Origin of the sequence: Aquidulcibacter sp. (assembly GCF_044346625.1) — a bacterium.
Classification (GTDB): Bacteria; Pseudomonadota; Alphaproteobacteria; order Caulobacterales; family Aquidulcibacteraceae; genus Aquidulcibacter.
The window spans coordinates 1-41,881 of sequence record NZ_JBIIYV010000024.1; the positions used below are offsets into that span (position 1 = coordinate 1).

Here is a 41,881-nt window from a genome sequence, read left to right on the forward strand (position 1 = left end):
ACGCCTGCGGCCCATTCGATCTCGTAAGGCAAAACCAAATCAAGGCCGCGGATCCTTGGCTTGGTGAAATCGGCCATGGTTTCAGGCGAAATGATCTGATGGCTGCCGACTTTACCGTCATTGGCGAATACGCCGTAAAGGGTGGCGACAGACCGGGCGGTGCCGTGACCATTCGCAGATGGAATTTCCGCCTCGCGCCACGCAGCGCCACCTCGATTGGGTGATGCCCACGGCGTCATAAAGGCAACGCGACGGGCCTCGGAGACCTCGCCCAATTCTGCCATGGCCTTGGGACGGCTCATTTCAGCGCAACGACCATGATGGACTTCAGGCAGACCAATCCAGAAATCAATGCCCAAGGGCTCACAGACATCGACCCGCAATTGCGTGCCAAGGCTGGTACCATGCGCACGTTGGGCAAGTTCACCGGCAATATAGCCATAAGTCAGAGGGTGATAGCCACTGGCCGTTGTCGGTTCCCACATTGGTGCGACATGGGCCAAGGCCTCCGCTAAGGCGGGGGGATTAAGCCAAAGGTCGGGATCAATCGGATCAGGGAAACCGGGGACACCTGCCTGATGCGACAAGGCTTGGGCCAACGTAACGTCCTTGCCGTGCTCGGTAAATTCGGGCCAGAGCCAGCCAATCGGATCGTCAAAATTCAACAGGCCCTGATCCTGCAAGCGTGCAATAATCATCGCGGCAATTGGCTTAGTGGTGGAATACACCGGCACCAGGGTCTCGCGCGTCCAGCTTTGGGTCTTGGCACGGTCTCTATGGCCGCCGACCAGATCGACGACGACCTCGCCTTCCAAAATGGCGCAGAAACCTGCCCCAAGTTCAAGGCCTCCTTCAAAGTTGGCATTGAAAGCATCTAAAACGGGCTCAAAGCCCGGCGCAACATAAGGCGAAACCAAATCTGTCATAGCCCCATTTGGACTGTTGAACCAAGTTCGGTCAAGGCCAAGGGCTCAGCCCGCCAAGCTTCATAGCCAGCGGCAACCATGGGCAATTCCGGCGCGTGCCAAACTGCGGCGCGGTCAACAACATAGGACACGCCCGCTAAAGCCAATGCCATAGCCTGCGGGGCTGCTTTGTGATCAATCAAATGGGCAAGAAACATCGTTGCCATCAAATCCCCGGTGCCTTTGGGTGGCGCGGGAGATTTGGGGTGGGTCGAGAGCCAAGCCCGCGAACCATCAACCAACAAGCTACCAATTTCGCCGTCCTTCTCGACCGATGAAATCAAGGACGGACGGCCCAAAGCCGTGGCGGCGTGATGAATTTGTTGGAGGTCTTTTGGAGACGTCTGAGTTAGATAGCCCAACTCCCATAAATTAGGCGTCAGAAAGTCAGCACGGGGAACCAAATATTCCCCCAGCGCATCCGCCACCCCCTGCCCAACATAAAGCCCGCCCGGCGCGTCGCCCAACACAGGGTCCACCAAAACAATGGCTTTAGGATTGGCGGACTTGACCGCATCAATGGCCCGAGCAGCAATTTGGACTTGCTCAGCACTCGCGAAGTAATCGGTGAGAACACCATCTACCAAAGCAAACAGGCCATTGGCAGCAATACCTTCCAGCATGCCTGCAAACAGGTCTGGACTGACCGGCCCACCGCCTGGCGGCCCCCAGCCAGGGTGACGGCCAAGAAGGGTTGTCGGGACATGGACTGGATCGATCTTCATTGGCGATTGGGCCAAAGCAAGGCTGGCCAAGGTGCCACCCACCCGGCTTCCCGCGACATGTGAACCAAGAATCAGGGCCAAAGGCATGGACCGCTCTTTACGCCAATGCCCTGCTTGTGGCTAGAAGAAGTCAAACAGGATTTGAAAGGCTAATCATGACCGCTCCCCAAGCCCGCCCCCGTCGCAGTGCACTTTATATGCCCGGTGCCAATGCAAAGGCTTTGGAAAAAGCCAAGAGCCTGCCGGCCGATGCGGTTATCCTCGATCTAGAAGATGCAGTCGCCCCTGATGCGAAGGATGAAGCGCGCGCCGCCGTGGCCGCGATCGTAAAAGCAGGCGGCTATGGCAAGCGCGAAGTAATTATCCGCGTCAACAGCCTGACCTCGCCTTGGGGTGCGCAAGATTTGGAAGCCGCAGTAGACGCGGGGCCAGACGGCATCTTGTTTCCGAAAATTTCCTCAGCTGAGGAAGTGTTGGCCGCCAGTGAAGCGATGGACGCGCTAGGGGCTGCGCCAGCCATGAGCCTTTGGGCGATGATAGAGACACCGCGTGCGATCCTTGAGATTGCTTCGATTGCTGCTTCCAGCACCAATTCGCGCCTGGCCGCCTTTGTTATGGGCACCAATGATCTCGCTAAAGAGACACGGGCGCGCCAAACTGCGGATCGTGCTCCCTTTCATTTTGCCCTAGCAGCCAGCGTCACGGCAGCCCGGCTCGACAACCTTGCTATCATCGATGGTGTCTACAATGACATCGCTAATGCTGAGGGCTTTGAAGCCATTTGTTGGCAGGGGCTGGAGTTTGGCTTTGATGGCAAGACCTTGATCCATCCTAGTCAAATCGAAACTTGCAACCGCGTCTTTGCGCCCGATGCGGCTGAAGTCGCCCATGCGCGCGCTGTCATCGCGGCCTTTTTGGACCCTGCCAATGCGGGCAAGGGCGTACTGAAAGTCGATGGGAAAATGACCGAGCTTCTGCATCGCGACATGGCGGAGCAAACTGTCGCCATTGCCGACGCGATTGCAGCTATGTCCGCTTAATACCCAAGCCGGTCAGCCAGACATTGAGTTGAGCAGCCTGATCGGCTGTCAGGGTCGGAGCGGAGCCAAGGCCGCCTGCCAAAAGCCAGATCTGTTTTCCGTTAAGAGCCAAGACATTGGCACCCGATCGGGCCAGGCGAGACGATTCCACGCCCTTAACCAAGGCTGGGTGCGTGAACTCACGCTCCAACCAAAGGCCGTTTGTACCGTCCTGCAGCTGACGCAATTGGCGTGTCGAGGAAGCGCCTGCCACCGCTGGCTGGCCCGCACTTTTCCATAGGTCAAAGAACTTGGTTTCACTGGCTCCACCGCCTGTTTCACGCCGCACCAATGCGCGATGCAAAATTGCTTGGCGAACATCGACCAAAGCTTCGCTGGTCCGAACAGTTCCCTTCAACTGAAGCCAGACGACCTCATTTGCCCTGGGCGCGAGCCCTGTGACAGCTGGCGACGCTGCCGCGCCCAAATCACTGGTGGGAGAGACTGCCTCTGCCTTGGAACAAGCCGACAACAGGGCAAACGGGGCGGAAAGGAGAAGGGTGCGACGTTGGATCATGGCTTTGATACGCAGTCTCGCGTCAATCGGTTGCACCCCTTCACGCTAGGCCGCATCGGTTTCAGCGATGGTCCAGGTTTCGAGCTGGGCCGCTTGATCCCATGAAGCGAAATCAGGGTCTTGAAAGATCGCCTCGCACCACGCCTGCAGGCCCGCTGAGACAGGAACCTGATACGTGCGAAACCGGGTTGCGACCGGGGCATAGAAGGCATCAACGATGGAGCGATGGCCCAAGATGAATGGGCTATCGGCGCTACCAAACTGGGCTTTCAAGCCGCACAATAAATCGTCGATCCGCTGAATCTGGGCTTGTGCAGTATCGGACCATTCATGGCCCGTTTTAACGCGGGTTAAATTCATCGGAAACGTTTGGCGGACGGCTGCGAAGCCTGAATGCATTTCGCACGTTGCAGACCTGGCGAGCGCGCGCGCGATTGCATCTTTTGGCCAAAGTCCTGCATCGGGGGCCTGTTCATGCGCCCATTCGCAGATCGACAACGTGTCCCAAATCTTTGTCCCATCGGCCAATTCCAACACCGGCACTGTGCCGGATGGGCTGACAGCCAGAATATCCGGGTTCGGGCCCATGCCGCGCGGCCCCAAAGGAATGATCCGTTCCTCAAAAGCGATCCCAGCCCATTTAAGGGCGAGCCAAGGCCGCATCGACCAACTGGAGTAATTCTTATTGCCAATGGTGAGGATCGGCAGAGCCATGAGACCAGTCCTTTTGGGTTTTAGACTTTAGATCGTGCGGGGTGGGTAACCGGCGGCAACCAACGCATCGATGATTTCTTGAGTATGCCGCGAGTCGCGGGTTTCCATCAGAATATCAAACTCTGCGCCTTTAGCGGGCACATCCAGCGCCAGACGATTGTGTGCGACTTCGAGAATATTACCGCCCAAATCGCCAATGACTTTCGACACAACGGCCAACAGACCCGGACGATCATCACCAATGATCCGGAGGCTGACGATCCTCTTTTCGCGTACCAAAGCCCGCGTCAAGACCGAGGCCAAAAGCCTTGAATCGATATTGCCGCCACACAGAACAATGCCGACCTTTTTGCCGCTAAAGCGCTGGGGGTGCGCGAGGAGAGCTGCGAGGCCCGCAGCACCTGCGCCTTCAGCGACAGTTTTTTCCACGTTGCAGAACAAGGTGATGGCTTGCTCCAAGTCATCCTCATCCACAATGAGAACATCGCGGACCAATTCTTTGGCAATCTCAAAGCCCAAACGACCCGCCTGCTTTACGGCGATACCTTCCGCAATGGTCTGGCCACTACATAAGGGACCGGGCTCTTTGCCTGCAAGTTCTGCATGCATGGAAGGGAACATGCGCGTCTGGACGCCCACCACTTCAATATCATTCTTCATCGCGCGCGCTGCGACAGCGATGCCACCGATCAAACCGCCCCCGCCGATAGGCACAACCAAGGTTTCGAGTTGTGGGGCATCTTCCAGCATTTCGATGCCGATGGTGCCTTGCCCTGAAATTACGTCCGCATCGTCATAAGGATGGACAAAGGTAAGGCCTTCGCGATCTTTGAGCTGATAAGCAAAGGTGGTGGCCTCAGACAAATTGTCGCCATGCAGAACCACACGCGCGCCATGCTTGCGGGTATGTTCGACCTTGGTGAAGGGCGTTCCGAGCGGCATCACGATGGTTGCGGGAATATTGAGGCGCGCGGCATGATAGGCCACACCTTGGGCATGATTGCCGGCAGACATGGCGATCACGCCATTGCGGCGCTCGGCTTCTGTTAGCAACAACAACTTATTCAGGGCACCGCGCTCTTTAAAGGCAGCAGTAAATTGGAAGTTCTCAAACTTCACCCACACTTCAGCGCCGGTAATATCCGACAGCGTCTTCGACATCAAAAGTGGTGTTCGAATGATGCGGCCTTCAATGCGCGCGGCGGCCGCACGGATGGAGTCTAACGTAACGTGCATGAGTAAAGCGGTCCCTATGTAAGCCGCCAGAGCCCTAGCAGCCCCGCGTCTTTAGGCCGGACACGGACTTGGATCAATCAGGCTTTGCTTTGCGAGCGAGATTACGCTCAAACGCCTCGCGCTCCAGCGTCTCTTCGCCCCATTCATCGCCATCGCTTTTGCCAACCAAAGCGATCATGTCGCGCTTCAGAAGCTCTTCTTCCAGGGCAGTGCGGTCGCGGACGATGCGCTGATAATCGGCAAATTCGACCCGCTGCCAATCTTCAAACATTGCCGTCAAAGCGCGTTCATCATAGCGAGAGAAGATCATACCGGCGCGCTCTGCGGCAAAGGCAGGCTTGCCCATAATCTGTAAGGACTTCACACCAAGGCGCACAGCGGCGGCGAAGGTCTCACGCTCTAGCCCATCTACTTTGGCCGCCATCAATTGATAGGCATGCCGGCGATCGATTGCGCGGGCTAGGATTTTGAGGTTTGGGAAGGCTTCGCGCGCCGTCTCTACCAACTCCAGCGCCTTTTCGTCATTATCAATCGCGACGATCAACAGTTTGGCCTCTGCCGCTCCAGCCAAACGCAAGAGGTCAATCCGCGTGGCATCGCCAAAGTTCACCTTTCGGCCAAAACCGCGCAGCACGTCGACTTGATCGGCGTCATGATCGAGAACGCTGATCTTATAGCCGTAAGTCGACAGCATCCGCCCGACGATCTGGCCGAACCGACCATAGCCTGCCACGATGACATCGTGGTGGCCTTCTTCAACTTCTGGCGCGCGGTCTTCCCCTGATCCTGATTCCAAGCTCCGCATCGCCCAGTCGCCCGCCATCAACAAGAGCGGCGTGATGGCCATCGACAAAGCCACCGCGACTATCAGGGGGGCGGTAACCTCCGCAGGGATAACGCCAGCGCCTTCAGCGAAAGCAAACAGCACAAAGGCGAACTCACCACCTTGGGCGAGGCCAAGGCCAATCAAAGCAGCCTCACCCGTTTTGCGGCCAAAGGCGCGCGCGACGGTGAACATCACGCTGGCTTTCACCAAGACCAGCGCCAAAACCAAACCAAGGATCAGCCAAGGCTGCGCGAACAGCAAAGCGAAATTGATCCCAGCACCGACCGAAATGAAGAATAGCCCGAGCAACAACCCTCTAAACGGATCAATGTCGCTCTCTATCTGATGGCGGAACTCACTATCGGCCAGCACAACGCCGGCGACGAAGGCCCCCAGAGCGGGAGAAATGCCAACAAACTGCATGAGAAGGGCGACGCCCACGACCAAAAGAAGCGCAAAGGCGGTCAAAATTTCATGCAGGCCAGAAGCTGCCACCCATCGGAACATGGGGCGCAACAGCACCCGCCCTGCCAGCACGATCAAACCGACGGCCACCACAACAGCTAAGCCCTGCGCCCAACCTGGATAGGCCGCTAACGCACCTTTTGCAGCCGCCCCATCCCCGGCAACGCTAAGCGTCGCCAAGAAAGGAAATAAAGCCAGCATCGGAATGATCGCGATGTCTTGGAATAATAGCACAGCAAATGTCGACCGCCCCGCTTCGGTTCCGGCTATACCTTTTTCTCGTAGGGACTGCAGGACAATGGCGGTTGAAGATAAGGATAGGGTTAGGCCAACCGCTAAAGCCACCTGCCACGAGAGGCCAAACGCCATGCCAAGCCCGGTCGCAATGGCACCTGTACCGACCACTTGCAGACCGCCCATGCCCAGAATGGCTGTGCGCAATCGCCACAGCAGACTAGGCTGTAGTTCAAGTCCGATGAGAAACAGCATGATGACGACGCCAAACTCAGCCGTGTGCATGACGTTTTCAGGGTCACCGACCAGATTAAGGACATATGGGCCGATGACTGCTCCAGCAATCAGATAGCCCAACACCGATCCCAAGCCGATCCGCTTGGCAATTGGGACTGAAACGACGGTTGCGGCCAGATAGACAAAAGCGGATTCGAGCAAATTGGCTTCAGCCATCGATCAAACCCTCCAACTTGGCGCTGAACTTGGCGGCCGCGTCGGCTAAAATTTCTGGGGTGGCCTGACGGCTGGCGTGCAGGACAAACGGGTCTTGCCACACACATTGGCAGAGGTTTGCGGTCGCTTGAAACGGGCGCAATAATTCATCAATTGAAAAGCGGTTCAGGCCGTCGGAACAATAGGATTGGGCAGGCCCACCAGCAGTTATCGCTTGGGTCCAGCTTTTGCCTGCGAGCGCTGTCCCGCCCTCGCCGTAAGCCCAACCATAATCCAACACAACATCAAGCCACTCTTTCACCAATGACGGCGCTGAGTACCAGAAGAAGGGATGCATCAGAACAATATGGTCATGGTCTAGCAGCAAGCGCTGCTCAGCCTCCACATCGATTAGAAAGTTTGGATAAGTCTCATAAAGGTCATGCACAGTCACATTGTGAAGGTCTTGTGCGACGGCGCGCAAAGCACGGTTGGCCCGTGAGCGCGCATAAGATGGATGAGCAAAAAGGATCAAAACAGATTTAGGCACGTTTCCCTCAATAACTCAGGTCTAGGTGGCCCATGCTAAAAGGTCTAGTACGTTCAGGCGAAGTTCAGAGGTTTTTTGCCAAAAGATTTGGCGACACAAGGAGAAGCAAACATGCGCAAATTTGTCTGGATTGGGCTCTTCTTAGCGCTCGGTGGGTGTGCCACGGCTCCTAGCCCCCTCGACGCCTCATCCGATGTGCGGGCGTTTGTAATGGCGCTGCGCGATCGCGACTTGCCCGGGATAGAGGCGCGGATGGATCGGCCGGCCCTGCAAGCACAAGTGACTGGGATTGCCCGGGCCATGGCGGCGAACGAAATCGCCAAACGCGCCGGTGGTGGCGAAGGCGGTCAGATCTTGGGCGTCTTGGGTGCTGACCTTGCCAATCCCTTGCTCGAGCGCCTGTCGAAACAGGCTTTAGAGCCTGCCATTCTGGCTGATCTGGCCCGTCGGGCAGGGCTTACGCCGGAGACAGTCCTGCCGAGCCGGACGGCAACGGGCATGGGTCTAAAGCGCCTTGCCGATGGCCGTGTCTGCGCGCCAGACCCAGAGACAAAAGCCTGCATCCTATATTTCGGGCGCTATCCGTCAGGCTGGAAATTGAACGCGTTGGATGAAGCAGCGCTGCGGGGGCGACTGGCCGCCCCTGCCGCTCCCCGAGCTAAGCGCTAGGCGGCAGGATCACTGGCTGCAGGCTCTGCCGCAGGTTGCCCAGCCGATACCGCAACCATCGCAGCACGCAGCGTGCGGCCAGCTAGGACGTATCCCGGCTGGAAGACCTCTGCGACATCGCCAGCAGCCATGTCTGAAGGAATTTGAGCCACTGCTTGATGGATCGAGGGGTCAAATTTGTCGCCCTTAGCGCCAACGCGCGTCAGACCATGGCGCTCAAAAGCGTTCAAGAGTTCGCGCTGGGTCATGTCGACCCCGGTCACGAAGCCATCAAAGGCTGGATCGCCCTTGAAGCCTTCCGGCGCCGTGCTGATGGCGCGGCCCAAATTGTCGGCCACGGGCAATAGATCGCGCGCAAACTTATCAATGGCATAGATGCGGGCTTCAGTCTTTTCCCGCTCTGCCCGACGACGGATATTTTCAGACTCCGCCAAAGCACGCAAGCCGGCATCTTTCAAAGTCTCAATCTCAGCCAAGGCGGCCTGGAGCTTCGCCACCAACAGCCCGCCCATATCCTCCGGTGCGGCATCCTCACCTAAAAGCGCGCGAGCAAGCTCCAGTGGGTCTTGCGCAGTAGCTTGGGCTTCCGCCCCATCTGCAGAAGCCTCAGAGGCCGCGGCAATTTCTGCTTCCAGGTCGTCGCCGTTCTGTGGATTACCCGTATCTGTGGTCATTTCTTCGATCTCATTCCGTTAAGTTTAAACCGCGGCGCTCAATGAGGCGACCGACGACTTTCGCAGTATAGTCTACCATTGGGATGACGCGGGCATAATTCAAGCGGGTTGGCCCGATCACGCCCAGTGCGCCAAGTACTCGGCGTTGACTATCCATATAAGGGGCCGCGACAAGAGCCGAACCAGACATGGAGAACAAGGGGTTTTCTGCACCAATAAACAATTTTACCGCAGAAGCTTCCTGCGCTGCATCCAAGACATGGATTAGGTCGCGTTTACGTTCAAGGTCATCAAATAATATGCGCACGCGTTCTAGGTCGCCCGCCGCTTGGCTATTGGCCAACAAATTGGCTCGCCCGCGCACGATCAGTTTCCGTCCGGCCATCGGATCATCGCCAGACCATTCCGCAAAGCCTGCTTCAATCAGATTGGCGGCCGCTTTATCGAGGGTCGCCTCTGCGTGGCGCGCGTCATCCACCGCTTGTGCAGCTGCCTCCGACAAGGTTTTACCCTTTAAGCGGAAGTTCAAGAAATTCGTGCTTTCTTGGAGTTGCGACTGCGTGAGGCCGACAGGCATTTGAACCAGACGGTTCTCAACCTGGCCATCGTCAAAGACCAACACAACCAAGATCTGGCCCGGCCCAATCAACACAAACTCAACGTGTTTTACGGGGCTTTCCCGCGTCGGCGTGGTTACAAGGCCCGCCCCACCGGCAAGGCCCGACAAGAGGAGCGAGGCTTCAGACAAAGCGCTTGATAAATCAGAGCCTGCTGCAGCCAGCCGTGAATCAATCTCCGCCTTTTCCTCGCGACCAAGGTCGCCAATTTCTAGTAGGCCATCAACGAAGAGGCGCAAGCCCGTGTGAGTAGGCGTGCGCCCAGCGCTTAAATGCGGGGCATCTAAAAGACCCAGACTTGCGAGATCAGCCATCGTATTGCGGATCGACGCCGGGGATAACCCAATGCCGCGCTTCGATAAGGTTCGCGATCCAACCGGCTCGCCTGTTTCAAGATAGGTTTCGACAATATCGCGGAAAATATCTCGGGCGCGGGCATCAAGGTCAGCAAGCGTCGTTGGGCGGGGCGGACTTGAATTCATCGGGCGTGTTTAGCGTGAAGCGGGCCTGGACGCAAAGGTATGGCGGAAACCCGGGCTCAAACCTGCGTTAAGCTCAACAAATTGCCATCTGGATCTTCAAACCAAGCAATCTGAGCTGTACCGCCCGGCGCGTGCCAAATACCTAACTCGTCTTGGCCAAAGCCTTCATAGACTTTCATCGTGACCCCACGCGCGGTCAGCGTTCGGATGCAGTCCTGAATATCACTGACCTGCCAACCTAGGGCCGGGTGGGGACTGGGCGTAAAACCTTCAATCTGGGTGATACGCAAACCCGTGCCATTTTGGTCGAATACACTGCCAAATGGGTCATCCACGACAAAGGTAAGACCCAACTTATCGCGATAAAAGGCCACTGCCGTTGGCCGATCGCGCGTTTGGATGAAGGTGATGACTTGAAAGTCTGCGCCTAACGACATGGCCAATCCCCCTTAAAATCTGGTTTAGCCTATCTCAGAATTTCGAATCAACAAGGCCCAAATCGTAAGCCGCTGCTTGCATCATCTCTTCTTCGACGCGGTAAACGCCAGAGCGCTGGCCCGGAGCGGGCCCATAAAGGCTGCCGGTGATGAACCAAGCAAAGCCGCGCATTGACGCTGGGTCCACCCATAGGCCAGCCAACAAGCCATAGGCTTCACCATAATGGCCAACCATTTCTGTTTTGAGGCCTGCAACCGGGCAGTGATCCCCCGGGACTAAGCGATGCACGCCCAGACCAAAGCCTTGGAATGCCCCACCGGAAGTGTCGCCATTTTTAGGGTCAGCCCGATAGGTCCACTGCGGGGTTAGAACCAAGGTACGCATTGCTGGCTCTAACAACGCGACAGCACCGCTCAAGGCCATACCAATTCTGGCAAGGTCCGCCACGCTGGCCCGCAAGCCGCCTTGTGGTGAGAACAACAAACCATTGCTGCCCAAGGCATAGTCGCTCAACCTGAGCCCGGGGTCAGTGGCGATATTGGGTCTTGGGAGCGTCGTAGGGGACCCATCGACTTGCACTTCCCAGTCGCCCTCGGTTTTTCGGCGATAAAGGGTTGCGGCCTCTTCGGCGGCCCGATCACTGATCCCGGACCAATTGAACCCACAATCGATCCCAAGTGGGTTAAAGACGAGCTTTTGCGACAATCGGTCAAAGCGATCCCCGCCCGCATTCTCGCAGGCTTGCGCCAAAAGCCCCATTGCCAGATTGGAATAGGTAAAAAAGCCAAATGGTTGGCTTAAATCCGCCCAATGCTTGCCTTCATTCCAGTTTTTGCCGCCCGGCACAAAAAAACCTTCGAGCGCCTCACCAACGACCCCGCGATAAGTCTCGCCATCGCGAATGCCGGCCGTGTGGCACAGGATCATGCGCGGCGTGATGGGAGAGTTTGGAAACTTTGGATGGCGAAGCTTGAAGCCCAAAGAATCAGAAATATCGCGGTCCAGATCAATCCGACCGGCTTCCACCAGCTTGAGCAAGGTAAGCGCCGTGGCCACTTTCGAGATCGAAGCTACCCGGGCTTTGCTGGTCAACAAGAGTGGGCTGGCGGCAGGAACCTCGCGGACGCCCGCCGTGCCTGACCAAAGAACTTCTTGGCCAGAAAACAAAATGGCCGCACCGCCGGGAGCATCCCGGCGGGCGACCACAGCACCTAGCGTTTCGGCAAGGCGCTTCATGTTGGCTTATTCAGCTGCTGGCTCAGCAGCAACTTCTTCGGCGGCTACTTCTTCAACGGCCACTTCTTCAACGGCCACTTCTTCAGCAGGCGCAGCAGCGGCTTCAGCGGCGGCGGCAGCAGCAGCGGCTGCTGCAGCGGCAGCGTCTGCCTTTGCTTGTGCAGCAGCTTCAATGGCTTCTGCTTTTGCGCGCTCAGCGGCTTCTTGCGCATCGATCAAGGCTTGAGCCTTTTCCGCGGCGCGTTCAGTTGCCTTTTGGCCTGGCTTGCCCTTGTTTGGGTTGTTGCCATTGACATAAGTGCCAACGCCTTGAGCGGCCAAGAAACGTGCGACGCGGTCGGTAGGCTGTGCGCCCTTCTTCATCCATTCAGCGGCGCGCTCAGCGTCGATAACCAGACGGCCTGCATTATCATCTGGCAGAGTTGGGTTGTAGCTACCGATTTTTTCGAGGAAGCGGCCGTCACGAGGTGAGCGGGCTTCGGCAACCACGATGCGGTAAACTGGCTTCTTCTTAGAGCCACCGCGGGCCAAGCGAATTTTCAAGGACATGAGACTTACCTTTCAGAGTATATGTGTCGTTTCTGCGTTACTTTTTCCCGAATGGGAGACCTGGTAGGCCCGTAAAGCCACCGGGAGTTTGCGTATTGCCCAGACCGGGCAAACCTTGTGGAGGCGACTGACCAGGCAGGCCGGGCAAGCCGCCGCCTGAAGAAGCCGCTTGTTGGCCGAGACGTTGCATTGCGGCAGGGTCCATCGGCGGCATTTTGCCCCCAAACATGCCGCCCATCTTGCCCATCAGGCCCTTCATGCCGCCTTTGCCCATGGCCTTGACCATATCTGACATCGAGCGATGCATTTTGATAACTTTGTTGACTTCAGAGACATCGACACCGGCGCCTGCTGCGATGCGCTTGCGGCGGCTGGCGTTCAACAGGTCGGGCTTGGCCCGCTCTTGCTTGGTCATGGATTGAATGACGGCAATCTGGCGTTTGACGCTCTTGTCAGATACCGCGCCGGATTCCATGGCCTTTTTGGCTGCTTGCGCGCCAGGCAACATCCCCATCACGCCACCAAGCCCGCCCATGGCCTGAATTTGGCGCAATTGCATGGCGAGATCGTCGAGGTCGAACTTGCCCTTGGCCATTTTGGCGGCCAACTTCTCAGCGTCATCCTGCTTGACGTTCTCTACAGCACGCTCAACCAGACTGACAACGTCGCCTTGGCCCAGAATGCGGCCGGCGATGCGTTGGGCGTCAAAGGCATCAAGCCCGTCAATCTTTTCGCCAATGCCCAAGAACTTGATCGGCAGGCCCGTAACCGCGCGCATGGACAGCGCCGCACCGCCCCGGCCATCGCCATCGGCGCGGGTCAGAACGATGCCAGTCAGCGGCAAGCGCTCATGGAAACGACGGGCGGTTTCAACCGCGTCCTGACCGGTCAAGCTATCTGCGACCAGCAGGGTTTCAATCGGGGAAGCAATGCGCGCAATTTCAGCGGCTTCGCTCATCATATCTTCGTCGATCGAGGTGCGACCGGCGGTATCAAGGAAGACGACATCATAGCCGCCAAGGCGGCCAGCCGTAATGGCCCGGCGGGCAATTTCGGCGGGCAATTGGCCTGCAATAATCGGCAGGCTGTCGACTTCGGCTTGTTTGGCCAGAACGGCCAATTGTTCCATCGCCGCCGGGCGACGCACGTCGAGCGAGGCGACCAAAACCTTCTTGCGCAAGCGGGTGCGCATGCGAAGCGCCAGCTTGGCAGTCGTCGTGGTTTTACCAGAGCCCTGCAAACCGGCCATCATGATAATGGCTGGCGGACCTTGGTTGAGCATAAGATCAACAGGGCCGCCTGTGCCGCCGAGCGTTTCCACCAGCGCATCATAAACAATTTTGACGACTTGCTGGCCGGGTTTCACTGCGCGAATAACGCGCTCACCCACCGCTTCTTCTTTGACTTTGGCGATAAAGGCTTTGACGACGGGCAGCGCCACATCGGCTTCAAGGAGCGCCACGCGCACTTCGCGCAGGGCGGAATCCACGTCCTTGTCCGACAACGCACCCCGTCCGGTGAGCGTATCAAAGACACCCGTCAATCGTTCTGTTAGCGCGTCAAACATGCGTGGTTCCAAAAGCAAACACGCAACGCAAAACGCCCCGCCGGACGATCACGTCGGACGGGGAAACCCTGTCCACCCCATCTGCTTTGCCCCCGATTGCTCAGTTCGTGCAGGACCGTGTGGATCAGAGCGCGCGTTTTGATTGCGCGGAAGAGCGGGGGCTATATCCGAGACAGGGGCAAAGAGCAAGGGCTGGGAGAATGAGTGACCCCCAAAGGGCCTTACTCGCCCTCACCAAACCGATTGGCGACCAACTCACATAGGGCGTCTAACGCAGCCTCAGCGCGGGGCCCCTCGGCAGAAACGGTGATTTCGGAACCAATGCCTGCTGCCAGCATCATCAGATCCATGATGCTTTCGCCATCGACCTCTTGATCTTCGCGCCCGACCATCACCCGGCTATCCGCATATTCGCCAGCCAGCAGCGCGAATTTCGACGAAGCGCGCGCATGCAATCCGCGTTTGTTAACGATTTTGATGGTACGCGACACGCGTTCAGTCATTTTAGCCACTCGCCAACAAGGATGACGCCACAGCGATATATTTCCTTGCGGCATCTTGTGCAGCAAAAACCGCTCGCGGCAAGCTTTCGCGCCCGCGAACTTCAGCTAATTTAATCAGCATAGGGAGGTTAGCCCCAGCAATCACCTCATACTCGCCGCGATTCATGATGGAGATGGCGAGGTTGGATGGCGTTCCGCCGAACATGTCGGTGAGGATGATCACGCCAGAACCATCATCGACTTTGCGACAGGCGTCGAGAATATCATCCCGCCTTGTCTGCATATCGTCCTCCGGGCCGATACAAATGGCCTGCATATTGGTCTGAGGTCCGACCACATGCTCTGCCGCAAGAATAAGCTCTCGCGCCAAAAAGCCGTGACTGACCACTACAACGCCGATCATACAGACCCTATCCTGCTTATCTGGCACAGCGCTGCAGGATCGCAGGTTTGAGCCGTCTTCGGAAACTACAAGCGTGAGGCGGGGTTTGGCGAGGCCATACCCCTACCGTTCAACATGTGTCTGCGCATATTTGGCATGCGCGATTTCATAGACTGCCGCGCTGTGCGAAGGCTGTCCACTTTAGTGTTGGGCAGCTGGCAACCGAACAACGATACCGTCCAAGTCTGGCGTCATGGAGATTTGGCACGACAGACGGGACAGCGGGGTCACACCTTCGGCGAAATCCAACATGCTTTCTTCCATGCTGCCTGGCTTGCCGGTCTTCTCGATCCAAGCAGCATCGACAAAGACATGGCAGGTCGCGCAAGCGCACGCGCCGCCGCAATCGGCATCGATACCTGGTACACGATTCTTGACCGCACCCTCCATGATGGTGGTGCCGACTGGCACTTCAATAACATGCTCGGTGCCGGAATGTTCGATATATGTGACTTTCGCCATGACGCTTTCTGTTCCCTTTGAGCTTCTGGTCAGAGTTGGCGCTTAAGCGCTGGCCCCGATCTCTTTCATCGATACAGACATATCAGCCAAATGCGCGGGCGCAAGCTGTCCATGCCGTGCAATCACCTGCTTGCCCACGATAAACTCAGGCGGCGCATTGATCGCATCGACCGCGAGTAGCCGATTATCGGCATCTAGGTGAAAAACGGCAAAGCGCTTCTGCGACGGATCGCCGCGCACGACAGATTGGGTTGCCCCGGTCGATAGGCCAGCAATCTGTAGCTTGATGTCATATTGATCGGACCAGAACCAAGGCGCTTCTTCGACCGGCCGGGGCTGGCCCAAGATCGCCGCAGCCGCCAATTTCGCCTGTTCCAAAGCATTATGAACGCTTTCAAGCCGACCTCGACGCTGACCGTAATGGACCAAAGGGCGGCTGGCACAATCACCAATCGCGAAAATGGCTGGATCGCTGGTGCGGGCGTCCAAGTCCGTTTCGATACCATCCTCGGCTTTCAGGCCAGCTTCACGGGCCAATTCAGCGTTCGGGATGATACCAATCCCCACCAAAACGAGGTCCGCAGCGATGGTACGCCCGTCTGCCAGCGCCACACCAGAAACGCGGTCTATGCCCTCAATGGCGGTAACTTTGACTTCCGTCAGAATGGTGACCCCGGCATCGTGATGTAATTTCTGAAAGAAGTCTGAAATGACGGGTGGAGCGACGCGGGCCAGCACCCGCGGCGCAGCCTCTAGAATGGTCACATGGAGTCCGGCTTTTCGAGCGACCGCAGCAACCTCAAGACCAATATAGCCCCCGCCGATCACAACAAGTTTTTTCCCAACTGTCAGCTCTTGGCCCAAGCCGTCCGCATCACGAATAGAGCGCAGGTAATGCACACCCGCGAGCTTTGCGCCTGGACACGGCAGTTCCCGCACACGTGAGCCCGTCGCAAGAATCAGCGCATCGTATGGAAAGACTTGACCATCACGCGTCGTAACCGATTTGGATTCCCGGTTCAGGCTGGTGACTTCGGCATCAAGATGAACTTCGACCTTGTCCTCCGCCCAAGCTTCAAGCGGCTTCAGGATCACTCGGTCCAACCCCATAGCGCCTGACAGATAAGCCTTGGACAATGGTGGGCGCTGGTACGGCGGCAAGTCTTCATTGCCCAATAAGACCAATTGGCCATCATAGCCCCCAGCCCTTAGGCTGGTTGCGGCCTGCGTCGCGGCTTGTCCTGCACCCACAATGACGATCCGACTTAGCATTCTTGAAAATCCATCTGTTCTGTGCCTGCAGCGGCAGCCCTATGCCCAGACAAAGCAGAGCCGACTAGGTCGTTGTCATAGAATGTCTGACGCGTGCTGTGAAGCCGATCAAAAGCACTACACGTCTTCCGTCTGGCTCGTGCCTCCGCTAAGTCTAAGCTCAGGCTGCAGCTAGGGTTTTCGATGCTTGGCCACAGAGGGATTGGGTGCGATGTTTGGCTGGGGTAAGAAGAAAAATCAGGCGCTTGAGGCCGACACGGCTCCAAAGCTTGAGCCTCAGGCCAGCAGTGCAGGCCTGCCGGCGGCCCGCTTTGTCGCAACGGCTCTGGACCCAGACAAACTAAAAGTCGAAATCGGCCCCATCGTTGAAGAGGCTTCTGCCTGTATTACTGGCGTGGTTTATGTCACCACCGTTTATGATGAGATGGCCGTACGCGTCACGCTAATGGCAGAGCCCAAAGCGGACCGGGAACTGGTTTTTATCACCGCACGCGCTGGTGGCCTGCCGCTGGCAGCAAAACTGGATGGCTTGGCGAGCCTCTCGATTGAAGAATTGGGCACGGATGGCACTGTCCGCCAGACTTTTGCCATTGCTGTCCCCGCCCCCGAACCAGAGCCTCTGCCGGCTGACGTCATCGACAAATTGGTGGACGGGCTGCAACGCTCCTCCTCCCGCTTGGCAGAGGGTGTGTCCGCGGTCTTTACCAAGGCCAAGCTGGATCAAGACACCTTAGACGAGTTGGAAGAGCTGTTGATAACAGCCGATCTGGGTGCCAGCGCCGCTGCACGCATTCGCACTGGCATCGCGAAAGATCGCTTTGGCAAAGACATTAGCCCAGAAGAAATCAAGCAAGCCTTGGCCGACGAAATTGCCAACATCTTGCGGCCTTTTGAAACCGATAGCTCGCCTTTCGATAAGCCAGCAGGAAGCACCGGACCGCGCGTGATTTTGTTTGTGGGCGTTAATGGCTCTGGGAAGACTACCACGATTGGCAAAATCGCCCATAATCTAAGCCAAGCAGGCCATAAGGTTATGTTGACGGCAGGCGACACATTTCGCGCTGCAGCGGTAGAGCAACTCAAAGTCTGGGGTGAACGGGCAAATGTACCTGTCGTCTCGCGCGAGACCGGTGCCGATGCCGCTGGCCTTGCTTTTGATGCTTTAACCCGCGCAAAGGCTGAGGGCATCGATGTCTTGTTGATCGATACAGCAGGTAGGCTTCAAAATAAGACGGAGCTGATGAACGAGCTTGCCAAAGTGGTGCGGGTGATCGGCAAAGTCGATCCTGATGCCCCGCATGAGACTTGGTTGGTGTTGGATGCCACCGTTGGTCAAAATGCGATTTCCCAGACCGAAGCTTTCCGGCATGCGGCGGGCATCACGGGCCTTGTCATGACCAAACTGGATGGAACCGCCAAAGGCGGTGTCTTGGTTGCTGTGACCGAGAAACATAAATTACCGATCCGATTTGTGGGCGTGGGCGAACAAGCCGATGACCTGCAACCTTTTTCTGCCGATGCGTTTGCCCATGCCCTCGTTGGGCTCAGGACTTTGTAAGATGACTGACGAAACCCACGATCCTTCCGCCGCAATTCCGCTAAGTCCCAATACTATATTGGTGCGGGGTGGCCTGACCCGCTCGCAGCATAAAGAGACTAGCGAAGCCATTTTCCTGACTTCGGGCTTCGTTTACGATTCAGCCAGCGAAGCCGAAGCCCGCTTTAAGGGCGAGGCACCCGGCTATCTCTATGGCCGTTATGCGAACCCAACAAACCGGATGCTGGAAGAACGCTTGGCGGCCATTGATGGTGCACAGACCTGCAGGTTGACTGCCAGCGGCATGGCAGCAGTCACTGCAGCCTTGTTAGCGCCTTTGCGCGCTGGAGATCATGTCGTTGCGGGCAAGGCGCTATTCTCGTCCTGCCGCTGGGTGATCGAGACCTTCATGCCGCGCTATGGTATAGAGTTCACGCTTGTCGATTCAACCGACGTCGAAGCGTGGCGGGCGGCCATTCGCCCCAATACGAAAACTTTCTTTCTCGAAAGTCCGAGCAATCCGACCTTGGACGTGAGCGATATTGCCGCTGTTGCCAGCTTGGCCAAAGGCTGTGGTGCGAGACTGATTGTTGACAACATCTTTGCTTCGCCAATCTTGCAGCGCCCGTTTGAACTGGGTGCTGATGTGGTGGTCTATTCCACAACCAAGCACATGGACGGGTCGGGGCGGACTTTAGGTGGAGCAATCCTTGGCTCAACCGCCTTTATGGAAGAGCATATAGACCCCTATTTGCGCCATACAGGCCCTGCAATGTCGCCCTTTGTGGCGTGGAATGTTCTTAAAGGCCTCGAGACATTGTCTATGCGGGTTGAGCGCGCTAGCGCCAATGCGGCACGTTTGGCCGATGTGATTGCCGCCCATCCTGCGATCACTTATGTCCGTTATCCCCACCGAACCGACCATCCCCAATATGAGTTAGCAAGCCAGCAAATGAAATCTGGCGGCACCTTGCTGGCTTTTGAACTCAAAGGCGGCAAGCTGGCAGCCTTTGCGTTTCTTGATGCGCTGCAGATTGTGGACATCTCCAACAATTTGGGCGATTCCAAAAGCCTTGCGACACATCCGGCGACGACGACCCATTATTCGTTCGCACCGGAGGTTCAAGCAGAATTGGGCGTGACCAGCGGGCTGATCCGCCTGTCAGTCGGCATCGAAGACTGCGAGGACTTGGTAAAGGATGTGGAGGCGGCTCTAAACGCTGCTTTGAGCTAAGGCCTGTCAACTAGCCCGGCTACGGCTTAGTCACGACCTTCGCGGTGACGTTGGGCTAGGACGGCACGCGCGCCATCCTGCACCATCACTTTGATCATCGGATCGGTATCTGCTTCCTCGCGCAATGCCTGCATGGCAACAACAACGATGGTTTGCATCACGCCTTGATCTGGCAAAAAGTCGGAAGCTGTATCATTGAGGTAATGGCAGATTAAATTGGCCGCTTGGCCCAAGCAAATCTTGCGTACCGTGCCCGCAAGACCGCGGATTTCATGGGCATTATTCCACATGATGTCACGCCCACCAGGCACTTTAGCTTGCAAAGCGTCTTGCAACTCTTGCAATAGGCGAAGCACCTCGTCATCGATGGGTGGAATAATCTCTTCCAAAGCCGCATTGGCTTTCCGGTAGGCCTCAGGGGTTAGCATGCGCGAGGCTGGTCCACCCATTTTCCGTTGCAGGCGGAAACTTGGCGCGATTAGCTCGACAGGGGTTTCCGCGTTCATGCTGTGTCTTCTTTCGATTCGTTAGATTGGTCGGCCTTCGCCTTAGCGTCTGACTTGCGGCGCAAAGCTCCACCGTAGTCTTTGCCACCACCACCACCACGGCGGCGACAAGGCCCGGTGTAAGTCGACGTTTTCACGAAGGACCTTGGCCGGTCGATGACTGCGACAATGCGGTCGAGGAGGGTTTTCGCCGAGATCGGTTTTGCCACCAATTCGTTCACACCCGAATCCCGGGCAGCGGTAACTTTCGTACGCTCTGTATGGCCCGTCATCATAATGATAGGCACAAATGGGAATGGGCTGTCTTGCGCCGTCCGGATCATCTGGGTGAATTCCAGTCCGTCGATTGGGAACATGTTTAAGTCGACAATCACAAGGTCGGGCACGCCTGCGCGCATCACTTCCATCGCGTCAGCGCCGTCGCTGGCTTCTTTAACAATGCCGATGCCAACCCCGCGCAAAATCGCCACGACAATCGACCGCATATGGGGATTGTCATCAACGACTAGCACGTGAAGAGAGTTTAGGCCTGCCATTTAATCGGGTTCCGAACATCCACCGATGGTAAAAACTCGTCCAGCTTTGTCGCAAGATAGTTAAATGGATATTACCAGTATCTGCGAAATGGAGCCTTTTTTGCTAAATTCTGCTGTTGATTGCGCCGATTACCTCAATCGACCTGTCAGCGCGCAAACTGCGCTTGGCTTGGGACTGTCGGAAACTCAAGACTAACTGCGCCGCGCATCGCCGATTGACTGGGTCGGAAGACTGGGATCCCGCCTTCAACAGGTAATGAAACCTTCCGACCGTCTGCAAATACGACCTGCCCTGAAGCGACACCTTTAAACGCAATGCCAGTTAGTTTTGGGATTGCGAGAGCCAACGGACCGGCCCGGCCAATTGCTTTGGTATAGTCTGTAACAGAATTGGATACTGCATTTGCGGGAATGGTTCGCCCCAACGGCACGACCGGCTCCAAGTTAAGCATAATGCGACCGGGTGGTGCCGAAGCAGGCACTTCCACCTTGCCCTGCCGAAGCATGTTCAAGTCTGGCATCGTTAGGATTTTGCCCTTCGAATCCAATTGAATAGGCGTTCGAACCGACCCTAAAGCATATACCATCCGCGGTCGGACATTTGTCTCGGAGGACTTGATCAGATACTCCAGATAAAACCCGTCACGATCCTGAGGTGGCAAACCAAGATAGAGATCATAATAGGGGAATAGCTTTTTGACCGGAATTTGACGAGCCCCGTTACTTGATGCCGTTTCTGCCTGGGCGGTCAAAACCAGGCTGAGTGCGGCAAGCGAGAAGCCGATTAGGGAAGCGTTGGTTGGTAATGTCATCCAAGCAGCCTGCGCATGGCCAAGCTGTCTGTCACCTTAAATTTCGGTAAGCCATCAAATGAAGGCAGTGAGAACCTGTCTGCGAGCAATGAGCCCCCACTTGCACAATGGAGGCCCATAGCCGGAACATCAGTCTTACTTGGCCGGCTTGCGGAACAGAAGCGTCATCCGGTCGCTTTCGCCAATCGCCTTGTATTTCGCATTGTCGAAACTAGGATTGGCTGGTTGGCCACTTGGAGCCGTCTGCAAGGTGGGCGGCAGGGTCCACACGCCGAACGGGTGGTCCTTCGTGTCCTTTGGGTTGGCATTGAGTTCTGATGCGGCGACAAATTCAAAGCCAGCCTGACGCATTTGTGCAATCACCCAATCCTGACGAATATAGCCAGAAGCTGCATTCTGCGGCCGGCGAGGGTCACCGCGATGCTGTTCAATCGCCACCAGACCGCCGGGCTTCAACGCGCTAAACATCGATTTCAAGGCATAATCCTTGATATTCTGCAGCACGAAACCATGAAAGTTCCGTGAGCTGATGATCAAATCGACGCTATCTGGGGCTGCAAGCAATTTATCCGAATTTGCGGCAAACACGCCGACTTCAAGCGTACCATAGAGAGCCGGATTATCTTGATAGCGCTTCAAATAGCGGTCACGTCCTGCCTTTTGTGCATCGCTCATCTTGTCTGGATCGCCAGAGGTGACGATCAGCTTGCCACCGCCTGCAGCCAAATAAGGCGCCAAGAGATCAGTCCAATAGCCAGCGCCTGGCCGGATCTCAGCCACGGTCATGTTTGGCTTCAGGCCCCAGAAAGCAAAGGATTCGACTGGGTGACGCACGCCGTCACGTGCGCGGTCTTCCGGGGTCCGCCACGAACCATCGACAACGGCTTGCGCGGTCAAACCTGCTGCTGGGGCAGCGGCTTTTGGTTTGGCGCCAGCAGGTCCTGCCACGCCGGGGGTAGCGCACAAGGCACCGAGGACGATCGCGCCGACCGCGAGCAAGGAATTTCGGGCACTACGCATAATCTATCTCCTTCAACCGACGAGAAACACAGGGACCTGTGCTTCACTATGAGTCGGGCTTGTCGTGAGACTGCCATGTCGCCTAAGCGGCAGGAAAAGTCGAGGGTGCAAGACGCGATTCACAGATTTGTGAGGCCTGGCAGCTAATCTTTTTTCTTTTTTTGAGGCGGCACCACCCAATCAGGTTTGTTAGGATTGGCCTTTGCGGGCGGCGGGGATTTTTTGGTAGGGCTAGCTTTAGGCGCAGCCTTATCGCGATTGCTGGGGGTGGCCGTGCTTGTGGCTTTCTTCTTGGGTTCCACCTTAGCTCGTGGGCGGCTTCTGTTTTGGGTCGAGGTGCGGCTCGTGGTTTCAGTATCCGCTGCCTTGGCCTTTGATTTTGCCTTGCTGGCAGGTGCTTTTGCTGCAGTCGGTTCAGTGGTCGGCCCGCGTGAGGAGCGGCGCGTGTTTTTGGCGGGCTCTGCCTTAGTTTTCGCCTCCTCTACCGGAGCGGTGGCCCCGCCAGAACGCGTGCGCGACTTTGTTGATGCGGTGACAGGAGCGGTCGGTGCAGTGGCCTTTGGCGCAGTTGGTGTTGTGTTACGCTGACGTGTCCGCAAAGCCGTTGGCGTCGGCGGGCTGGCAGGCTCAGTGGTTGCCTTCGGCGGAGCATCAGACGTGGGCGGTTGTAGTGGAGCTACATCGGCTGGCTTGGCCCCTGCAGCATCGGACGGCGCTGCGGCAGGCGCAGACGCGGGCGTTGGTGCTGGTGTAGGGCCCTTCTTCGTCGTCGGAGCGCGCCGGCCATTAGTCGGCGGTGGTGGGGCAGGCGGTGGTGGAGCTTTGGCTTGGGGCTCCTCAGGCGCGGAACGTACTGCAGTTGTAGGGACGACAGCAACGCCCGCCTTGGGATCAACCTCGAGAGCGGGAACCTGGCCATCCGGCTTAAAGTCGACACCTGCCACCACGGGCAGTGGTGGTGGCGTGGTTGTCGCCCCACGACGACCTCGCCGGGGCGGCGGCGGCGGACCTGGAATGATGGTCACTGGAATTTGGTCCGCAGTAGGTCGCGATGAAGCCAGACCAATTCCGGTTGCATCCAACGGCTTTCGGAAGCGCAAGGTCATACGGTCGCTTTCGCCAATCTCATCATAGCGCTGGCGGTCAAACCCGGGGTCATCGATCTGACCGATTGGCGAGGTCCGCGAAACCGGCGGCAATGTCCAAACCCCAAAAGGATGATCCTTAGTGTCGGCAGGATTGGCATTAATCTCTGCTCCACCGATAAACTCAAATCCAGCTTCGCGAGCCAGTTGGATCACATAATCCTCGCGCACATAGCCATCGCGCGCCAAGGGGTCTTGTGGCTCGTCTGTGCGGCCACGATGTTCTTCAATCCCCAGAATGCCACCTGGCTTCAAAATAGTATAAAAGTCTGCGAAGGCCTTCTCTGTCCAGCCCTGAGCCATCCAATTGTGGATGTTGCGGAAGGTCAACACCTTGTCGACGCTATTTGGTGCAGCCATCAACATCGACCGCGGGCCAAAAGGCACAACAGTGACGTTACCAAAGACCGCCGTATCTGCAGCGAAGCGGGCGCGATAGGCGTCAACCATTTGCCGAACGACTTGAGAGTTGGAAGCGGCGGCATCAAAGTGACCGACGATCAGCTTACCTTCACCCTGCTTCAAATAAGGACCAAGTATCGACGTATACCAGCCCTGCCCGGGCCAGATTTCGACCACGGTATCGCTTGTGCGCACGCCAAAGAATTGCAGGGTCGCTTCTGGATTGCGCCAGCGGTCACGCTGGGTATCAATGCGTTGATCATTCTTGACGGCTCGGCGCAAGGCTTCGCGCGCTCGGTCGTCCAAGGGCGGAACCGGATTGGCGGGCGGCAAAAAGACTGAAGTTGGCCCAGTTGTGGGCTGGCTTTCAGAAGCTTGCGGATCAGGAACTTGCGCACTGGCAGACACAATGCCGCTTAAGGCCAAGATGCTGGCAGTTCCGGCGAGTGCCCAAGCGCGAAATGTCATGCGCCTCTTTCTCCCTTAGACTACCGGCAACAAGCTTTGAAGTGAGCCAAAGCGAAACTCAAGGGGCTTAGACTATCCCAGTTTAGGCTTAGGGCTCAAGCCTCAAGGACATGAAACTCCTGTCAGAATTTGGACAGCTGCCCCTTGCACAGTCAAAAACCCACTCCCAACTAGTCTGTGCGGCGCCGACAAACGGGCCGCATGGATCGCCACCGGGCTTGTAAGCGCGGCACTCCACTTGGCTCATGGGAGCAAACGGAGAGCTGCGTGAGACGGTGAAAATCCGCTGGGCGCGCGGCCCATGTTCCGCGTGTTTTACCTGTCGCTTCTAGGAGGACAAAATGCGTACTATCGACTTAACCCCCCTCTATCGCACCATCGTTGGCTTTGACCGGATGGCCCATTTGATTGAAACCGGTGCCCGCTTGGATACGGCAACCGGCTGGCCCCCCTACAATATCGAGCAGACAGGCGAAGACGCCTATCGTATTGAATTGGCGGTTGCGGGCTTTGGTCCCGATGATCTGTCAATTGAGCTGAAGGAGGGACTGCTGACCGTCACCGGCAAAAAAGCCTCGAGCGAAGAAGGTCGCAATTTCCTGCATCGCGGCATCGCTGAGCGTGGCTTTGAACGCCGGTATCAGTTGGCAGACCATGTCCGCGTCACCGGTGCAAACCTTGAGCACGGCATGTTGAGCCTGACTTTGGTGCGCGAAGTACCAGAGGCTTTGAAGCCCCGCAAGATTGCCATCAATGTCGGCGCTGCCAGCTCGAGTGCTAATGACGCACCGCTCATAGAAGGCGAAGCCAAGGCCGGCAAAGCCGCCTAAACTATCCCCCTCTGCCTGATGGGTCCGCTTGGGGCCCATCGGGCTTTCAGTTCGGCAGATCGCTTCAGCGATAGAGAAGATGCGGCGTGCGATTTGCCTTGAATTGCCTCAACGGCTCCTGCCAGTCTGCCACCAAATCTTGCCAAGGCGTCCCCGTTTCCAGTGCCGCCCAAAGAGCCTCACTGCCATAGACTTTATTGAACAGGCTCCGCGCGGAAGCTGTACTGCCCGACAAGGGTGCTTTGGCCGAACGGGCCACGACTTCGGCGCACAAGGCCATCGCAACAGCCATCAGGTCCGTCTGCCCCCATGGATCAATAATCAACTCCACACCGCCAAAGCCTGGCTTCACTTGGCTCTCGTAGGGTTTGAACCGGATATCTTCAAAGCCTAGTTGGCTTAGACTGCGCGCTAATGCACGGCCATCGATGCCCGGCCCTGCCGCATAGTGGAACGGCTTAGCTGTACCGATCCCAATATCCACTTGCTTAAGCTCGCCCAAAATGCCGGTAGTGGCGCAGTAAAAAGGCGATTCCCACGTTGGGATATTGGGGCTGGTCGCCACCCAGTTGAGACCCGTCTCGGCCCAACTCATTCTCCGTTCCCAGCCCTCCATTTGCACAACCGTCAGCTTTGGAGCCTTACCGACCCAGCCTTTGGCGACAGCCATCCTAGCCAACTCACCAATGGTCAGACCATGCAGATAAGGCACGGGCACCTGACTGACAAAGGATTCAAAGCCGGGCGTTAATGGCGGCCCTTGCATGCGCAGGCCACCGAGGGGGTTTGGCCGGTCGAGCACGATAAAGGCCTTTCCGGCTTCGCCACAGGCCTCCATCGCAAGAATCATGGTAGAGATATAGGTGTAGCTGCGCACCCCAATGTCCTGAATATCAAACACCAGCACATCCACGTCTTTCAACATGGCTGGCGTAGGTTTCCGGTGCTCGCCATAGAGCGAATAGGCGGGCAGGCCCGTGATTGGGTCTTGTGCGTTTGCCACGTGATCGCCAGCCTTCGCGCGCGTGTCCAACCCATGCTCTGGCCCGAACAACGCCGTCAGCCGAGCACCCAGCCCTCGGTGCAAGACCACACGTGACATGATGCCGCTTTGATCAACGCTGGTCTGATTGGTGATGAAGCCAACGCGCTGGCCGTCCAAGGCTGCAAAGCCGGACTCTACCAATTGATCAATCCCTAATCTTACACGCGGCCGACGGGGATAATGCTGTCGCAGCGGCCCGCTACCAGTGCACCCAGGCAGCAGCAGACTCGCGACACCTGCGGCAGCGGATTGAAGAATGATGCGACGATTCATACCCAAAATTCCCTATAGAACTGACCGGCTGATACTAGCCTATAGGCCGTCTGATGAATGTGCCGTCAATTGCTCACCTTGCCCTTGACCAGAGCGCATAATTAAACTGATGATTGCCCTATCAAAACAAGATCGCAAAACAACACTTTGGGAGCCGCGCCTACATGTTTAAGCTAAAACCGATTTTTGCCGCCTTGGCGATCAGCACCAGTCTACTGGCAATCAGTGGGTGCGCGACAAGCCAGTCGCCGAGTGCCAGCGTCGCGAGCCTACCGCCCTCGGTCTTGCCAGACCGCATCGCCGCCATGCGGACCGTTTTGCAAGATGGTGTCGACAAAAAAGTGACAGGTGGGTTTTCAGCGGCCTTGGTGGATTCCTACGGCCGCATCGAAACGACCTATGTCGGCCTAGCCGACGTCGAAACGGGGAAACCCGTGACACCAGACACGGTGTTTCGTATTTATTCAATGACCAAACCGATCACCGCAGTTGCCATTATGATGTTGGTCGAAGAAGGCAAAATTGATCTGGACGCCCCAGTCGCAACCTATATTCCCTCCTTTGCTAAGACCGTTGTTTATGTAAGCGGCGACACGCTGGAGACCTTGAAGACCGAGCCCGCAGTCCGCCCCCTCACGGTGCGCGATCTGATGCGGCAATCGGCGGGCATCCCTTGGTGGGGCCCAACCAAGCCAGTTGAGCGCTTATATGCTATGAATGGGATTGAACGCGCTCCCGGCGAGGTTGTCCCGGGTTTCAAAGGCCCGCGCGTCGCAAACTTGCAAGATTTGGCTGACCGGGTGGCTGCCACCCCTTTTACCAACCAACCCGGTGAAACTTGGACTTATGGCATTGCCATCGACGTCCTAGGCCGTGTGGTCGAAGTCGCTTCAGGCCAAAGCCTTGGCACCTTCTTCAACGAGCGCATCTTCACACCACTAGGAATGAAGCATACGGCCTTTCAGGTTCAGCCAAGCGATCAAGATAATCTAGCGAACGTCTATTTCGCGGTTTCAAAGGTTAAGCCTGCCACGGGCGGCATTGATAGCTACGTCAAGAGCCTTAAAGATGTACCCATGCATGAGGCCCTGCGCCCTGCCGACCCACCAGCCAAAAGCCCATTCCAGGCCCCTGCCCGAATTGAGTTTGGCGGCGCGGGTCTGGTTGGTACTTTGAACGACTATGTGCGCTTTGCCCGCATGATTGCTGGCCAAGGCGAATTAGACGGGGTGCGCATTCTCAAGGCCTCCTCGATTGCGGAGATGGGCAAGGACCAGCTGGGTCCAAAGGCCAACGCAAACCTTATAAAGCAGGGCTATAGCTATGGCTTGGGCTTTGGAACCGTGCTCGACTCCAATCTTTACCCGACTGGGGCACCCGTCGGCACGATGTTCTGGGGCGGCGCAGCGGGCACCCAATTCTGGGCCAATCCACAAACCAAAGAGGCCGGCGTATTGATGACGCAAGTCCTTGGCGATTATCTTCGCACCTATCAGGTCAATGCTGCCCGGGCAGCCAATGGTTTGCCTGTGCAATAAAAGCGCTACTTCCGCTGTCTTGGGTGTAGGGCAGCGGAACCTGCGGCGCAAGCCGCCAACCTGATTGACCCACGCCTGTCAGGGCGACACACTCGCGCTATGCACGATCCCCATGCCGCCGCCCCGACCCGCCATCTATCTGTCCCCTATGTGATCTTCATCGCCGTCGGCATGGTAGTGGGTGCGGGCATTTTTAAGTCTCCGGCTCTGGTTGCTGAAAATGCGGGCAGTGTGTGGGCCGTCTATGGTGTTTGGATCTTGGGTGGCCTGATCTCCTTGATGGGAGCCCTATGCTATGGCGAGCTATCAACTGCCTATCCCAGCCCCGGCGGCGATTATCATTTCCTGACCAAAGCCTATGGCCCAAGTTTTGGTTTCTCATTTGCTTGGGCGCGCTTTTCCATCATCAATACGGGCTCCATTGCTCTTTTGGGCTTTGTCATTGGTGATTATCTCAACCTGGTTTGGAGTTTAGGCCCGCACGGGCCCGCCTTGTTCGCCTTGGTAAGTGTCGTGGTGATGACCCTCTTTAATCTGCGAGGCACCAATGGCGGCAAGGGGGCCGACTACGCGATCACCAGCCTTGAAGTCATCGGCCTCTTAGCCTTAGCAGCGGCTGCGGCTTGGCTTGTCATCCAAGCGATACCGCCTTCTACGACGGGCACCGGGCACAGCCCGGATGCCGCTGGCATTGGCTACGCCCTTGTCTTTGTGCTGTTGGCTTTCGGGGGGTGGAGTGAAATGTCGACCCTATCGGCGGAAATCAAAAATCCAAAGAACGGCCCCGAACAGGGAATGGTACAGGCTCTTCTAGGGTCGGTCGTGATCATTACCCTTTTGTACCTCATAGCGAATTGGGCACTATTGCGGGGGCTGGGCATTGAAGGCTTAGCGCAGTCCAAGGCCCCGGCCGCGGACCTCATGGCCCGCGCCTTTGGACCTCAAGCCGGGATCGTTCTAGCCATCGCAGTAGCGGCAGCCGCCATCACCTCCATTAACGGAACAATTATTGTTGGCGCGCGCACCACCTTTGCAGCCGCACGCGAACGCACCGGCCTGAACTGGATCGCGTCCTGGGATGGTAAGCGCGGGATTCCCGCCAACGCCATCATCGCCCAAGGTAGTGTCTCAATTGGATTGGTAGTTCTTGGGGCCACCTACCAAGGTTTTGCTACCTTGGTAGATTACACCGCCCCTGTTTATTGGGCCTTCCTAACAGCAAGTGGCTTGGCCGTCATCGTTTTGCGACGGAAAATGCCCGATCAGCCACGACCATTCAAAGTTCCGCTCTATCCCATCCTACCATTGGCTTTTGCCATCAGCAGCGCACTCATGCTGTGGTCTTCATTGAACTATGTGAAGGTTGGCGCGTTGTTTGGATTGGCAGTCGTCGGCGTCGGGATCATTCTGGCGGCGATCACCAAGCCTCAAAAATGAACTGCCTGAATGGTGTTGGACACCACCCCAATCAACCAGTCCAGACCCGCCAATGCCATGCCAATGCCGAGAGGTGCGACCGCCAGGCTCACCAAGAAGAAACCAAACGAGATCAGCGCCATCAAGCCATCGCGCTGCAACAGGGCAATCGCCAAGGCCGCAATGCTCATACCCGGAGGCCAATTGCCCAAGGGAATTGGCAAGGTGAGAATCCCGGCTAGGATCAGGGTCTGGATTCCAAACCAAATCGTGACAGGTTTCTGAGTCAGAAACTGAAAGCGCGGCTGAACCAACTTCTCGATTTTCAATAAGGTCGGCAACGAGACGTCAATACATTTGCGGAACGTAGCAGGCTCAATCTTCAGATCACCAATACGCTTGGGGATCCAAGGCGTGCCTGCGCCAAAAATCATCTGCAGCGCTGGGGCAACCAGTAAAATTCCGAAAATCGTCGAAACACCAGGCACATTTGGAATGCAATTAGGCAAGGCGAGGATCAACAGAAGTAGACCAAAGGCCCGCCCGTCGAGACGTGTCAAAACATCGCGCACGGCGATTTGCTCTTCACCTGGAAAGGCATCGTGCAACTCTTTGAGCAGGTCTGATGTCTTAGGCGGCAGGGCAGCTCGCACGTTATTCAATCCAATCGGCAGCCCTTGTGGCGCTCGCCCCGGTATGTCGGGCGCAATTTGGGCAGAACAAGGGCCGGGCCTGTACAAAGTCTCAGACATAAGGCCAGTTTTTAGAGGCTAAGCTTCACGTTTACGTTAGCAATCGTGGTTAAGCACGCCTTTTTGTTTTTGCAACTGCTTTGGCCTTGGCGAGCAGACCTTGCACCCCGATTCCCGAGCCTGCTTTCAAATCTGTCGTATAATCGCGGATGATGCCGTCAGGACCAATAATCACAAAACTCGGCACCCATTTTATGCCCCAAGCCTTGTAAGCGGCACTGTCATCATCAATCGCGACCGGGAAGCTATAGCCCTTTTCGGCAAAGAACGGAGCCAAACCGCCCCAGCGGCCATAGCGCCCCCGCGTATGAATGCCGACGAATTGGAGCTTGCGGTCCCGTGAGATCAGGCGATTGAGCTCTGCGACATCATCTACATCGGCCAAACAATCGGGGCACCAAATCCCCCAGAATTGTACAATTGTGGTCTTGCCGCGAAAGTATGCTTGCGTCAGTCGGCCACCGCCAAAGCGTTCCAGATCGGTCGCAGGTGCAGCTTGGCCGATCAAATCATAAGTGCGCGGTCGACGATCCACGGGTGGGGCTGGTGCCGTTTGAGCTGATGCATCAAGTGCGACGGTGGTGGCAAGCGTGCCAGCGGCTAAGCCGGTTAAGGTATCTCTGCGTGTCATGTTTTTCATGGAGCCAATCTGATCGAACGGATGACTGTTGCCAAGACGTGATTTCAAGCTGATCCCACAAATTCGCGGACTTTGCCCACAAATCTTGCAGCGCCGCGCGGCGATTTGAAGGCCCAAGCGTGGTCAATGACCTCGCCCTTCGCGTCGATCAACAAAGCAAGCGGGGTACCAGGAATCCCAATCGACTGCGCAAGACGTTGAGTACGGTCGTCGACAATAGGAATCGCAGCTTCTTGAGGCCGACTTGCTGCCCAAACCGGCAAACTGGGTCCATCCCTCGGTGCCATACCGATATGGACGCTCAGGAGGTCAAAGCGTGGGTTGGCTCCTTGCTGTGGCTTTAAGGCGCGGACAACTTCATCCCAATGCGGCTCATCAATCCGGCAGGGTCCACACCACAGTCCCCAGAAGCGCAAAACAGCTGGGCGGCCCAAGGTGGCGAGATTGATGCCAGTGCCATCGATCAAGCTGGCGCGAACCGAGGGCAAGCGTTGCCCATGCAAAACAGTTGCAGGGTCTTTTCGGCACCCAGAAAGGGCTAGGGCCCCGAAAGCTGAGACTGCAAAAGTGCGCCGATCCATCCGAGATAAAACCCTTGTCTGCTGGCAGACCTAACTGACTTTGCTTAAGCGGACATGAAAACGGCGGCACAGTCGAAACCGTGCCGCCGCCATATCTTACCCGCCAAACTGGCGCGAAGTCTTAGTAGATTTCGAACAGGCCAGCAGCGCCCATGCCGCCACCGATACACATGGTGACAACACCCCACTTCACATTCTGGCCAGCTGCCTTGCGACGACGGCCTTCCAACAGGATGTGACCGGTGCAGCGTGTGCCCGTCATGCCGAATGGGTGACCGATAGCAATCGAGCCGCCGTTAACATTGTACTTTTCAGGGTCGATGCCCAAGCGATCACGCGAATAGAGGCACTGGCTGGCGAAAGCTTCATTCAGCTCCCACAAGTCAATGTCGTCGACTTTCAAGCCATGACGCTCCAACAAACGGGGCACCGCGAACACTGGGCCAATGCCCATTTCGTCGGGCTCGCAACCTGCAACTGCGAAGCCTGCAAAGCGGCCGAGTGCTTCCACGCCATGCGATTGTGCAGCTTTAGCTTCCATCAGAACGACAGCAGCAGCGCCATCGGATAATTGCGAGGCATTGCCGGCAGTGACGAATTTGTCTGGTCCGCGGACTGGCTTCAAGGAAGCCAAACCTTCCAAAGTGGTGTCTGCACGGTTGCATTCGTCACGGTCGACGATCACGTCTTTGATGGTGGTTTCGCCAGTTGCTTTGTCCACGACTTTCATCTTGGTGGCCATCGGAACGATTTCATCGTTGTAGAGGCCAGCAGCTTGGGCAGCCGCGATACGCTGTTGGCTGCGCAGGGCATATTCGTCTTGATACTCGCGGCTGACATTGTAGCGCTCTGCCACGATGTCGGCTGTTTCAATCATTGGCATCCATAAGGCTGGCTTGATGTTGAGCAAATGCTCTTCTTGGTAATGCGACAAGTTCATCGAGCCGCCCATTTGCACCAGCGAGATCGACTCAACGCCGCCACCGATCGCGCAGTCCGCGCCACTTTGGGTGATGTAGTTTGCGGCCATCGCAATGGTCTGCAGACCAGAGGAGCAGAAGCGGTTCACGGTGGTGCCCGAGGTGGTCACCGGGCAGCCAGCCCAGATGGCGGCGTTACGTGCGATGTTCGCGCCGGTTGCGCCTTCAGGTTGGCCAGCACCGATATAAACATCCTCAACCAAGCCAGGCTCAATGCCAGCGCGTGCAATCGCGTGCTTAATGGCGTGACCGGTCATGGCAGCACCATGGGTCATGTTGAACCCGCCACGCAAAGATTTGGCAAGGCCCGTACGGGCGGTAGATACGATTACGGCTTCACGCATAGTGGCGGCTCCCTTTACTTCCTGTCACACCGGTTCATCCGGCTTTCTACAGGTCTCTTAGCGTCTGTGTCGGGGATGGAAAGCCCTAATTTCGCAGTGACGCTGGGGCAGGAAGCAGAAATCGGGATCAAATCATGTTCAGATCAGCTTTAGCCATTATGGAGAGAGCCGCCTTTGCCCCTTCGCGATAAGCCCATTGCGCTCGAGTTTTTTGCCGGAGGTGGCCTCGCACGACTTGGGCTGAGCGGACAGTTTGACGTTGCTTGGGCCAATGATTTGGATGCGATGAAGTGCCGGACTTGGCGCGAGAATTTCGGCGCACACGGCCTGATCGAAGACGATGTGGCAAACATTCAGCTTGACCAGCTACCCCAGCGCGCAGCTTTGGCTTGGGCCAGTTTTCCCTGTCAGGATCTCTCGCTGGCGGGAGATCGGGCCGGCCTAAAGGGGGGGCGGTCCGGAACCCTATTTGCCTTTATGGCGCGACTGGCCGAGTTGCGAGAACGAGGCGACCCCCCCGAAGTGGTGGTGCTAGAGAACGTCAAAGGCCTGTTGAGCTCCAACAACGGAAAGGACTTGGCTGCGATTTTCAGGGCGCTGCAGGATTTAGGCTATGCGGCGGGGTGCCTTGAAATGGATGCGGCTTGGTTCCTACCCCAATCAAGGCCCCGTGTTTTCATCATTGCCGTTCGCCTAGGCGTGGAAATACCAGCTGCCCTTCTGTCTAGTGATAGCTGGCCCTGCGTGTTCCAAACGCCTGCCATTCTGAAAGCTCAAGCCGCCCTGGAGTCTGGTGCCGTCCATTGGCATTTGCCGCCCCCGCCAAAGTCGTCAACTCTCTTAGCCGATATTCTCGACCCAACAGACAATGCTTGGTGGGACGCGAACAAGCTTGCCACCTTCAACCAGCAATTAAGCAAGACCCATCGCGAGCGGCTGGAAGCCATTATGGGTACACCGGGACGCCATATTGGCACCATGTATCGCAGAATCCGGCGCAACGGCGGTGAGAAGCATCAGCGTGCGGAAATCCGCTTTGACGGGAAAGTTGGTTGTCTTCGGACACCGGCAGGAGGGTCCTCGCGCCAATTCTGGCTGGTGGTGGAAGGGGACACCCTAAAAATTCGCCCGATCAATCCGCGCGAGGCCACACGTCTGATGGGGGTGCCGGATACCTATCTTTTGCCCAAGGGAACTTTGGCCGGGCTAAAGATTGCCGGCGATGGTGTCGCAGTTCCCGTCGTCGCTTGGTTAAGCGAGAAACTTCTCGCGCCTTTATTGTCCTGTGCTCGCCCTTAAGCACCTGCTTGCCATTGACTGAAGGCGCGCCGTAGAAAGATGCGATGATCGACACTGCCCTTAACCAAAAATCCAGCCCGATTAAGCGCACGCTTTTGATGATGTTGGCTGCAGGTGTCGCAGTGGCGATAGCCTATGGCGCCGGGGAAATCTCGCACCTTTCTTCGTTTTGGATAAGTGAAGCTGGTGCGCCTGATTTCTTCCGGGAACCCATTAATTTAGCGCTAGCCTTAGCTGGGCTTTTGGTCTGGCAAAAGCTAAGCCGACTGCCCGATCAAGCGCCACCTTTATGGGGGTCACCTGTAATTGGACTTGGTTGGGGCTGGTTAGTTGGATGCGCTTTGCCCAGCCTCGCGCTCCTAGGCCTGGTTACTGTACAGGCCGGGGCTTTTGAAGTGCGTGCATTTCCCCTCGCCGCCCTCATCATTCCCATACCTTTTATCCTCACCCATGCCATGGCCGAGCAGTTTGTGGTTCGCGGCATTGCCCAGCGCTGCGGACACGCTGCTTTTGGCCCCTTAGCAGGCATTGGCCTTGCAGCGCTGGCGTTCTGCGCTTTGCAGACGATTCAAGGCTATAGCTCGCTTTGGCACATTGCCAATTCGGCGCTATTTGGAGCCGCCTTAGGATTTCTCGCGCTTGGTCGTGGCGGGATCTGGGCTGCGATCGCGGGCCATGCAGGCTGGACGTGGCTGGAAACCAGTTGGATCGGGGATGCGGTCACCTTTCAAAAGGACGGTGGCTTCTGGGCGGGGGCTGGGCCGGATTCTTATGGTTCACCCGTCTTCACCTTGGTCTTGATCCTTTTTCTGGGCCTGATGGGCACAGGTCAGGCTTTGCAAGCCGCAAAAGAAAAGCAATAAGAGCAACCATGTCCACATCCTTCAACCTAAGCGCCCCGATCATTGAGTATCTGTCTGAGGTCAACCACTCGGAGCACCCAGCCTTAACCGCGTGCCGCATCGAGACGGCGAACCACCCAAAGGCGATGATGCAAATCAGCGCCGAACAGGGCGCGTTCATGAGTTTTCTGATTCGTCAGTTGGACGTGCGCCTGGCCGTCGAAGTGGGAGTCTTTACCGGCTATTCTGCTTTGGTGACCGCTCTTGCGTTGCGGCAAAATGCGGGGCCAGGCGGAAAGCTCTTTGCGTTAGACATCTCTGAAGAATTTACCGATTTGGCCAAAACCTATTGGCAGCAAGCAGATGTCGAAAGCACAATTGACCTGCGAATTGCGCCAGCAGGCGACAGCCTTAGCGAATTAGCCAGCGAAGGCTATGCAGGCCGCATCGATTTCATGTTTGTCGACGCGGATAAGCCAAGCTACCAAGATTATTACGAAAAGGGCCTGACGCTTCTACGCACAGGCGGTGTCATGCTGTTTGACAATATGTTGTGGAGCGGCTCAGTCGCGGACCAAAGCGATCAGAGCCTTGAAACCGTCGCCCTGCGGGATCTTGCCAAGCACGCTAAAGCCGATCCTCGCGTGCGCGCTGTCATGGTCGCCATTGGTGATGGCATCATGCTGGTGACCAAAATCTAGCGCGGAAATGAGCTTCGGTCGGAGGTAGCCGTCACCTCCATCGGATCAACCAACATTTGAACGCTGATGGTAAACTTGCGCCAAGCTTGTGGCAACCAACTGCGCGCAACCACGGTGGGTTGCTGGCGCCAGTCGCGGACGACAAATGGGGCCATTTTGGTGACAATTGCGGTCCGCCCGTGCAGGATTTTATTGACGCGCCAGCCGGGTTCGCGACGCAAAACGTCCAACAAGATTTTCCCGGTCCAAAGGTCGACATCATCAATCAACATCTTACCGCCCACTTTCAAGCGCGGTGCCATGTAAAGCCAGTCGACACCAGGTAGCGGAAAACCATGACCGCCATCGATTATGGCCACGTCCAGATCCTCATGCCCCTTCAGATGGGGCAAAATGTCTTGGCTGAGACCGTGATGAAAGCGCACCAAACTTAGGTCAAGGCCGCGTTGAACCGCTGCGCGTTGGATAGACGCGATTTCATCGGCTGAAGGTGTGATGACCTCGTGAATACAGTCGGCTTGTAAGCATGCCAAAGTGGACTGGCCGCACCCAGTTTCCAACGTATGCATGCCGGGACGCAAATGCAGCTGAAGCCAGGTCAATGCAAGATTGCCAGCTTCCCACTGAAGCCGTTCGCCTGTCCGACCCTTGGATTGATCCATGCTTGTTCCCGCCCAACGCACAAAGGGCAGGCCGTCCCATTGTGAGAAGGCGTCCCGTCTTTGGCAGAACGAAGCAAGTTTCAAACCAGTTGCGCGGAAACTTTACCGCGCAACCCAAATTGCGCCTTGGCGCACCAGTACTTTATCAGACAGTTTGCCCGCATTATCGGCACCACTGGCAGCGATCGTGTCGAGGCGCGCCATATCTCGGGCGCGGTCCGCCCGACCGACGACCAATGTATCGCGCGTTGGCACAGCAACCGCCAATGGCCCCCCCAATTGTTCTTCGAGTGTCGTCCAGACTTGGTCGAGGGCCAACAGGCTCGTCCCATAAGGTTGGTCTGGATCGGCTTCTAACAAGCCCTCATTGACGGTCCACTTCACGCCGGACAATTCTTTCAGCGTATTGGCTCGGGCCCGATCAAACGCTTGGGTTGCGCCCAATTGTAAGTCGCCCAGTCGACCAATTGGCATGAGGGCAATGGTCGTCGGTGTATCGCCAACAAGGACTTCTTCTAGGCCTTCTGCAAACGGGCGGCGAACTACCGCATTTCGTTGGCCGAGGACAGCCGTTTGGACTTCAAAGGTGTTGATGGCTTGGGTGGTACGGATCACCACACGCAACTGCTCGAGCTTGAACGGGTCTTGCTGATTAAGGAGGTTGCGGACATTGGTTTCAAAGCGGCTATATTCAGCTTCTGGATTGGCATCGGGCAGATTGACGCGCGCCTGCAGTGTATCGAGGCGGACGCTAACTTCAGAATGGGTGACAACCCGCAAACTATTGACCAAGCCGTCCATGCGCTCCACCCCGCGCACACCCGGAAGGGCAGACAAGCGGCGTGCCATTTCTTCACTGACTTCTTCCATCGATATCCGCTCAACTAGGGATACTGCAGACCCGGCGGGGGGTGGGTCAGAAGCAGACTGGGCAAGCGCTGGGCCTGCGACGGCAAAGAAGGCCCAAGCGCAGGCGGCCAGCAGGGATTGAGAGTTCATGATTTTTGTCCGTTTCAATTAGAGGCCGGGTGCGCTCAAACGCTCCGCCCGATCGGCTTCCTGCTTGGCGACCGGGAAAGCACAATAGTCAGCAGCGTAATAGGCGCTGGGGCGGCCGTCGCCTGAAAGACCAGGCCCGCCAAACGGCAAAGCGGAAGACGCGCCAGTTGTGGGTCGGTTCCAATTGATCAGGCCCGCTCGTAGATTGAGCTTTGCTTCCTGCCACAAGGCTGGGTCATCACTCACCAGACCTGAAGAGAGGCCAAAGCGCGTGGCATTGGCCCGCTGGATGGCCTGTTCAAACGTTTTAACACGGAACACTTGGGCAAATGGCGCGAATAATTCCTCATCCTCAGCTCCTTGCGCGTGCGTCATGTCAATTAAGCCAGGGCGGACAAAGGCAGGGCCTTCTACGCCAATTTGGGCCTTGACGAGGGACTTGCCGCCCAAAGCTTGCAACTCTGCTTCGAAATGGCCGACCCGTGCGGCTTGGCCAGCATGAATGACGGGGCCCATAAAGGGTGCGATCTCTGAATTCCAAGGTGCCAAGACCATGCGCTCGATGCGGGCTTGGATTGCCTCAAGGACTTGATCGCCAAAACGGCCTTCCGGCAGGATCAAACGGCGCGCACAAGAACAACGCTGACCACTGGTGATGAAAGCAGAATGCACGACCAAATCTGCCGCAGCCTCAATTTCTGCCGGGTCCCAGATAATCAGCGGATTATTGCCGCCCATCTCAAGGGCTAGAATGACTTCTGGGCGGCCACCAAACATGCGGTGGATTGCTGTCCCGGTGGTGGCGGAGCCGGTGAACAAGACCCCATCGATGCCAGATGCAGCCAGAAGCGCGGCCCCTGTATCGCGCGCGCCCATCACCACATTCAAGACGCCTGCTGGCAGGCCTGCTTCTTCAAAGGCTTCGACCATCAGAACAGCTACGGAAGGGGCTAATTCTGAAGGCTTAAACACCACTGTGTTGCCAGCCAATAAGGCTGGAACGATATGGCCATTGGGTAAATGACCGGGGAAGTTAAACGGGCCAAGGACAGCCATGACGCCCCAAGGACGATGGTCCAGCGCGGTGCGGCCAAAGGCAGCGGCTTCACTCTTTACCCCGGTCCGCTCTTCATAAGCACGAACGGAAATCGCGATCTTGCCAACCATCGCGCCAACTTCCGCAGTCGATTCCCACAATGCCTTTCCCATGTCGCGCGAAATAGCCTCCGCAATGGCCGGGCCTCTGGCTTGGAGCGCTCGGCTATAGGCTTCAAGGATCGCAATGCGCTCACCGCGCGACGTCTTTGCCCACGCCGGGAATGCCGCGCGGGCGGCAGCGACGGCCTGTTCAACCTGTGCGCCTGTTGCCGCATGGACAGCAAGCACCACCTCCTCGCTGGCTGGATCAATCGAGGTGAAATGTGGGCCAAGCCCGGCCTGCCAAGACCCGTTGAGATACAGGCCGCCTTGTGACTGGCAACCGTTTGACTGGTTAGACATCAAAACTCCGCACGCGGCCGATCTGGCCGTCTTCCATTTCTAAAGCTTCCAAAACCTGAGGGGCCACGATGACCACATCAGGCGTTATACGGGCCTGCACCAGAGTGCATCGAAATCCCTCGACCCGGCCGTTCGACAACATCGCGCGATCTTCCCCGTGGGCGTCACCGGCCACGAATGGTAAACCGCGAGAGTCTCGGACCGTGCGTGTATCTTCGATCCGTGTGGCCAAAAGTGGGCCACCATCAAAGATATCAATCACCCCTTCAAAGCGCAGACCTTCGCGCTCTAACAGACGCCGGGCAGGCGCTCCATCTGGATGGGTTTCGCCGATCGCGCCGCGCGCGCTATCAGGCAGGAGGTCGACATAAATTGCGTGTTTGGGCGACAGGTCGATGATGAATTGATTGTCACTGGTCGCCGATAACTTATCGGCCTCATCAAAATCCATCCGATAGAAGGGACGTCCCACGACTTCCCAGAAGGGGGAGCGTCCATCCAAATGTACCACACCGCGCAGCTCGCTCACCACAGTGCCATGAAAGCGGGTTGGTGAACCTGCCATCAGCATAAAGCGCGACAAGCTCAACAATTTACCTGCGCCATCACCGCGGCGCTCTGGCTCGAGGAACAAGGTGCCGACTTCTGTGCAACCCGTGTAATCATTGACCATAGTCAAGGCTCGCATCTCAAAACGGCGGTTGGCAGCTTTAGAGGCTTGGCCATAGGTGACGATGCGATAATTGAAGAAAGGCACATCGCGGCCAATATTGGTCTTAACGGCGGCACAGCCAAAGGGTCGCCCACCCTTGGCGCTCTCAATCATCAACAGATAAATCCCGCCATCGCCATCGGCCTTGGGGGCCTCTGAGGAAAAGGTAGTGAGGCTCTTTTCCAGCCGCTTTGCTAGGAGCGCCTCGTCCTCCGGCAGGCTGGTAAAGCCGGGGCCCGAACGACGGGCAAAGCCCATAAAAGCATCAAAATCATCTAGCCGCGCCGGGCGTACTACGAGCATGGACTGGTTCCCAATTCCTGTGCCAACAAGCGACGGGGGGCTTTGGCATCCAATTGACCTGTCGCATAACCCACCAAAACCGCCAAAGACAGCCTGACGCGCTCTGGAAAGCTGTCAAGAATGGCAAACTCCTGATCGGAATGGATCAAACCACCGCGTGGGCCAAGCGTGTCGACATTGGCGCAGCCAGAGGCGGCGAGATTATTGCCTTCACAAACCCCACCGGTATCTTTGTAAACAAGCTCTAGCCCAATCGCCTTTCCCGCTGCCGCGATTTGGGCGAATACAAGTTCTTGCGCAGGCGTTCTGGGCTTGGGTGGGCGACCAAAACCGCCGTGGAGATGGGCATGAATGCCACCGCCCAAGAGATATTGACCGACAAGGGCGTCCACTTCGCTTTGCGCCCAAGCCGCCGCCGCGGCATCTGGCACGCGCACATTGAAGCGGACGATGGCGAGGTCTGGCACTACATTATTCGGCCCGCCGCCATCAACCCGGCCTGTGTTGAACGTCACGCCGTGGGCTTTTCCATTCAACGCCTCTAAGCCGGCTACAAAGCGGGCGGCAGCGGCAATAGCCGAGCGCCCCTCATGGTGGGCACGCCCGACATGGGCGGCTTTACCGTGGATCGTCAGCGAGAAATTGCCCGAGCCTTTTCTGGCCCCGGACATGGACCCGTCCGCAAGCGCTGGCTCATAGGTCAAGCCGACATCGCTGCGCGCGCCAATCTCATACAACAAGGCGGCGGAGCCGGGTGAGCCGATTTCTTCATCGGGGCTGAGCAGGACTTCATAGCCAATTTGGGCCGCAAATGGCAGTGTTTCAAACGCCTTCAAGGCTTCCAACATCACCCAAAGGCCGCCCTTCATATCGGCAACACCGGGCCCGTTGACGACGCCGGGCTCTATCTCCCTTACGGTCTGGAAACTCGATTGAGCGGGAAAGACAGTGTCATAATGACCGGTCAAGACCAACTTGATCGGGGCTTCTGGCCTAACAACTACGTGCAAAGAATCGCTCAAGGCTTGCTCTGCCTCTTGACCCTTATCATTGATAATCGCTTCAGGCTGCAAAGACCGACGCGAACAGGTGCCGGGCAGGTCTGTGAAGGCCGCTTCCAGCTTTAGCAGAAACGCCTGCAACCCCTCAAGATTGCGGGAGCCGGTGTTGATACTGCACCAATCCTCAAGTCTGGCTTTCCAGATCGAGCGATCGGTTTCAACGGTGTCCAGCGCTTGCTGGGTTTCGCGATCAAAAATCAGATTCGCGATCATCTTGATCTTCCTTCACAAAAATACCGCCGGAAGTGCAGACTAAGGTTGCTTCCAAAATTCAGATGTAGTCGAAAGCCGCGCGCAGCGCCACGCCCCTGCCCTGTGCTATCTGTGTCACGCCACAGTGGGACGACATAGTTTAGGGGACAAGGCGTCTCTAACGGCGCATCCAGAAAAGGCGTAAAGCGATGTCAGCAGTGTACGATCATGTCGAGTTTGACTACCATGAGCGGATTGTATTTGCCCATGATCATCAAACGGGCTTGCGCGCGATTATCGGCATCCACAGCACGTTTCTGGGGCCAGCAGCCGGGGGTGTCCGCATGGCCAATTATACCAATATGGACGACGCGCTAACCGATGTGCTGCGGCTCTCTCGGGGCATGAGCTATAAGAATGCGCTGGCTGGCCTTCCTTTAGGTGGCGGCAAAGCCGTTCTAATCGGCAACCCCAAGACCGACAAAACGCCCCAGCTGATGCGGGCCCTAGGTCGCGCGATTGAAGGTCTATCAGGGCGCTATTTGGCGGCTGAAGATGTGGGCATGACCTTGTCAGATATGGAAGAAATCGCACTGGAGACCAGCCATGTCTTTGGCCGCGATCCCAAAGCTGGCTTTGGTGGCGAACCCTCCCCCATGACGGCGCTCGGCGTCCTTCTGTCTATCAACACCTGTGTGCGACGCTTTATGGGCCGCGACGATCTGCGCGGCGTACGCGTCGCGGTGCAAGGTGCCGGGGCCGTTGGAGCAGAACTCGCACGCCAGTTGGGCCAAGAAGGCGCAGATGTGTTGGTTGCCGATGTTGACCCAGCCCGCGCCCAAGCAGCGGCGGCAGCAGCAGGCGGGCAGGTTGTAAGTGTAGAAGATATTCTCTTCG

The 41,881-nt window shown here is 56.9% G+C and carries 43 protein-coding genes; 11 read left to right on the top strand and 32 right to left on the bottom strand.

Going from position 1 to position 41,881, the window contains the following annotated elements; translation table 11 throughout:
* A partial coding sequence (locus ACIQ20_RS07925) for a serine hydrolase domain-containing protein (protein ID WP_395779104.1) occupies positions 1 to 926 on the bottom strand: 926 nt, incomplete at its 3' end.
* The gene (locus ACIQ20_RS07930; protein WP_395779106.1) at positions 923 to 1,777 is read right to left on the bottom strand and encodes a bifunctional hydroxymethylpyrimidine kinase/phosphomethylpyrimidine kinase; all 855 of its coding nucleotides are present in this window, start codon (positions 1,775 to 1,777) and stop codon (positions 923 to 925) included. The genes ACIQ20_RS07930 and ACIQ20_RS07925, both read right to left, overlap by 4 nt.
* A 68-nt stretch (positions 1,778 to 1,845) precedes the next feature.
* Here ACIQ20_RS07930 and ACIQ20_RS07935 point away from each other — a divergent pair, with 68 nt between their 5' ends.
* Positions 1,846 to 2,730 (top strand): HpcH/HpaI aldolase/citrate lyase family protein, encoded by an 885-nt coding sequence (locus ACIQ20_RS07935; RefSeq protein ID WP_395779108.1) that lies wholly within the window; start codon positions 1,846 to 1,848, stop codon positions 2,728 to 2,730.
* Here ACIQ20_RS07935 and ACIQ20_RS07940 read toward each other — a convergent pair.
* The 5 genes from ACIQ20_RS07940 to ACIQ20_RS07960 form a co-directional block, all read right to left on the bottom strand.
* Complete coding sequence (locus tag ACIQ20_RS07940) at positions 2,717 to 3,322, bottom strand: hypothetical protein (RefSeq protein ID WP_395779110.1); 606 nt, start codon at positions 3,320 to 3,322, stop codon at positions 2,717 to 2,719. The genes ACIQ20_RS07935 and ACIQ20_RS07940 overlap by 14 nt on opposite strands.
* Positions 3,323 to 3,331: 9 nt before the next feature.
* Positions 3,332 to 4,000, bottom strand: a complete 669-nt coding sequence (locus ACIQ20_RS07945; protein ID WP_395779112.1) for a glutathione S-transferase family protein — start codon at positions 3,998 to 4,000, stop codon at positions 3,332 to 3,334.
* Between the two features lie 27 nt (positions 4,001 to 4,027).
* On the bottom strand, positions 4,028 to 5,236 hold the full coding sequence (locus ACIQ20_RS07950; RefSeq protein WP_395779114.1) for a threonine ammonia-lyase: 1,209 nt from the start codon (positions 5,234 to 5,236) through the stop codon (positions 4,028 to 4,030).
* 73 nt (positions 5,237 to 5,309) lie between these two features.
* Positions 5,310 to 7,214, bottom strand: a complete 1,905-nt coding sequence (locus ACIQ20_RS07955) for a monovalent cation:proton antiporter-2 (CPA2) family protein (protein ID WP_395779116.1) — start codon at positions 7,212 to 7,214, stop codon at positions 5,310 to 5,312.
* Positions 7,207 to 7,743, bottom strand: a complete 537-nt coding sequence (locus tag ACIQ20_RS07960) for an NAD(P)H-dependent oxidoreductase (protein ID WP_395779118.1) — start codon at positions 7,741 to 7,743, stop codon at positions 7,207 to 7,209. The genes ACIQ20_RS07955 and ACIQ20_RS07960 overlap by 8 nt, the downstream gene beginning before the upstream one ends.
* Before the next feature lie 111 nt (positions 7,744 to 7,854).
* Here ACIQ20_RS07960 and ACIQ20_RS07965 point away from each other — a divergent pair, with 111 nt between their 5' ends.
* Positions 7,855 to 8,412 (top strand): hypothetical protein, encoded by a 558-nt coding sequence (locus ACIQ20_RS07965; RefSeq protein WP_395779120.1) that lies wholly within the window; start codon positions 7,855 to 7,857, stop codon positions 8,410 to 8,412.
* Here ACIQ20_RS07965 and ACIQ20_RS07970 read toward each other — a convergent pair.
* The 10 genes from ACIQ20_RS07970 to ACIQ20_RS08015 all read right to left on the bottom strand — a co-directional run bounded on the left by ACIQ20_RS07970 (position 8,409) and on the right by ACIQ20_RS08015 (position 16,654).
* Positions 8,409 to 9,086 (bottom strand): nucleotide exchange factor GrpE, encoded by a 678-nt coding sequence (locus ACIQ20_RS07970; RefSeq protein ID WP_395779122.1) that lies wholly within the window; start codon positions 9,084 to 9,086, stop codon positions 8,409 to 8,411. The two genes, ACIQ20_RS07965 and ACIQ20_RS07970, sit on opposite strands and share 4 nt — an antisense overlap.
* A gap of 10 nt (positions 9,087 to 9,096) precedes the next feature.
* Positions 9,097 to 10,185: a heat-inducible transcriptional repressor HrcA gene (gene hrcA / locus ACIQ20_RS07975; protein ID WP_395779124.1), complete on the bottom strand. Its 1,089-nt coding sequence runs from the start codon at positions 10,183 to 10,185 to the stop codon at positions 9,097 to 9,099.
* Between the two features lie 56 nt (positions 10,186 to 10,241).
* The gene (locus ACIQ20_RS07980; protein ID WP_395779126.1) at positions 10,242 to 10,622 is read right to left on the bottom strand and encodes a VOC family protein; all 381 of its coding nucleotides are present in this window, start codon (positions 10,620 to 10,622) and stop codon (positions 10,242 to 10,244) included.
* Between the two features lie 34 nt (positions 10,623 to 10,656).
* Positions 10,657 to 11,859: a serine hydrolase domain-containing protein gene (locus ACIQ20_RS07985; RefSeq protein ID WP_395779128.1), complete on the bottom strand. Its 1,203-nt coding sequence runs from the start codon at positions 11,857 to 11,859 to the stop codon at positions 10,657 to 10,659.
* 6 nt (positions 11,860 to 11,865) lie between these two features.
* Positions 11,866 to 12,408 carry a 30S ribosomal protein S16 gene (gene rpsP / locus ACIQ20_RS07990; RefSeq protein ID WP_395779130.1) on the bottom strand — a complete coding sequence of 181 codons (543 nt, stop codon included), beginning with the start codon at positions 12,406 to 12,408 and terminating at the stop codon, positions 11,866 to 11,868.
* 37 nt (positions 12,409 to 12,445) lie between these two features.
* The gene (ffh, locus tag ACIQ20_RS07995) at positions 12,446 to 13,975 is read right to left on the bottom strand and encodes a signal recognition particle protein (protein ID WP_395779132.1); all 1,530 of its coding nucleotides are present in this window, start codon (positions 13,973 to 13,975) and stop codon (positions 12,446 to 12,448) included.
* Between the two features lie 221 nt (positions 13,976 to 14,196).
* The gene (locus tag ACIQ20_RS08000) at positions 14,197 to 14,478 is read right to left on the bottom strand and encodes an HPr family phosphocarrier protein (protein ID WP_395779134.1); all 282 of its coding nucleotides are present in this window, start codon (positions 14,476 to 14,478) and stop codon (positions 14,197 to 14,199) included.
* Position 14,479: 1 nt separating this feature from the next.
* Complete coding sequence (locus tag ACIQ20_RS08005) at positions 14,480 to 14,881, bottom strand: PTS sugar transporter subunit IIA (protein ID WP_395779136.1); 402 nt, start codon at positions 14,879 to 14,881, stop codon at positions 14,480 to 14,482.
* A 180-nt stretch (positions 14,882 to 15,061) separates the two neighbouring features.
* Entirely contained in the window at positions 15,062 to 15,382 is a 321-nt protein-coding gene (locus tag ACIQ20_RS08010; RefSeq protein WP_290802982.1) for a 2Fe-2S iron-sulfur cluster-binding protein, read from the bottom strand.
* Positions 15,383 to 15,424: 42 nt separating this feature from the next.
* A complete protein-coding gene (locus ACIQ20_RS08015; RefSeq protein ID WP_395779138.1) occupies positions 15,425 to 16,654 on the bottom strand; it encodes an NAD(P)/FAD-dependent oxidoreductase in 1,230 nt (409 codons plus the stop codon).
* Positions 16,655 to 16,841: 187 nt separating this feature from the next.
* Here ACIQ20_RS08015 and ftsY point away from each other — a divergent pair, with 187 nt between their 5' ends.
* On the top strand, positions 16,842 to 18,212 hold the full coding sequence (ftsY, locus tag ACIQ20_RS08020; RefSeq protein WP_395779140.1) for a signal recognition particle-docking protein FtsY: 1,371 nt from the start codon (positions 16,842 to 16,844) through the stop codon (positions 18,210 to 18,212).
* A gap of 1 nt (position 18,213) precedes the next feature.
* Positions 18,214 to 19,425: an O-succinylhomoserine sulfhydrylase gene (gene metZ, locus ACIQ20_RS08025; protein WP_395779142.1), complete on the top strand. Its 1,212-nt coding sequence runs from the start codon at positions 18,214 to 18,216 to the stop codon at positions 19,423 to 19,425.
* 26 nt (positions 19,426 to 19,451) lie between these two features.
* Here the strand turns inward: metZ and ACIQ20_RS08030 are convergent, their stop codons facing one another.
* The 5 genes from ACIQ20_RS08030 to ACIQ20_RS08050 form a co-directional block, all read right to left on the bottom strand.
* Entirely contained in the window at positions 19,452 to 19,931 is a 480-nt protein-coding gene (locus ACIQ20_RS08030) for a hypothetical protein (RefSeq protein ID WP_395779144.1), read from the bottom strand.
* Entirely contained in the window at positions 19,928 to 20,467 is a 540-nt protein-coding gene (locus ACIQ20_RS08035) for a response regulator (protein ID WP_395779146.1), read from the bottom strand. The genes ACIQ20_RS08030 and ACIQ20_RS08035 overlap by 4 nt, the downstream gene beginning before the upstream one ends.
* A gap of 146 nt (positions 20,468 to 20,613) precedes the next feature.
* The gene (locus ACIQ20_RS08040) at positions 20,614 to 21,279 is read right to left on the bottom strand and encodes a hypothetical protein (protein ID WP_395779148.1); all 666 of its coding nucleotides are present in this window, start codon (positions 21,277 to 21,279) and stop codon (positions 20,614 to 20,616) included.
* Between the two features lie 135 nt (positions 21,280 to 21,414).
* The gene (locus ACIQ20_RS08045) at positions 21,415 to 22,299 is read right to left on the bottom strand and encodes a class I SAM-dependent methyltransferase (protein ID WP_395779150.1); all 885 of its coding nucleotides are present in this window, start codon (positions 22,297 to 22,299) and stop codon (positions 21,415 to 21,417) included.
* A 143-nt stretch (positions 22,300 to 22,442) separates the two neighbouring features.
* Positions 22,443 to 24,314: a hypothetical protein gene (locus ACIQ20_RS08050; RefSeq protein WP_395779152.1), complete on the bottom strand. Its 1,872-nt coding sequence runs from the start codon at positions 24,312 to 24,314 to the stop codon at positions 22,443 to 22,445.
* 341 nt (positions 24,315 to 24,655) lie between these two features.
* On the opposite strand from ACIQ20_RS08050, the gene ACIQ20_RS08055 reads away from it, so the two are divergent.
* Positions 24,656 to 25,144: an Hsp20 family protein gene (locus tag ACIQ20_RS08055; protein WP_395779154.1), complete on the top strand. Its 489-nt coding sequence runs from the start codon at positions 24,656 to 24,658 to the stop codon at positions 25,142 to 25,144.
* 64 nt (positions 25,145 to 25,208) lie between these two features.
* Here the strand turns inward: ACIQ20_RS08055 and ACIQ20_RS08060 are convergent, their stop codons facing one another.
* Positions 25,209 to 26,462: an exo-beta-N-acetylmuramidase NamZ domain-containing protein gene (locus ACIQ20_RS08060; protein WP_395779156.1), complete on the bottom strand. Its 1,254-nt coding sequence runs from the start codon at positions 26,460 to 26,462 to the stop codon at positions 25,209 to 25,211.
* Positions 26,463 to 26,626: 164 nt separating this feature from the next.
* Between ACIQ20_RS08060 and ACIQ20_RS08065 the strand changes: the two genes are divergently transcribed.
* Both ACIQ20_RS08065 and ACIQ20_RS08070 read left to right on the top strand, forming a co-directional pair.
* Complete coding sequence (locus ACIQ20_RS08065; protein ID WP_395779158.1) at positions 26,627 to 28,000, top strand: serine hydrolase domain-containing protein; 1,374 nt, start codon at positions 26,627 to 26,629, stop codon at positions 27,998 to 28,000.
* Between the two features lie 99 nt (positions 28,001 to 28,099).
* A complete protein-coding gene (locus ACIQ20_RS08070) occupies positions 28,100 to 29,437 on the top strand; it encodes an APC family permease (protein ID WP_395779160.1) in 1,338 nt (445 codons plus the stop codon).
* Here ACIQ20_RS08070 and ACIQ20_RS08075 read toward each other — a convergent pair.
* The 4 genes from ACIQ20_RS08075 to ACIQ20_RS08090 all read right to left on the bottom strand — a co-directional run bounded on the left by ACIQ20_RS08075 (position 29,428) and on the right by ACIQ20_RS08090 (position 32,713).
* Positions 29,428 to 30,069 (bottom strand): exopolysaccharide biosynthesis protein, encoded by a 642-nt coding sequence (locus ACIQ20_RS08075; protein ID WP_395779162.1) that lies wholly within the window; start codon positions 30,067 to 30,069, stop codon positions 29,428 to 29,430. The two genes, ACIQ20_RS08070 and ACIQ20_RS08075, sit on opposite strands and share 10 nt — an antisense overlap.
* Positions 30,070 to 30,217: 148 nt before the next feature.
* On the bottom strand, positions 30,218 to 30,799 hold the full coding sequence (locus ACIQ20_RS08080; protein ID WP_395779164.1) for a TlpA family protein disulfide reductase: 582 nt from the start codon (positions 30,797 to 30,799) through the stop codon (positions 30,218 to 30,220).
* 53 nt (positions 30,800 to 30,852) lie between these two features.
* Positions 30,853 to 31,389: a TlpA family protein disulfide reductase gene (locus ACIQ20_RS08085; RefSeq protein ID WP_395779166.1), complete on the bottom strand. Its 537-nt coding sequence runs from the start codon at positions 31,387 to 31,389 to the stop codon at positions 30,853 to 30,855.
* Positions 31,390 to 31,510: 121 nt separating this feature from the next.
* The gene (locus ACIQ20_RS08090) at positions 31,511 to 32,713 is read right to left on the bottom strand and encodes an acetyl-CoA C-acyltransferase (RefSeq protein ID WP_395779168.1); all 1,203 of its coding nucleotides are present in this window, start codon (positions 32,711 to 32,713) and stop codon (positions 31,511 to 31,513) included.
* Positions 32,714 to 32,887: 174 nt separating this feature from the next.
* Between ACIQ20_RS08090 and ACIQ20_RS08095 the strand changes: the two genes are divergently transcribed.
* From ACIQ20_RS08095 to ACIQ20_RS08105, 3 genes are read left to right on the top strand one after another with little or no spacing between them, the layout of a single operon-like run.
* Positions 32,888 to 34,012, top strand: coding sequence for a DNA cytosine methyltransferase (locus ACIQ20_RS08095; RefSeq protein ID WP_395779170.1), 1,125 nt, complete (start codon positions 32,888 to 32,890; stop codon positions 34,010 to 34,012).
* Between the two features lie 44 nt (positions 34,013 to 34,056).
* Positions 34,057 to 34,875: a CPBP family intramembrane glutamic endopeptidase gene (locus ACIQ20_RS08100; RefSeq protein WP_395779172.1), complete on the top strand. Its 819-nt coding sequence runs from the start codon at positions 34,057 to 34,059 to the stop codon at positions 34,873 to 34,875.
* An 8-nt stretch (positions 34,876 to 34,883) separates the two neighbouring features.
* Complete coding sequence (locus tag ACIQ20_RS08105; protein WP_395779174.1) at positions 34,884 to 35,555, top strand: class I SAM-dependent methyltransferase; 672 nt, start codon at positions 34,884 to 34,886, stop codon at positions 35,553 to 35,555.
* Here ACIQ20_RS08105 and ACIQ20_RS08110 read toward each other — a convergent pair.
* From ACIQ20_RS08110 to ACIQ20_RS08130, 5 genes are all read right to left on the bottom strand, one after another.
* The gene (locus ACIQ20_RS08110; RefSeq protein WP_395779176.1) at positions 35,552 to 36,217 is read right to left on the bottom strand and encodes a class I SAM-dependent methyltransferase; all 666 of its coding nucleotides are present in this window, start codon (positions 36,215 to 36,217) and stop codon (positions 35,552 to 35,554) included. The two genes, ACIQ20_RS08105 and ACIQ20_RS08110, sit on opposite strands and share 4 nt — an antisense overlap.
* Positions 36,218 to 36,319: 102 nt before the next feature.
* Entirely contained in the window at positions 36,320 to 37,216 is an 897-nt protein-coding gene (locus ACIQ20_RS08115) for a hypothetical protein (protein ID WP_395779178.1), read from the bottom strand.
* 18 nt (positions 37,217 to 37,234) lie between these two features.
* Positions 37,235 to 38,716, bottom strand: a complete 1,482-nt coding sequence (astD, locus tag ACIQ20_RS08120; RefSeq protein WP_395779180.1) for a succinylglutamate-semialdehyde dehydrogenase — start codon at positions 38,714 to 38,716, stop codon at positions 37,235 to 37,237.
* Positions 38,709 to 39,731, bottom strand: a complete 1,023-nt coding sequence (locus ACIQ20_RS08125) for an arginine N-succinyltransferase (RefSeq protein WP_395779182.1) — start codon at positions 39,729 to 39,731, stop codon at positions 38,709 to 38,711. The genes astD and ACIQ20_RS08125 overlap by 8 nt, the downstream gene beginning before the upstream one ends.
* Positions 39,722 to 41,005, bottom strand: coding sequence for a hydrolase (locus ACIQ20_RS08130; RefSeq protein WP_395779184.1), 1,284 nt, complete (start codon positions 41,003 to 41,005; stop codon positions 39,722 to 39,724). Before ACIQ20_RS08130 ends, ACIQ20_RS08125 begins: the two co-directional genes overlap by 10 nt.
* Before the next feature lie 188 nt (positions 41,006 to 41,193).
* Between ACIQ20_RS08130 and ACIQ20_RS08135 the strand changes: the two genes are divergently transcribed.
* Positions 41,194 to 41,881: Glu/Leu/Phe/Val dehydrogenase dimerization domain-containing protein (locus ACIQ20_RS08135; RefSeq protein ID WP_395779186.1), on the top strand; the 688-nt coding region annotated here is incomplete at its 3' end.

Coding starts and splice junctions, on each gene's coding strand:
- ACIQ20_RS07930 (WP_395779106.1), bottom strand. CDS start 1,777: ATGCCTTTGGCCCTGATTCTTGGTTCACATGTCGCGGGAAGCCGGGTG.
- ACIQ20_RS07935 (WP_395779108.1), top strand. CDS start 1,846: ATGACCGCTCCCCAAGCCCGCCCCCGTCGCAGTGCACTTTATATGCCC.
- ACIQ20_RS07945 (WP_395779112.1), bottom strand. CDS start 4,000: ATGGCTCTGCCGATCCTCACCATTGGCAATAAGAATTACTCCAGTTGG.
- ACIQ20_RS07950 (WP_395779114.1), bottom strand. CDS start 5,236: ATGCACGTTACGTTAGACTCCATCCGTGCGGCCGCCGCGCGCATTGAA.
- ACIQ20_RS07955 (WP_395779116.1), bottom strand. CDS start 7,214: ATGGCTGAAGCCAATTTGCTCGAATCCGCTTTTGTCTATCTGGCCGCA.
- ACIQ20_RS07965 (WP_395779120.1), top strand. CDS start 7,855: ATGCGCAAATTTGTCTGGATTGGGCTCTTCTTAGCGCTCGGTGGGTGT.
- ACIQ20_RS07970 (WP_395779122.1), bottom strand. CDS start 9,086: ATGACCACAGATACGGGTAATCCACAGAACGGCGACGACCTGGAAGCA.
- hrcA (WP_395779124.1), bottom strand. CDS start 10,185: ATGAATTCAAGTCCGCCCCGCCCAACGACGCTTGCTGACCTTGATGCC.
- ACIQ20_RS07980 (WP_395779126.1), bottom strand. CDS start 10,622: ATGTCGTTAGGCGCAGACTTTCAAGTCATCACCTTCATCCAAACGCGC.
- ACIQ20_RS07985 (WP_395779128.1), bottom strand. CDS start 11,859: ATGAAGCGCCTTGCCGAAACGCTAGGTGCTGTGGTCGCCCGCCGGGAT.
- rpsP (WP_395779130.1), bottom strand. CDS start 12,408: ATGTCCTTGAAAATTCGCTTGGCCCGCGGTGGCTCTAAGAAGAAGCCA.
- ffh (WP_395779132.1), bottom strand. CDS start 13,975: ATGTTTGACGCGCTAACAGAACGATTGACGGGTGTCTTTGATACGCTC.
- ACIQ20_RS08000 (WP_395779134.1), bottom strand. CDS start 14,478: ATGACTGAACGCGTGTCGCGTACCATCAAAATCGTTAACAAACGCGGA.
- ACIQ20_RS08005 (WP_395779136.1), bottom strand. CDS start 14,881: ATGATCGGCGTTGTAGTGGTCAGTCACGGCTTTTTGGCGCGAGAGCTT.
- ACIQ20_RS08010 (WP_290802982.1), bottom strand. CDS start 15,382: ATGGCGAAAGTCACATATATCGAACATTCCGGCACCGAGCATGTTATT.
- ACIQ20_RS08015 (WP_395779138.1), bottom strand. CDS start 16,654: ATGCTAAGTCGGATCGTCATTGTGGGTGCAGGACAAGCCGCGACGCAG.
- metZ (WP_395779142.1), top strand. CDS start 18,214: ATGACTGACGAAACCCACGATCCTTCCGCCGCAATTCCGCTAAGTCCC.
- ACIQ20_RS08030 (WP_395779144.1), bottom strand. CDS start 19,931: ATGAACGCGGAAACCCCTGTCGAGCTAATCGCGCCAAGTTTCCGCCTG.
- ACIQ20_RS08035 (WP_395779146.1), bottom strand. CDS start 20,467: ATGGCAGGCCTAAACTCTCTTCACGTGCTAGTCGTTGATGACAATCCC.
- ACIQ20_RS08040 (WP_395779148.1), bottom strand. CDS start 21,279: ATGACATTACCAACCAACGCTTCCCTAATCGGCTTCTCGCTTGCCGCA.
- ACIQ20_RS08045 (WP_395779150.1), bottom strand. CDS start 22,299: ATGCGTAGTGCCCGAAATTCCTTGCTCGCGGTCGGCGCGATCGTCCTC.
- ACIQ20_RS08050 (WP_395779152.1), bottom strand. CDS start 24,314: ATGACATTTCGCGCTTGGGCACTCGCCGGAACTGCCAGCATCTTGGCC.
- ACIQ20_RS08055 (WP_395779154.1), top strand. CDS start 24,656: ATGCGTACTATCGACTTAACCCCCCTCTATCGCACCATCGTTGGCTTT.
- ACIQ20_RS08060 (WP_395779156.1), bottom strand. CDS start 26,462: ATGAATCGTCGCATCATTCTTCAATCCGCTGCCGCAGGTGTCGCGAGT.
- ACIQ20_RS08065 (WP_395779158.1), top strand. CDS start 26,627: ATGTTTAAGCTAAAACCGATTTTTGCCGCCTTGGCGATCAGCACCAGT.
- ACIQ20_RS08070 (WP_395779160.1), top strand. CDS start 28,100: ATGCACGATCCCCATGCCGCCGCCCCGACCCGCCATCTATCTGTCCCC.
- ACIQ20_RS08080 (WP_395779164.1), bottom strand. CDS start 30,799: ATGACACGCAGAGATACCTTAACCGGCTTAGCCGCTGGCACGCTTGCC.
- ACIQ20_RS08085 (WP_395779166.1), bottom strand. CDS start 31,389: ATGGATCGGCGCACTTTTGCAGTCTCAGCTTTCGGGGCCCTAGCCCTT.
- ACIQ20_RS08090 (WP_395779168.1), bottom strand. CDS start 32,713: ATGCGTGAAGCCGTAATCGTATCTACCGCCCGTACGGGCCTTGCCAAA.
- ACIQ20_RS08100 (WP_395779172.1), top strand. CDS start 34,057: ATGATCGACACTGCCCTTAACCAAAAATCCAGCCCGATTAAGCGCACG.
- ACIQ20_RS08105 (WP_395779174.1), top strand. CDS start 34,884: ATGTCCACATCCTTCAACCTAAGCGCCCCGATCATTGAGTATCTGTCT.
- ACIQ20_RS08110 (WP_395779176.1), bottom strand. CDS start 36,217: ATGGATCAATCCAAGGGTCGGACAGGCGAACGGCTTCAGTGGGAAGCT.
- ACIQ20_RS08115 (WP_395779178.1), bottom strand. CDS start 37,216: ATGAACTCTCAATCCCTGCTGGCCGCCTGCGCTTGGGCCTTCTTTGCC.
- astD (WP_395779180.1), bottom strand. CDS start 38,716: ATGTCTAACCAGTCAAACGGTTGCCAGTCACAAGGCGGCCTGTATCTC.
- ACIQ20_RS08125 (WP_395779182.1), bottom strand. CDS start 39,731: ATGCTCGTAGTACGCCCGGCGCGGCTAGATGATTTTGATGCTTTTATG.
- ACIQ20_RS08130 (WP_395779184.1), bottom strand. CDS start 41,005: ATGATCGCGAATCTGATTTTTGATCGCGAAACCCAGCAAGCGCTGGAC.